Origin of the sequence: Nostoc sp. (genome assembly GCF_036917655.1) — a bacterium.
Taxonomy (GTDB): Bacteria; Cyanobacteriota; Cyanobacteriia; order Cyanobacteriales; family Nostocaceae; genus Nostoc.
The window spans coordinates 57,672-115,342 of sequence record NZ_JBALCY010000004.1 but is presented as its reverse complement, the minus strand read 5'-3'; the positions used below and the strand labels follow the sequence as shown (position 1 = coordinate 115,342).

Here is a 57,671-nt window from a genome sequence, read left to right as displayed (position 1 = left end):
CGAATAAAGGAGGTGGTTATATCGTTTTGGGCGTTACCGATAAGCCACCTCGCCAAGTAGTAGGTTCGCTAGCTTGGGGAACAGCAGAAGCTCTGAACAGTATTAAGGCGAAAATAGTTAATGAATTCAGATTTCGGGTAGAAGTTACAGAATTACAACATCCAAATGGTCGAGTGCTAGTTTTTGAAGTGCCTTCCCGTCCTCTAGGTCGTGCATTGGATTATCAGGGAGCCTATCTGATGAGAGCCGGCGAAGAACTGCAACCAATGACTCCTGATATGCTGAAGCGGATTTTTGCAGAAGACCAACAAGATTGGTTTTCCCAACCCGCCCGATCTGACGCTAGCCCTGACGATGTAATCGCCCTCCTCGATAATCAGAGCTACTTTGAACTATTAGGCATTCCCTACCCTACCAATGGCGATGCCGTCCTTGAAAGATTGCAGAGCCAAGATTTAATCAAACAGACAGCCCAAGGTTGGACAATCACCAACCTAGCTGCCATCCTTTTGGCAAAAAAACTTGATGCCTTTTCCCTCGCATTGGCTCGTAAAGCACCCCGTGTCGTGATCTACGAAGGTATCAGTAAGCTAAAAACCCGCGACGATAAAACGGATAATCGAGGATATGCGGTTGGCTTTGAGGGGTTAGTGGATTTTGTCTACTCAGCAGCACCGCAAAATCACTTTGTCGAAGAAGTTGTGCGGGAAGAAATGAAGATGTTCCCCAAACAGGCTTTACGAGAACTTATTGCTAATGCACTAGTGCATCAAGATTTTCTAGCGACGGGAGCTTCTGTGATGATCGAGATGTACAGCGATCGCATTGATATCTCTAATCCTGGCATCCCGCCCATTCAGGTGGAGCGCTTTATTGATGAAAATCGATCCCGCAACGAACAACTCGCCTACCTAATGCGACTTTTCGGTATATGTGAAGAAAAAGGCAGTGGTATTGACAAAGTTATAAGCGCAGCAGAGGACTTTCAACTACCGGCACCAGATTTTCGAGTGGGTGACACACGTACCACAGCAGTACTGTTTGCCCATCAAGATTTTGCCCACATGAGCAAATCAGACCGAATTCGAGCCTGCTATCAGCATTGCTGTCTGCTGTATGTCAGCAATCAACAAATGTCTAACCAAACCCTACGGGAGCGGTTTGGTCTAAGTGAATCAAGGACAGCAACCGTTTCTCTGATTATAGGAGCTACCAAAGAAGCTGGCTTGATCAAAGCAGACGAATCCGAATCAACCTCTACCCGCTATGCTCGCTATCTCCCTTTTTGGGCATAAAAGTGCTTTAATGCAAACCGAGATTAGTAACCATCAAAGCCTGAAACCCTTACATAATCAGTAAAAAAGTGCTTTAATGCAAACCGAGATTAGTAACTATCAAAGCCTGAAACCCTTTCAGAACCAACAAAAAAGTGTTTTAACGCAAACCGATGCAAACGAAATATGAATGACAGCCGAAACCCGCGCCGAACTAATTGACCCCGCACTAAAAGCCGTAGGCTAGGGCATCATCGAAGGTAGTCGCATCCGCCGCGAACTTATCGCCCCTGGTCGCTTAGTTGGTAATGGTAAACGCGCCCAATCAGACATCGCCGATTACGTGCTGATCAATCATGGTGAAAAACTCGCTGTCATCGAAGCCAAAAAACGCGACTTGCCTGACACCGAAGGCTTAGGACAAGCCAAAAAATACAAAATTAAATGCAGCGACTCACAAAGTGATGTCGTTATTGCCTAAGATGATAGCGATCGCAAAATCAGTGAATCATCTTTAGTCTACAAGGAGCGATGTCTAAGGGCAGGCTATTCGGCGATCGCCTTTGTTACCTAGCGTTATGTGAAATAAGTCTCAAGATAGTGTCTACCTCACCACGAAAAAACTTAAGCTTGGTGTATAAGTTTGGGGAAATAGTGATGAATAAGGAAACAGTTCCTAGTCAAGCAGAAAAGTCGAATCCAGAAGGCGATCCATCGCAACTAAGTCCAGAGGTACTCGACAAAATCAAACACCCTGCGAGAATAGACGATGTTATCCGGGAGCAATCACCAGAAGAACGTAGGAGTAACCCAGCTTTAGTACCGGAAATGATTGATCAACCAAATGATGAATTGAACGGATTCACGAAAGAGTAATAGAAAAGCTCAGATTCCCGACTTCTTTAAGAAGTCGGGAATCTTTGTTATTGACGTTAACTTATGCTGTAATCTGTTGCTACCCAAGATTATGCAGTTGTTCCTGATATACTTCTGGCGTGTTGATGTCTAATAGCACAGCCGGAGTCTCAAATTTAACTTGATGAATTACTGGATAAAATTCTCTGAGAATTTGGCGTAAACCTAAGGTTTATTCACAGATATTTTGTAAGTGCGATCGCATCCCATTACTAAATAACAATGGATGTCCCATTTTACCTTCATATGTGGGTACAGTGCTGTAACTCATATTTATCTAAATACAGTAAGCCTAACGCACTCTACATAATTATATTTCCAATCTAAAATAACTTACCATCGTCATCTATACTAGGTTAGATTCTATAGCAGTTTAATTTTATTACTAGGGTTGTATATACAGGAGTTGTCACAAAGTAATTTAATATTCAAATATTACCTATTGCCGATTTCTTGAAAATTAATACTTAAGTAAATTCAATCTATCTAAAGATATGAATTAGAAAAATTATAAAATTTCCAAAATTAACATAAAAAATAAATAAATATTATGAATGTTCAACTTGAAAGAATCCTAAATAATTCTCCTAATTTCAGCAATATTTCCCAAGTTTAATAGCCAAAAGATTGATGTCTGGTGACAAACTATTAGTCGAAATCTATTCAGGAATTACGCAAAATTATGAAATAATTAGAAGCATTTGCGGAGCGTCTCGTTGGCGCAGGCTCTCGTACAGAACAGAAGTGGCTTATCGCAAAGTTCTTGCGTAAGGCCTAATATTGTGAAACGATAGCTTGTGACTTGCTGATATAGCTGCGACTAGCCTATCTATAGGCTCACTCCAGAAAAAAGTACTGGTAACGATAACGATAATGACGCACTCTCCAAATTCAGGAAACAATCAGGAACCATCTAATCGTCGTCTGTGGCTCCTGCTTTTAGGACGTACCAGTTTGGCTGTGGGTGGGGTTTTGCTGGTTGGAATTGCCGCTGGTGCTTGGTGGGCTAGAAGCTATGTATATAAAGATTTAGCACCATTAGTGCAGCAAAATCTTCAGCAATTGCTTGGGCGTCCAGTAAAAGTAGGGAATGTTGAACGTTTTTCGCTTTCTAGTCTGAGATTTAGCTCTCTATCGATACCAGCAACTCCCAACGATCAAGATCAGGTGGTAGCAAAAGCTTTGGAGGTGCAGTTCTCGCCGTTACAACTTCTCCTCACCCGAAAACTAATATTAAATGTCATATTAGTTCAACCCAATGTCTACATCCAACAGGATAAAGATGGTCGTTGGGTTACAGCCCAAGTTAAGGCTGCGGAGGGACAAGGCTTTATTCAAACTGAGTTGCAGACACTTCAAATTCAAGATGCCAATGTAGAGTTGATGCCATTCGCCGCACCAACTAAACCGAAAGGCTCAGTAATATTAACCCAAGTTGGTGGTGTTGCCCGATTTTCAGATCAAAATCAAAGGATCGGTTATGACATCAATGCTCAACTCACTAGGGGAGGTGCTGTTAATATCGTTGGCGAAACACAACTAAAAGCTCAACAAACTAGCCTCAAGCTGCAAGCACAAAATTTACAAGTATCAGAGGTCAGTCGATTAATTCAGTTGCCAATTGCCTTGCAAGCAGGGTATTTAAATGCTGACTTAGGGGTTCAGATTCCACCCAAACTCTCAGAAATAGCGATTACGGGAACAGCTACAGCTAATCAAGTAACTGCTAAAATTCAAAATATTCCTCAGCAGATTTCTAATTTTAATGGGAGATTTATATTTCAGGGTCAGACAGTTGCTTTAGATAATTTGAGTACGAACTTTGGCAAAGTTCCCATTCTGGCAAATGGAACAATTAATACCCAAACAGGTTTTAATGTCTCTGCTCAGATAAAACCAGTTAGTGCAAAAAATATCTTAGACACATTGAATGTAAATTCGTCAGTCCCAGCTAGTGGCGAAATTCAAGCAAATATTCAGGTACTAGGCCCACTTCAACAACCAGTCGTCAGCGGTACAGTAAGCAACACAAAACCTATTCAAGTTGACCGCGTTCAATTTAAAACTATCAACACTGATTTCCGCTTGAATGCATCTCAAACTGCATCTCAACTTACTGTTTCCAATCTGAAAATAGTCCCCGCAGCAGGTGGTCAAATTACAGGCGGCGGTCAAGCTAATCTGGGAGCTAAAGATGGGGTAATATTTAATGCTCAAGCTGATGGGATCTCAGGAGATATACTAGCACGAAGTTATGGCGTTACTCTACCGATCGCAGTTGGAAATGTTTCAGCAAAAGCCCAAATTTCTGGCTCACTTCGCAAACAGCCCCTGAAACTTGATATTACTAGTGTTCAGGTTACGCCGCCAGCCGGGGGGAAAATCACAGCCAATGGTCAAATTCAACTCGCTCCCCAAGGTCAGGTAAGCGTAGATATTCAAGCTCAAGGTATCCCAGGAAATGCGATCGCTCAAGGTTACGGCATTTCAACTCCAATTAATATTGGTGGTATATCTGCGAACGCTAAAGTTTCTGGTTCTCTAGGTAGACCGTTAAACGTCAACATTGCTCGCGTTCAGGCAAATCCAGAGGTGGGAGGGCAAGTTACAGCCAGTGGTCAACTTCAGCTTGCACCCCAAGGCAGGGTGGCGTTGAATGTACAAGCAAAAAATTTACCAGGGGATGCGATCGCCCGAGCCTACAAATCCTCACCCTCCATTACCATTGGGAATGTATCGGCAAATGCGGATATTTCTGGCACTCTGAGCAACTTGCAAACAGTAGCGCAGGTGCAAGCGCCGAAAGCTACCTATCCCACTACAGCACGAGTTGTTGTTGCTAAACAAGGAGAGAATATCCTTTTACCAGGTGCGGTGTTGAACGTGGCAGGTGGGACAATCGTGGCTCAAGGTCAACTTGCACAACAACGCTGGCAAGGAGTTGTCAACACTTCTGAAATTCAACTCAACCGTTTTTCACCACAACTGCGAGGACGGCTCAATAGCAATATTCAGTTAGCAGGCACAACAAAATCTTTCCAGCTTGCAGATATTCGCGCCGCCGGACAAATCCGCCTTTCCCAAGGGGTAGCACTGCTGGCAAAACCGCTCACCGCTCAATTTAAGTGGAATGGACAGCAGATTATAGTTGAAAACGCAAGTACCCCAGGATTGAGTGCGAATGGTGCGATCGCTGTTCAAACTCCAGCAACTGGCGCACCCCAAATTGCAGGATTTAATTTAAATGTACTGGCGCAGAATTTCAACTTAAAAAATACAGGCTTTCAAATTCCTGGTGACGTAGCGGTAGCGGGGCTAGTTGATTTTAATGGAAAAGTCACAGGTACTCCAGATGTACCTCAAGCCAATGGCAATATCCGGCTGCGGAATTTCCAGGTTAGTAGTTTGGCGTTTGACCCGCTTTTAACTGGAAACGTGAATTTTCAAGGTGGACAGGGGGCAAGTTTACAACTAGCTGGGAAGCAAGACAGGATTGCGCTTAACCTGGGTGCAGATTATCGTCCAACTTCATTTTTAGTCCAACGCGATGGGGCAGTTACTACAGGTAGAACTGAGGGAGATAACTTGCTTATCAATGCCCAACAGTTTCCCATTGCTCTGATTGGGGGCTTTTTACCTAACAATCAATTGAAGCCACTGGCGGGGCAATTATCGGGGAATTTAGTTGTTAATCTGAATAATTATGCCGTTGCGGGAGACGTTGCGATCGCAGCGCCTCGTGTTGCCAGAGTTGCAGCAGATGAATTTCGCGGTACGATCAATTATGCCGATGGTACTGCTAGCTTGGCTAATGGTCAATTGCGGATTGGAGATAGCAACATCGCCCTGAGTGGAAATGTGCAAACAGGGAATGACCCGAAATTTCAATTTCAAGCTAATTTTGATCAAGCCAAAATCCAGAGACTTTTACAAGCGTTTAATATCTTCGACTATCAAGACCTTAATACCGGGTTGCAGCCTCCGAAGTTGGCTAAAGCAGAAGTACTTAACACTGAATCTGTCAGTTTACCCAATGCAGATTTGAAAACACAGTTAGCATATTTCTCAAAAATTACCGCATTGGCAGCAAAACAACAGCAAGTACAGACAAAACAAACTCCATCTTTGCCCACCCTTGCAGAATTAACGGGTGCTTTGAGCGGAGCAATTACAGCCAATGGCTCCTTAAAATCTGGGTTGAATGTCGGCTTTAATTTTCAAGGTACAAACTGGCAATGGGGTGAGTATTCTATTAATCAAGTTATTGCTCAAGGCACTTTTGCCGATGGTATCGTCACACTTTCGCCCTTGAGTGTTGGGATAAATCAAGGACTGGTGGCGTTTTCAGGACAGTTAGGAACTGAGCAACTATCTGGAAAGTTGAATATAGCAAGTTTACCTTTATCACTTTTAGAGCCTTTTATCCAAAAATACCCCATAGATATCACAGGGAAAGTGAATGCTGACGCCACATTAGCAGGTAGTTTACAAGATCCTAGTGTTAAAGGGCAAGTTGCGATCGCGGATGCGACTCTGAATAAAAAACCTGTGCAAACAGGAAAGGTGGACTTTGATTACAACAAAGCTCGGTTGAATTTTGATAGTACTTTACTCGTGACCGGAACGCAGCCAGTTACCATTACAGGTAGCGTACCTGCTCCCTTACCTTCTGCCAAAGTGCAACCGGATAGCAATCAAATCAGCATCAATGCCAATGTGCAAAATGAAGGTTTGGCACTGTTAAACCTGTTTACCAACAATCAAGTTGCTTGGGTAGACGGTCAAGGAAAAGTAGATTTAAACGTTCAGGGTACTTTAAAGGAACCAATTATCAACGGCAATGCCACACTTAATAATGCAACTTTTAGCGCTCAAGCTTTATCTGATCCTCTAACGAATGTCACAGGAACAGTGCAATTTAATGGTGATACACTGAATGTCGAAGGTATCCAAGGCACTTACAATAAAGGGCAAGTGACTGCATCAGGTATCCTGCCAATTTTTACTCCTGGGCAAGCCGCAGCGAATCCCCTGACAGTCTCAATAGCAGATAAACTTAATTTTAAACTTGCAGGATTGTATCAAGGCGGTGTCGGCGGCGATGTCGTAATTCGCGGAACAGCGTTAAAACCGGTAATTGGTGGAGAGATTAAACTGAGTGATGGTCAGGTAATTATTGGAAACTCGGCTACTGCTAATAAAAAACCAGCAGCGACAGCAGAGGCTAACCCTAATGTCATAAACAGAGAAGAGGTTAACCCTAACGTCAAACCTACAGCAGAGAATAGCGCTAGCCCAGTGGCTACAGCAGAGAATAACGCTAACCCAGTAGTTACAGCAACCGGAAGTAGTAGCGCAGTAACTCCACCCAATTTACCTATAGAGTTTGCAGATTTAAAGTTGATTTTAGACAAAAATATTCGTGTTGGCACTCAGTCCCTACTGAGCTTTGTACCCGGAGCAGCCGCATTGAGTCAGCCCCTATTGAGCTTTGACGCCAAAGGCGACTTGACCATTAATGGTACATTAGCCAAGCCCCTTCCTGAAGGAGTCATTCGTTTGACAGGAGGAGGACTGAGCTTATTTTCCACTCAGTTCACCTTGGCGCGGGGCTATGAACAAACTGCGCGGTTTATTCCAAGTCAAGGACTTGACCCGACCCTAGATGTGCGACTTACCGCAATTGTACCGGAAGCATCGGCAAGAAACAGTCAAACTTTGGAATCACCATTGTCTTCTGAAGTCAGCGATGTTTCTGTAAACAATTTTGGGACTTTAAATACCGTTACCGTTCAAGCTAGCGTAAACGGGCCAGCTAGTGAATTGAGCGACAATCTAGAACTGACGAGTGAACCTAGCCGTAGTAAGGGAGAAATAGTTGCTCTGCTGGGTGGCTCGATTCTGAATTCTTTCGGTCAAACAGATGCAGGACAAGGGCTGACTAATTTCGCTAGTTCGACCATTTTAGGTAGTTTACAAGGAACTATCACTGCGATCGGACAGGCTATTGGTTTCAGTGAGTTTCGGATATTTCCTACTCCATCTACTAATACTAATAAAGCAGCGATCTCTTCAGTTCTTAATTTATCAGCAGAAGGTGTGTTTGACATCAATAGAAACGCATCTGTTTCTTTATCACACGCTCTTTCTAACAATGATGACTCTTTCGTTTACAATTTGCTCTATCGACTCAATGACGAAATTCTCATGCGAGGCTCAACTAATTTGGGGGATGACAGTCAATTCCAAGTTGAGTATGAAACCCGATTTTAGATCAATACAATTTTACCTTTCGTCACATAGTCTGATTTTTTAACGCTGATAGTTTGAATATTCTCAGGATTTAAATAAGTTTCGACGTTTGGCAAATCCATCTTTTATTTAAACGCAAAGTGTCGCAGAGGTTTTTCAGCGTTGTATTAAATATCTAACTGAATTGTATAGCCTAATCTTTTTGGTAGGCAAATCTTATAAACATTGCCTTGATTCATCTCGTCTGGTGTCTGCATTTGACTCAAGGCGGTGACTACTTCATCAGAATTTGCCGTGAGGATGATCACGGGGCGATCGCTATTCCTGATCTTAGTGCTATGAATAATCCTAAGGTGATTTCCAGAATAAAAATTACCACACAAGATCATTCCATCGTCGGAGAGAAAGGCTGTTCGCCCTCTTAAATCGGTAAAATTATTTTGAGAAATCACCTAAGTAAATATTACCTGTAACTGAAGCAGCAATAAAACCAGCCCCAACTAGCATCATCTTTCAAGGGCAGGTTTTTAGAAATGGGTGAATGATAAGATAAAACATCGTGACACAAAGTGGGTGATGAATGAGTATTCAGGTTTGAACAGTTGGATAGCGATCGTTAGCCATTGCGTAGTTTACCGCCGCAGGCATCGCCATTTTATGGTTGGTCAGTGTTGGTGGTGCGGCTGATGCTACTAACACTCTTCTGTAGTTATGATGATTTACCCCCAAATCATGTGGCACATAAGTTACCGCCTGCTTTCCAATCCACACGCACTCTCAGTTGTTTTCGTCGTGGTTTCATCAAGCTGATCGTTGCCTTATTATTGGGTCAGCCTCTTCCTTTTGGTCACTTTGACCCTGAACCTTGGACTACTCATCTCAACTTCTTTTCTGCCTAAAAAAACCTGCCCTTGAAAGGCTCCCCCGACTCCCCATTTCCCACTCTCTACCAACAAGTATTGAGCAATTACCAACCACGGGCGCCAATCTTTTGACAAACAATTTGCATTCCTTTACCTGGTGAAGAATCTGCTGCAAAAGGTATTTCTCCCTTCTGCTTATCCTCTTGAAGTAGTTGTCCCCCTGAGCCGTAAATGGCAATGCGATTCCGAAAAAGCCGCGATTCTTTGCACGAAGCATCGAACGTAGTCTCGAAGATACCATCACCATATATTCCGTAAAGCTTGTATGTCGTGCCCTTAATAGTTTTTGTATCCAGAGCTACGCTGTTTCCTAATTTATCATGCCCTACAGTGATATATCTTTGTGCATCTTGGGCGATGGCTGCGCCAACACCTTCAGCGATCGCACTACCACTGCTCAATAAAATAGCGATCGCTCCTACTATGCCGCCTATTTTAAAACACATACGCTTTAAAAATATCAGATTTCATATATTTCTATCCGCAATCAAAGTGGTTCTGGCACGGTAGAAGCACTGAAAAAAGTTATCGCAAGGTATTGTCAGTGATGCTCTGCTCGTAAGGACTTGTTCCTCATGATTACTATTACATAGAGGTGCGCCCCGCACATGGACTGCTGACTATAAGCGGCTACGCGTCTACAATCAACTTTTAGGGGGTTGGCGTGATAGCAGGTGAGACGAATTTTGAAAGAATATCCCAAACGGCAGTAGTTGAATCTACCGAACACTCCTAAACCACTCAGTAATCCCCTGAGCGATCGCATCAGCCATTTTCTTCTGTTGTTCTGGGTTCACTATCTGCTCAAATTCATCGGGATTGCTCATAAAACCCAATTCCAGCAACACTGATGGCGCAGCTGCTGGACGTGTCAACGCCAGGTTATCCCAAAACACACCATAAGAAGGTTTGCCAAGTTTTTTGACTACATAGTTCTGTAAAAACATTGCCAGGTTGTGGGCTTGGGGTTGATACCAAAAGGCTGCGAATCCTTTGATTTTTTCAGCATCGCCATCATCGGGTAGGGAATTATGATGTATGGAAATAGCGATCGCAGGTTCTTCTTTACTAATAATTGCCTGACGTTCTGCGAGGGAAAGTTCGCGATCGTCCTCCCGCGTCATGACTACCGTTGCTCCTCGCTTCACCAAATCGTCCCGCAGCAACTTAGATACCACTAAATTTACATCTTTTTCTAAATATCCAGTTGGGCCACTGGCACCAGATTCTTTACCCCCATGCCCTGGATCGAGTACAATCTTGAGATTAGCTAAAGGCCTGCGTCTTGTGTTCCCGATTTTAGGTGGATGACGCAAAGCCAAAACCAGGGTTGTACCGTCATATCTCAGCTTATATCCCCACTGTTGAGCTTTTTTGAGGTTAAAGGTGTATTTTACTTGTTCTGGAGCCTCCTGTTGCCAATCTAGGCGAGAAATTAGGGGGTCAGCATCCAGGCGAATGATGTCCGTTTGGGCAGTAGTATTGTAGAGAGTGAGAGCGAGAGCTTGCTCACCTTGTTGCACGCTCACAGGTACGGGAACTTGTAAGGGGAAAAATATCTCTGTCGCACCAGGGAGTTGACGGTATCCGACACTGCGAATTATTGTTTGTGGCGGAATTGCACCAGGGAGAATGCGAGTTTCCTGACTATTAATCCAAGCGCCATAGTCTAGGCGCAACCATTCACCTTCCCTACCTGTTACTGTTGCGCGTGTGCCTTTAGGCAGTGGTGTGAGTCGAGAATAATCGGTGCTTGGGCCAGTGCGAGCAACGCCTGACTCTACTGTAACCTCAGAAACTGGCAACTCTGCTCTTGAAAGGATTTGAATTTTACCAGTCCCTGGTTGAGTTATCGTCTTGCCATTGAGCGTTAGTTGAAACTGAGGTTTTCCCAGATCGGCGGCTGTTGCCACTGTGGTGCAACCTTTATAATTGCCTACGCTAGACTGGGCATAAGGCTGATTTTGCCCTGTCAGAATTGCCAAATTACTTGGTAGTTGTGCCTGTTGAGGTTGAGGTGAAAGGGCAATAGTTTGATTAGCCAGGGTTACAGAGACATTGGCGTTAGAGGGTGCGACTCCTTCGGGAAGCTTTGCTAATGCGCTAAAACAAATTACTTCTCCCGGTAGTCTGGCAATATCAACTGCGGGAGTCAGGGAATCTTTCGCAAAGGCTACCCCCTGCGGTAGTTCAGGGCTAGTGGAAAGCCTTATCACCTTAATCTTAAGTTCTTGATTCTGGCGACGCACAGTAAAAAGGTTCTCCCCCAACTGCAAGGGGAAACTAGGGGAAAAATGACCAGCTTTGCTGCGGGTAATTGGCTTACTATTGATCAAAACCTGACCGTCTGGTGGTGCAGTCCCCAGAAAAAAGATTTTCTGGGAAGTCGTCTGGTAGTTTGTCTGGGGAAAAACGACTACAAGAGATGGTTCTGCCAATGCTATGGAGGATGTGAGAATACAGCCTAATATTACTAATCCTAAAAGGTTTTTCACAGCAAATCACAGAAGATTACACCACAATAACTGTGGCACAATGACGGGATGTATTTTTAGAAGTTGTTAGAAATTCAAACTACTATGACTAAGTTTATCTTTGTAACTGGAGGCGTAGTTTCCAGTATTGGTAAGGGCATTGTAGCAGCAAGTCTAGGGCGTTTGCTCAAGTCGCGCGAATATTCCGTGTCGATTCTTAAACTCGACCCTTATATCAATATCGATCCTGGCACGATGAGTCCCTTTCAGCACGGGGAAGTATTTGTTACCCAGGATGGTGCGGAGACAGATTTGGACTTGGGGCATTACGAACGCTTTACCGATACCTCAATGTCGCGATTAAACTGCGTGACTACTGGCTCGATTTACCAGGCAGTCATCAATAAAGAGCGGCGCGGAGACTACAATGGCGGCACAGTACAAGTTATTCCTCATATTACCAATGAAATAAAAGATCGGATTCTGCGAGTTGCTAAAAGTACAAATCCATCTGTAGTAATTACAGAAATCGGCGGTACGGTGGGAGATATTGAATCACTGCCGTTTTTGGAAGCAATTCGCCAGTTCCGTAAAGAGGTGGGACGGCAGAATGTGCTGTATATGCACGTAACGCTGGTACCGTGGATTGCCTCTGCGGGTGAGATGAAAACTAAGCCAACTCAGCATTCAGTTAAAGAACTGAGATCCATTGGCATTCAACCAGATATTTTAGTTTGTCGGAGCGATCGCCCCTTACCCAAGGGATTAAAACAAAAATTGTCGGGATCTTGCGATGTACCGGAAGAATGCGTCATTACTTCCCAAGATGCCAAAAGTATCTATGAAGTACCGCTAAATCTGGAACGGGAAGGAATGGCAGAACAAGTGCTGAACTTGCTGCAAATGGAACAACGTAAACCAGATTTGACGCAGTGGCAAACCTTGGTACAACGGTTACATAGTCCCAAGCACGAGGTAGAAATTGCCATTGTTGGGAAATATGTGCAGTTAAGTGATGCCTATCTATCTGTAGTGGAAGCGCTGAACCATGCGGCAATCTCCACTTATGGCAAACTGCGTCTGCGTTGGATAAACTCAGAAGATTTGGAAAGTGAACCAGCTGAAAATTATCTTCAGGGTGTCGATGGCATAGTTGTGCCAGGAGGTTTCGGGGTTCGGGGAGTGGATGGCAAAATTGCTGCCATTAAATACGCGCGCGATCGCCAAATTCCCTTTTTGGGTTTATGCCTGGGAATGCAATGTTCTGTGATTGAATGGGCCAGGCACGTAGGGGGATTAACAGGTGCCAACAGTGCCGAATTTGACGCTCATACAGTTTATCCGGTAATTAATTTATTGCCAGAACAGCAGGAAGTAGTGGATTTAGGGGGTACAATGCGCTTAGGATTATATCCTTGTCGTGTTCTCCCTGATACTCTAGCTTTTAAGCTCTATCAAGAAGATGTAATTTATGAACGACATCGACATCGCTATGAATTCAACAATGCTTACCGCGATTTGTTGTTAAAGTCTGGCTATGTGATCAGTGGTACTTCTCCCGATGGACGCTTAGTTGAAATTGTGGAATTACCCAAGCACCCATTCTTTCTTGCTTGCCAATTTCATCCAGAATTTCAATCGCGCCCCAGTACCCCTCATCCCTTATTTAAAGGGTTCATTCAAGCAGCGATCGCTCTTTCTCTCACGACATCTGGCACACCAACGCCATTGGAGGTGTCATAAAAATTCAAAATGACGTTCTCTACGAGACGCTGCGCGTAGCTTGCTTCTCCGTAGGAGTACGCGGACTCGCTAACAAAATTCAAAATTAATTTTTTAGATTTTGAATTGGCGCACAGCAACATTAACTTAAGGCTTCAGTAGATTTGGACATACAGGGTGCATCATTCGTAAATTTCGGACTTGAGGAGATGTTGTGGCGTACTGGGTGAAAATCCTTTACGAGAGGAGAGAATATGTAGTGAATTTTGAACGTGTCCATGCTTTTTGTTATGAGCTGAATGGCAGGGTTACTTTTTGGCTACCCGATAGTGCCATTCCAATAGTAATTAACCCACAAACTAACCTGGAAGACTATCAAAAGATTCTCGATTATTTAGAATGTGTGACAAGGTTGGAATTAGATCATGCCCACTGGGTGAAAATTCTTTATGAAAAAAACGAATATGTAATTAATCTCAACTGCATCAGTTCCTTTTGTCATGAACCGAACGGCAGGATAACTTTTTGGTTGCCAGATGGCACTATCCCCATCATCATCAACCCTGTGAGTAATCCCGAATCTTATGAAAAAGTCGTGCAATACGTTCACAAGGCAACAGGATATTCTTTGTCTTAGTATTAATTGGTAATAAGGTGCAGTATGACACCAATTCAAGCTTTGTCCGGAGGGTACGTAACGCACTCTATGAATATTGCAGGTGATTAAATCTACAATCCTAAACGACAATTAATTCTCCAAGGCGCTTCAATATACTGAGTACTTGGTTTAGTTCTGAATCACGTTCAATTGATAGCGCATAAGATCGTGCATACCAAGGATATTCTTGTTGAATCAATTTAACAAAAACAAATTCCCTACCGTTGATTAGTAAACCAAAAGTCGGTTGTGCAAGATTTGGCCGAGCAAGCATATAAGTGAGTGCTTGAGGTAGGGCTGTCATCACATCAAATTTACTGCTTTTAGATTCGATCACAAGTACCCAAAAACGTTTTTGGATGACAAGAACATCAATGTTTCCTTTAACGATAAAGTTCTCATCTTCAGCAGAAATCTCAACAGAAGTCTCAGTTTCAATCTCAAAAGGAAGTTGATAAAACCCAGCTAAATCGAGTAAAGGAGACAGCACTACCATCTTTACCGCCTCTTCTGACATCAGACGGTGCTTATTCAAGTTTAAATAGTTGCTTTTCACTCGCGCAATCGCTTGCTTCTCAGCATCAGTCAGAGTTGGTAAAATTTCTGTCCACTCTGTAAAGAAGCTGGTGTCTGTGGCAAGTTGCAAACCAAATTTTTCTTCTAATTCGTAAAGACTAATGTCTCTCGCTGGAATTGTTTGAACCATAATTTAAAATCCTGAATAGAGTTGCCATGCCAATTTTGCTGCACCTACTATCCCTGCAAAATTGCCTAACTCCGCTGGCAAAATTTGTAAACCCGCTCGTGATAAAGGCTGCACTCGCTTCTCAATTTCTGCCTTCACACTTGGTAAGAAAAACTCAAAGCTGCCACTTATACCGCCACCAATCACGATCGCTTGCGGTGTTAAGACATAAATCAAACTTGTCAAACCAATTCCCAAATTCCTACCATATTCTTCCCAAAAAGTCAATGCTGTAGGATCTCCTTGTTGGGCAAGAACACCCAATTCGATGGGTTCCTTGAGAGTGCGGCGGCGAATGGCAGTAACACAGGCATATTGTTCCAAAGAGCCTTGATTGCCACTATTGCAAATTGGCCCATCTGGGTTGAATGAAATTAAACCCAATTCCCCAGCAGCTCCTTGATGTCCAACAAATAGTTTGCCATCTAGGATAATTGCCCCACCAACCCCAGTTCCTAAAGTTAGCAGAATCAGATTTTGAAAGTGGCGACCGGCTCCCAGCCAAGCTTCTCCCAAAAGAGCGCAATTAGCATCGTTAGCGATCGCAGTAGGTTTGCCAGTTTTAGCTTCTAACCAGTCTGCTAAAGGCACATCGCGCCATCCAGGCAAGTTAATCGCAATTTTAGCAATGCGTCCCGTTGCATCAGATGGGCCAGGAGTACCAACACCAATAGCAACAGTTTGATTATCTGGATCAATTTGGGCGATCGCATCTCCGATCACCGCCAGCACAGCCTCTGGTGTTGTCGGTTGCGGAGCTGCCACAAGCAATGATTGCAGACAAGTACCATCAGCTGTAAAACGCCCCAGCTTAATTGCTGTTCCCCCCACATCAATGCCAATTACTTGAGAACTCACCACTTTAAAATCCTCACACCAAGCAGCAAATTTTCGGCTTAAAAAGCATAGTAGTACAGCTTTGCACAAGTTTGTAGCCAATAAAATAGCCACGTACTAAACTTCTGTGTCCTAGAGCGTTTCAATTTTAAAGCTCAATTCCTCAGCGTTTTAGCATTTTGGCACGAAAAAATTCTAAATTTTCTATTTTATTGGGTGCGAGTCGTTTTCATCCGCGATCTGTTCGCGCAGCTTTTCCCCTTCTCCCTTTGGGAGAGGCTAGCGCTAAGGGAGAAGATGCGGGGCTTTCAACTCCGATCTTTGTAAATTAGCAACAGTCGTGGTGCGGAAACTCGATTGCTCTTGCCAAGCTGTAATTGGCGCACCTCTTAAGATGCCAGCAAGGGCAACAGAAAGGATAAACCCGCCAGTAGCGGCGGCAATTAACGTTAGGTTATCTTTCACACAAATCTCTCCAGTTATCAATTACCAGTTATTAGTTACTAGTTATCAATGATCAGCCCGTTGACTGATAACTGTCCACTGTTTACTAACTATTTCCGGATTCTATTTTCTCTCCGTAACCGGGGATTGACAAATTCGTTTAACCCTTCACCAAGTAGTGATAACCCTACCACCATGCATGTCATCGTTAAACCAGGGAAAAGCGTAGTCCACCAAATGCCAGTAGGTAGAGCTTCTAGAGCTTGTTTTAAATCATGTCCCCATTCTGGCACTTCTTCGGGAAGTCCTAGCCCCAAAAAACCCAAACCGCCCAACACCAAAATTGCATCAGCGGCATTGAGTGTGAATAGGACGGGTACGCTTTGAATGACGTTGAAAAACAGATAACGAGAAAGCACAACCCAAGTGGAAGCGCCCATTGCTTGAGCAGCTTCGATGAACACTTCAGTTTTCACGCTAACGGTGTGGTTGCGAACAACGCGGTAATATTGGGGGATGTAAGCAATGCTAATAGCGATCGCTGCATTTAATATCCCCCGCCCCACCACAAACGCCAGCGTTACAGACAGCAGTAGCCCCGGTAGAGTGTAGATGCTATCCATAATAAACAGCAACACTTTATCCAATTTACCGCCGAGATAACCACTCAGCATCCCCAAAGGCACACCGATAATCATACTCAACGCCGTTGCCAAAATCACCACTTGCAAAGCAGCTTGAGCGCCGAACAATGTCCGAGAGAACACATCATAGCCCAGGCGACTAGTACCAAACCAATATTTAGCTGAGGGTGGCTCGTGAATTGGGTTAGAGAGAAAATCTTTGGGATTTTGCAGCCATCCCCAAGCCTGGAATACGGGAGCGAAGAATGCCAGGAAGATGAAAAATAGGGTAATGGCTAACCCGATGAGCATGAGTTTTTGGGAAAGATTCGGATTTTTGCCAAACTGTAAAAATGTCGGTAGCCGCCGTTTTGTAATGGCCATAAAGCAAGTTAAGAGTTATGAGTTATAAGTTATGAGTTATAAGAGTAATTTTGTCAACTCTAAACACAACCCTCAACCCTACCTTACAGATGAGATTATTTCCAGCCAAGATCCGACGAGACAAATTAGGGTGGGCAATATTGCTAGGTGGAGGAGATAGGGAGAGCAATAACTCCCAACTCCTGTACAGACGCGATTAATCGCGTCTCTACTCCTAACTCCTGTACAGACGCGATTAATCGCGTCTCTACTCCCAACTCCTGTACAGACGCGATTAATCGCGTCTCTAACTATAATTACAGATTGCTTTCAATCAACTGACGATATTCGCTCTTTTGCTTCACGCCTTTAACTTCCTTCACCAGTTCCTTATTTTTGAACAATTGAACCGTTGGCGTTCCTGTGACACCAGCATTTTCGGCAATATCTCGGTCTTTGTCGATGTCAATTTCTATAAAGTGAATTTTGCTGTCAAATTCATCCACCACTTTATTTAAAATTGGCTTCAGGGTATGACAAGGGCCACAACCAGGAGAAACGTATTTAACAAGGAGTAAGCGATCGCTTTCATGGAACAATTTCCGTAAGGCATAACCTCCCTCATGGCGCGTCCCATTCAAATTAAATCCAGCTTCTTCCTCGGCTTCAGTCTTTTTGGCTGGCTGATGTTCTAATTCATTATCTGCTGTTTCTGCCTGTTGATGGAATTCTTGAATCAAGCCACTGAATGACAACCAGCGTTCTGCTAACATCGCCGCCATACAGCCAGTACCCGCAGCCGTAATTGCTTGCCGAAACTCATGATCTTGTACGTCACCAGCAGCAAAAACGCCCTCTATACTAGTTTCCACAGTACCGTGCTTGGTGACAACGTAACCAACCTCATCCAGTTCTAATTGCCCCTTGAATAAAGAGGTATTGGGACTGTGACCAACAGCGTAGAATAAACCTTTAGCGTGCAGTTTGCTCTCTTCACCAGTTTTGGTATTGCGGACTTTCACCCCTTCCATGTGACCATTACCGAAGATATCCACGGCTTCTGTGTTCCAATGCACTTGGATTTTTGGGTTACTCAAAACCCTGTCTTGCATGGCTTTAGAAGCCCGCATTTTATCGGTGCGTACCAACATATTTACCTTTGAACCGTATTTGGTGAGGTAAATAGACTCTTCCGCCGCCGAGTCGCCAGCCCCAATTACAGCCAATTCTGCGCCATGAAAAATTGGTGTTGCACCATCGCAAATTGCACAAGCGGATATACCCCGACTCCAGAATACATGTTCGCTGGGTAAACCCAAACGCTTTGCTGTTGCACCAGTAGCAATGACAATGCTATTGGTTTTTATTTCCCTTTCTTGCGATCGCACTGTAAAGGGACGCTGACTCAAGTCAACTGATATAACATCTTCAGTATATAGTTCAGCCCCCCAGCGCTCCGCCTGCGCCTTCATCTGATCCATCAGTTCCGGCCCGGTAATCCCTTGGGGAAACCCAGGAAAGTTCTCGACTTCCGTCGTTGTCATTAGTTGTCCACCAGGCAATCCCCCGGCTTGGAAACCCTCAAATACAACGGGTTTCAGGTTAGCGCGTCCGGCATAGATGGCGGCTGTATACCCTGCTGGGCCAGAACCGATAATTACTAAGTTTTCTACTGTGGGGTTAGTCATGACCATATATAAACTCATAACGACTACGTTTAATATAGCATAACAAACTTCGATTGGCTACGCCAGATGGTAAGCGATCAGAAAATGCCTACAGCACTATGCGCTCAACACTTGCCAAACCTCCTCTTAACCGCTAAGACTGTTCTTGCAGATATTTCCTGATAATTTCAACATCGATTTCTAGCAATTCTGCTATTTCTTGAATGCTCATACCTTTATCACTAAGTTTTGGGGCTAAGGTTTGGGTATCTATGATAGATAGAGAAATGTTATTTGGTGTGTTATGTCCCTCACCATTACAGACTTAGAGCAGCTACAAACCGAGCATCCAGAGTGGCAGATGGAGCTGGTAGAGGGGAAAATCATAGTTATGGGGCCATCAGATTACAAGTCAGAGTAAATTGGGACTCGTCTAATTACCTTCTTAAATAACTGGGTCATGTCGCGCAAACTAGGGCGTATCAACTGGCTTTAGCGCAGGGTTTATTCTACCGAATATAGAAGAGGATGATTCGGAAAAAAGAAACTTGCGATCGCCTGACGTATCTTTTGTTAAAGCTGACCTGAATAAAGCACTCTCACAAATCAAATCGAGAATCTAGCCCTTGGGTCTACACCAGGGGCTAATTAATGTTTGTCCCATTTTGGATACAAGGATTCTGGATTGTGTAACCGCATCTCGCCAAACTTTATTTCTCAGGGTGATAGGAAAGCGATCGCAGTTGGGTAAGTTACATCTAGAACACCCAAGCACTTCCTACCCCCGGGAAAACACTTATGAAAACCGAATTAAAAGCCAAATTTCTCCAACACATCCTTGCCAAGAAGAAGGGAGATGAGGGTTTTACACTCATTGAATTACTAGTAGTAATTATTATCATCGGTATTTTATCTGCGATCGCACTGCCTTCTTTCTTGAACCAAGCAAACAAAGCCAAGCAGTCAGAAGCTAAAACCTACGTAGGTTCCATGAACCGCGCGCAGCAAGCTTTTTACTTAGAAAATACTCTATTTACAAGTTCAATTGGTAGTTTAGGACTTGGTATTGCAACACAAACCGTAAATTACAAATACCATATTGCCTATACTGCGGGTGGTAGTGTAGCAACCAACCAAGCAGAAGTATTAGTTGCTACCGCGCCTCTCAAAAGCTATGTTGGTGGTGTAGAGGTGACAAGCCAAGTTGCTACCAGTGAAGCTACTACCATCGCTGTTTTGTGTGAATCTAAAGACACAGTTCTTGCCGGTGGTACAAATGCAATTGCTGCCACTGCATTTGTCTTTAACGCTGGATCACTTGATTGTACCACCGACACCGGCATCGGCGCCGGCAAGTTTATCTCTATGGCTAAGTAACCAACCAAAGACAAAGAGTATATAAATTGTCTCTCAACTAGATATTTTCCAAAGTGGGTAGATGCTTCTATCCACTTTATTTCCATTATGTAAGTCGTTCACAATTATATTCCTCATAAAATTTTCTCAGAGAATCACAATGATTACTGATATATATAATTGGCAAAATCAAGCTGAACAATACTTCATTCAAGAAAAATATTTGCAAGCAGCACAGTTATATGAGCAAGGAATAGCGATAGAACCAAATGCTATTTCTTATTATTGGCATTTAGGGCTACTATTGCTATTACAAGGGCAAGAAGCAGAAGCTCAAATGACTTGGATGCTGCCAATGACAGAGGCAGATGAAGAACAGTTACCAATTTGGACAAATGAACTATTTCAAGTTTTACAAATAGAAGCTGAAAGGCGTGAAAAACTGGCAGAATATTCTCTAGCTTGGTTAATTCGCCAGCATATGCGGGAAATTAATCCTAGTTATATAAATAATTTGCTTCAAATTCTTCTCCTTTATATCAAATTGGAAAAATTTGAAGAGCTTGATGATTTGAATGAGTGGGGATTAATTGAAAGCTTAAACGCAAAAGAAAATATAGAAATTAATACCGAATTATTGATCCAAGTTTTAAAAGAATTTTTAAATACTGTTCCCTTACATCCAATTAATCTAAATTTACTAGAAGCTAGTCTGCCTTATTTCTCTGATCCTCATCAATGCTTTTCTATACTGCTTCCTGCTGCTATGGAAATTGGTCATACTTTACTAAACCCTCTACTAGCATCATCTCTGCTGAAATTGCATTTACGATTGGAGCCAGATAATCTAGAAATTTTGCGACACTTAGCGACTTTTTATCAAGATGCTCGTAATTATTCTCAAGGTATAGAGACAGCTAGATTGTGTTATTCCTTATCAGAAAGCTTGGCTGATAAAATTTTTGCACTCCATTTGCTGTTAAGGGGTCTAATGTCAGCAGGAGGATATTGGCAAGAGATATGTACAACTTGTCAAGAATTGGAAACTCTGTTTCAACAGTTTATTAAAGCTGAACGAATTCCTTTAGAAGAAGGAAGAATATTACGGTTACTTACGCCAGCTTTTGCAATACCTCACATTAAAGATGCTCCTGTTGAATTTCGAGCTATTCATAATCAGGTAGCTGAGATTTATAATAATTATATTCAAGCTCTTGGCCAATCAAAAGCAAAAAACTATGCTCATCAAAATATTAATCATCAATCTTTAACACATCATCCGAAGAAATTAAAAATTGGTTATATATCTTACGCTTTTAGGAATCATTCTGTTGGTTGGCTAGCTCGTTGGTTATTTCAACATCATGATCGAGATAAATTTGATATTCATACTTATTTTGTTAACTACAAATTAGCAACCGATTATCTCCAAGAGTGGTATTTAGGTGAGGCAGGAAAAGCTCGTAAATTAGGTATGAATGGCTGGGAAATTGCTGACCAGATATATCAAGATGAAATTGATATTTTAATCGACCTTGACAGCATCACTCTAGATATTACTAGTGAAGTGATGGCACTCAAGCCAGCCCCAATTCAAGTTACTTGGTTAGGGTGGGATGCATCAGGCATACCTGCAATTGATTACTTTATCGCAGACCCTTATGTACTGCCAGATGATGCACAAAATTACTATACAGAGAAAATCTGGCGATTACCTCAAACTTACATAGCAGTAGATGGTTTTGAAGTTGGTGTACCAACTCTCCGCCGCGATGACTTGGATATCCCTATGGATGCCGTTATATATCTCAGCGCCCAAAGAGGATATAAACGCCATCCAGAAACGACAAAGTGGCAAATGCAAATTATCAAACAAGTACCTAACAGCTACTTTTTAATTAAGGGACTTGCTGAAGAGGAAACGATTAAACGCTTCTTTTACCAACTTGCCGAAGAAGAAGGTGTAGATTGTTCTCGTTTACGCTTTTTACCAATAGTTCATTCAGAATCAGTTCATCGTGCTAATTTAGGCATTGCTGATATTGTATTAGATACATTTCCCTACAACGGAGCGACAACAACTCTAGAAACATTGTGGATGGGTATCCCCTTGGTGACGCGAGTTGGCGAACAATTTGCGGCGCGTAATAGTTACACCATGATGATGAATGCAGGAATTACAGAAGGCATCGCCTGGACTGATGAAGAGTATATTGAGTGGGGTGTCCGCTTGGGGAAAGATAAGACTTTACGCCAGCAGGTGGCTTTGAAATTGAAAGCATCTCGACAAACAGCACCCTTATGGAATGGTAAGCAGTTTACCCGTGAAATGGAGAAGGCTTACAAGCAGATGTGGCAGAGGTATCTTGATATTTAATCAGCTTTTAGTGAGGGCTTGAGAAACCAGCTCTTTCAACGCGAACAAATGAACTAATAAAAGGCAATCAATAAAAGTCTGACTCTGGCTAGCTTCTAATACCAAGTTGTCTTTGATCGTATTATTTGCTTGCAAGTTAGTTCAGAAGCCACCTTAGTTACAAACAAGACTAACTTTGGCAACTTGGTATAAGGCATAAAGCAGTTTGAAGCAGACATGAAAAGACAAAGAATCATCCTCAAGATTCAAGTTAAAACCATAAATATTGGGATTTAGGTGGATGTCCGAGGAATTTTTAGAATAACGATTAGATTCTTAATAGTGCTGGCATTTTCGAGCGTCTATTGCTTTTCGCTCTTATTTTATAATTTTTTAACTCTCAGTATTTATACTGATGGCAACTGTTATTTACCTATATACTATGATGTCCATTAGCTAAAGAGAAAACAAAATGAAAGTTGTAATTTTAGCTGGAGGATTAGGAACTCGTCTGGCAGAAGAAACAGAAATCATCCCAAAACCAATGGTAGAAATTGGTGGTCGCCCTCTACTTTGGCATATTATGAAAATCTATGCTCATTATGGGTATAAAGATTTTTACATTGCTTTAGGCTATAAAGGCGATTATATTAAACGCTATTTTTTGGAGTATTACAATTTAAATTCTAGTATGACTATTAATTTACAAGATGGTCATGTAGATATTCATAATAACGCAGCCGAGGATTGGATTCTTCATCTCATGGACACAGGATTAGACACCATGACAGCAGGTCGAATCAAAAGATTACAGCCTTGGTTAGATAATGAAACATTTATGGTTACTTATGGTGATGGAGTTGCTAATTTAAACATTAAGGAATTATTAGAATTTCATAAATATCATAAATGTTTAGCAACCGTAACCGCAGTCCGTCCTCCAGCCCGTTTTGGGAGTTTAAGATTTCAAGGTGATTTAGTAGATGAATTTCTGGAAAAACCTCAAATGGGAGAAGGTTGGATTAATGGAGGATTTTTAATTTTTGAACCCAAGATTTTTGACTATTTAAAGGGTGATGATGAAGTATTAGAAGTTGCTTTATTAGAAAAACTAGCTAGTGAAGGACAATTAGCTGCCTATCGTCATTATGATTTCTGGCAGTGTATGGATACTTTAAGAGACAAATACAGATTAAAAGATTTATGGGATAGTGTTAATCCTCCTTGGAAAGTGTGGAATTAAGTATGAGTAATAGCTCTAATTTCTGGCAAGATAGACCAATTTTTATTACAGGTGCAACAGGATTGGTTGGTGGTTGGTTAGTTAAACATCTATTAACCGTTGGAGCGGATATTGTTTGTTTAGTTCGAGACTGGATTCCTCAAAGTTTTTTGATACAAAGTCGAGTCTTAGAAAAAGTTAAAGTTGTTAGAGGTGATATTTGTGATCAAGCTCTGTTACAAAGAATTTTAGAAGAATATGAAATTAATACGGTTATTCATTTAGCCGCTCAAACCGTCGTAGGAGTTGCTAACCGTAATCCCATTTCTACTTTTGAAACTAATATTACTGGTACTTGGCGTTTACTTGAAGCTTGCCGTCATAGTTCTACAGTCAAACAAATTATAGTGGCATCTTCAGATAAAGCCTATGGGGAACAGATACAGTTACCTTATGAAGAAAATACTCCCCTCAAAGGTATACATCCCTACGATGTAAGTAAATCGTGTGCTGATTTAATTGCTCAAACTTATGCCCATACTTATAATTTACCAGTAGTGATCGCCCGTTGTGGTAACTTTTATGGTGGAGGTGATTTAAACTGGAGTCGAATTGTACCAGGAACTATTAAATCTATTTTAAAAGAAAAAGCTCCTATAATCAGATCCAATGGTTGCTTTGTCAGAGATTATCTATATGTAGAAGATGGTGTAAAAGCTTATATTTTATTAGCAGAAAACTTATCACAGCACCCTGAATTGATTGGCGAAGCATTTAATTTTTCTTTAGAGATAAAATTAACAGTTTTAGACCTAGTAGAAAAAATATTAACATTGATGAACTCAGATTTGAAACCAAAAATTTTAAATCAAGCGAGTAATGAAATTAAAAATCAATATTTATCTAGTCAAAAATCGAGAAAAATATTAAATTGGTATCCCTCATTTGACCTAGATACAGGATTAGAAAAAACCATTAATTGGTATCAAAATCTTTTAAAGTAAAAATGAATGGAAAAGAAACAACTATTGCGATCGCAAATTCTCCAATTAGTAGCAGAATATTACTCAGAAGCATTTCCGCAACGAGAATTTATACCAGGAGAAACACCTGTACCAGTATCTGGGAAGGTATTTGATCAACAAGAACTACAGTATTTAGTAGATTCATCCCTAGACTTTTGGTTAACAACCGGACGTTTTGCAGCCGAATTTGAGGAAAAATTTGCCCAATGGATAGGGGTTAAACACTGTTTATTAGTAAATTCAGGTTCATCAGCTAATCTGTTAGCATTAACCGCATTAACATCCCCAGAATTAGGAGAGAAAAGATTAAAACCCGGAGATGAAATAATTACCGTAGCTGCGGGTTTTCCTACTACAGTAAATCCAATTTTTCAAAATCAATTAGTCCCAGTATTTTTAGATATAGAAATTCCCTCTTATAACATAGATATCACTCAATTAGAAGCAGCATTATCAGAGCGTACTCGTGGGATAATGATCGCTCATGCATTAGGTAATCCATTTAATTTAAAGGCAGTAATTGAATTTACCCAAAAACATAATTTATGGTTAATAGAGGATAATTGTGATGCTTTAGGAAGTTTATATCAAGGACAAAAAACAGGAACATTTGGACATATAGCTACAGCAAGTTTTTATCCTGCTCATCATATGACGATGGGAGAAGGGGGAGCAGTATTAACTAATGATTCTAAATTAAAAAAAATCATAGAATCCTTGAGAGATTGGGGAAGGAGTTGTTGGTGTCCTCCAGGAGTAGATAATACTTGTAATAAAAGATTTGGTTGGCAATTAGGAGAATTACCTTTTGGGTACGATCATAAATATACTTATTCCCATATTGGCTATAACTTAAAAATGACCGATATGCAAGCTGCGGTAGGCTTGGCACAATTGGAAAAATTGCCTCACTTTGTGCATAAAAGAAGGAAGAATTTTGATTTTATATATCAAAAATTAGTAGATTTACAAGATGTATTAATTTTACCGAAACCTACCGATGAATCTGAGCCAAGTTGGTTTGGTTTTCTGATTTCAGTCAAAGAAAATGCTAGGTTTAATCGCTATGAATTGGTGAAATATTTAGAAGAGAATAAAATAGCAACAAGATTATTATTTGGAGGTAATTTAATTAAACAGCCAGCTTATAAAGGCTTAAAATATCGAGTAGTGGGAGATTTAAGAAATACTGATTATGTAATGAATAACAGTTTTTGGGTTGGAGTATATCCAGCCATAAATCAAGAAGAATTAAATTTCATGGCAGCAAAATTACAAGAATTTGTTGTAACATACAAACATTAAAATAATAAATTTTGTTGAGAAAAAATCAAATAAATACTCTTTGTAAATCAAGAAAATAAGGAATAAATTATGATAACGAAACAAGAAAAGTTAAAGTTAATTTCTAAAGTACCTTTCTGGTGGCATTCGATAGATTGCGGTGATGAAATAGTTACAAATGGTCGTAAATCTTCACCCCTTCTTGAACAAGAATTAGTGAATATGGCTTTACCTGATTTACAAAATAAAACTGTACTTGACATAGGTTGTTGGGATGGTTTTTTTGCTTTTAAAGCCGAAGAATTGGGTGCTGAAAGAGTGGTAGCGATGGATGATTATGTTTGGAGTATGAATCTAGCTCAACAACAAAAACATATTGAAGAATATAAGAGTTCAGGAAAAAAACCACAACATTATCATTTGATACCTCGAATATGGAAACCTTCAGAACTTCCTGGCAAAATAGGATTCGATACTGTTCATTACATTAAGGAAAGTTGCGTTGAGCAGATTGTTGGCAATTTTATGAGCATAGATCCTACAGACTTAGGTAATTTTGATATCGTTTTTTTCTTGGGGGTTCTATACCATCTTGAAGATCCTTTAAGAGCTTTAAAACGTTTATCTTTATTGACAAAAAATATTGCCATAATTGAAACTTTGTCCATATTTTTCCCTGAGGTTAACCAAGAAAGTTCTTCTCTGTTAGAGTTTTTTGAAAGTGATGAAATGGGAAATGATGTTGGTAATTGGTTTGCTCCTAATTTAGTCGCTTTAGCAAAAATGCTTAAAGCAGCCGGATTCAAGAATATTGTTCCCACATCTGTTTATCCTCCTTATCCTACTCAACAGCATTATTCTAATTTCTTCCATTATTATAGATTGACAGTTCATGCTTATAAATAAAGAAAAATCCAAGCTAGTTTTAGTAACAGGGGCTACCGGCTTTTTAGGTAGTCACTTGGTCAAACGATTGTTAGCAGAAAAGTATCAAGTAATTATTTTAAAGCGCAGTTTTTCTAATACGGAAAGAATTAACGATATTCTATCAAATCTATCTATATACGATATTGATAAATGTGACTTAGAAACACCATTTTATGATCATAAAAAAATAGATGTCGTAATTCATACTGCTACTTGCTACGGAAGAAAAAATGAAAGCATAACAGATGTACTTGAAACTAATACACTTTTTCCACTAAAATTGCTAGAAATAGCCACTTTTTTTAAAGCTGACACTTTTTTCAATACCGACACTATATTGTCTAAATATATTAATTCTTATTCTCTATCTAAAAAACATTTTTTAGACTGGGGAAAACAATTCGCAGTCACTAAAAAAATTCATTTTATTAATCTTAAATTAGAACAGATATTTGGTGAAGGAGATAATAGTTCACAATTTGTCAATCATGTTATTAGAAGTTTCCTAAGTAACGTAGAAGAATTAAAATTAACCCAAGGGGAACAAAAACGTGACTTTATTTACATAGCTGATGTAGTTTCAGCCTATATGGTGTTATTGTCAAACATTCAGCTAAATTCCTCTTTTTTTATTGAATATGAAATTGGTAGTGGACAAGCCATATCTATCAAAGAATTCGTCCAACTAATTCATAATTTAACTAAGTCAAAAACTCGATTATCTTTTGGCTCTTTACCTTACCGTCAAGGAGAAATCATGTGTTCTGAAGCCAGTATTAAACCATTGCTGAAAATGGGTTGGCAGCCTCAATATTCATTAGAAAGTGGATTATGTAAAACAATGGATTATGAATTACAGCATTTATACCCGAATTGAAGGATAGAACTCAGATGAAATTATTAATTACTGGAGGTTGTGGTTTTGTTGGTTCTAATCTTGCAGCTTCTGCTCTTAATAAACAAGATCAAGTTTTTATTATTGACAGTTTATTTAGATTAGGTAGTGAAAAAAATAAAACGTGGTTAGCATCGAAAGCAAAAAAAAATCAGCTAATGATTGAAATATTTGATATCGCTGATTCTAAAGCTGTTAACAATTTTTTTGAAAAATATGCTCCTTTTGATGGCATTGCTCATCTTGCTGGACAGGTAGCAATGACAACATCAATGCAAAATCCACGTTTAGACTTTTTAACTAATGTAGTCGGTACGTTTAATTTATTAGAAGCAACTAGACAATATTCTCCACAGGCAACTTTTATTTATGCAAGCACAAATAAAGTTTATGGAGAAATGAAAGAAATCAACATAGAAGAAAGAGAAAATCGCTATATTAGTCCTGGTTTTCCCAACGGATTTGATGAAAGTTTCCAGCTAGATTTTTCTAGCCCTTATGGTTGTTCAAAAGGTGCAGCAGATCAATATGTAAGAGATTGGCATCGAAATTATGGCTTAAATACAATTGTTTTTCGTCATTCATCTATCTATGGAGGGAGACAGTTTGCTACTTTTGATCAAGGATGGATAGGCTGGTTTTGTTTGCAAACGTTACAACAAAAACAAGCATTAGAAAAAGGCATAGATATTAAGCCTTTCACCATTGCAGGTAATGGTAAACAGGTTAGAGATGTTTTGCATATTGAAGATTTAGTTAAGTTATATGAATTAACTTTTAGTAATACTAATATGTGTCGAGGAGAAATTTTTAATATTGGTGGAGGAATTGGTAATAGTCTGTCTTTACTAGAGCTATTTAAGATTCTAAATGACAACTTAGAGATTCACTTAAATTTTCAACAAACTCCTTGGCGACATAGTGATCAAAAGTTTTTTGTTTGTAATCTAAGCAAAATAAATGGGTATATTGCTTGGTATCCTAAAATTACTCCTTTAGAGGGAATTAATCAGTATTGGAATTGGCTCAGTTAAATTTAATGATTGATTAATTTTAATAATTTTGGTGTAAATTAATTAAAATAAACTTAAAAATTGGAGACAAAAGTATGCTATTAGTTTCGTTCTGCATTCCTACATATAATTCTCAAGAATTTATAGGTGAATGTTTATATAGTGTCTTAAATCAAGATTATGAAAATATTGAAATTATCATATCAGATAATAATTCTACAGACAATACTAGAAGTATATGCGAAAAACTTCTGCGTGAACATACTAGAAAATTAAAATATAAAATTATCAAAAATGAACATAATATAGGTCCAGTTTTGAATTGGTTAAATTCTATAGAAGAGGCGAAAGGTGAGTATATAAAATTACTATTTTCTGATGATTTAGTTTTACCAAATTTCACAACAACAGCAGTAAAGTTTTTAAATGATCGAGAAACTGGATTTGTTTATACTGCTGCCTTTTCAGGGGTCGAAATAAAACAAAGTGCATTGATGTATGTGGATAAGAATATTGCTGGTAAAATTCCGTTTTTGTTTTTTGTTCATAAAGCTTTATTTGGAGAAAAACCTTGGCATCCATTAGCAGTTCCCTGTTCTCCAACTTGTGCTTTATTTAGAAAAGAAGATTTACTGAACGTTATTCGAGAATTAATTTATTTGAGCGAATCTAAAATTTTGCCAATAAACAATGTGCTATTACACGGCGCAGGTTTAGACCTACTTATTTATTTAAAAATAGCAGATAAATATAATTATGTAGTGCATATACCAGACCCCTTAGTTTTATGTAGAGTAAGAAAGCACTCTTTGTCGTCTTTGGAGTCATCTAAATCTATTCAAAATTTTTCAGATTTTTATTTATCAGCAAGAAAATTTTATTTTGAACGATTTTGTTTGGATAGATATTATCAAGAAGAAATAATAAACAATATAGCAATCGATATTCAAATAGAAATGAACTCATTTTACTCAAGCTATTATGCTGATTTGAATACTAATTTACTTGTTGATAGCAATATATCAAAAAAGGGACTTAATAGAGAAACGGTAAATATTATTAAGATTGCTTTAGATATTGCTGTATTAGGTTTAGGTCATATTAGCAATTTAGTAAGAACTGGAGTATTTAGAGTAACAGAAAATTTAGTTAAAGGTTTAATTGTTAATTCTCAGTGTGAAATTTATTTTTGCACAAGTATAACTAATCTAGTTATACCATGTATAGATTATTTAAACTCTAACTTTCCTAGTCATAATTTTAAAGTTTATACAATTCCAGAATTAAGAAATATAGTTCTTGATGCGTATCATTCTACTTTTTATCCTCTTCCAAAGGATATATACCATGTTCAGAGAATTATAACTATATACGATTTAATTCCCATATTATTTCCCAATTTTACTCCCTTTTCAGATGATATAAGGATGAATGAGACAGTTGATTCCATCGAAATGTCGGATATAATTACCTGCATATCAGAAGCAACTAAAAAAGACTTAATCTATAATAAAAGTTTTTTGAATGATGAACTAGTATTTGTATCTCATTTAGCAGCCGATCCCAAGAATTTTTATTCTTGTAATGATCAAGAAAAGATAAATAATGTACTAGAAAAATATAAAATTCCAAAACAGCCTTATTTGCTAAGTATATGCACTTTAGAACCTAGAAAAAATTTAGAACATATAATTAGATGTTTTTTAAAATTAATCAAGGAAAGAAACATAGACGATATTAATTTAGTGTTAGTTGGTGTTCGAGGATGGAAATATGAAAAAATATTTGCTGAAATAGAACAAGATCAAAGATTAGCACAGCGTGTTATTATTACAGGTTTTGTTAAAGATGAAGATTTAGCTGCACTGTATTCAGGTGCATTAGCATTTTTATATGTATCTTTATATGAAGGTTTTGGTTTACCACCTCTAGAAGCTATGCAGTGTGGAACTCCTGTCATTACTTCCAATACTTCTTCTTTACCTGAAGTGATTGGAGATGCCGGAATTATGCTTGATCCGCATGATGAAACAGGGCTTTGTGATGCTATATTTAAGTTATATTCTGACCCTGAATATAGAGAAAATTTAGCTAAAAAATCTTTTCAACAAGCTCAGAAATTTAGCTGGGATAAATATCTTGAAGAAACCATAAAAATATATGAGTTAGCAAAGGAAAAAAGCCAAAAATTACCGCCTCGTGATATTATCATTGACGGGGTATTTTTCCAACTCTATCAAACGGGAATTGCTAGAGTTTGGAAATCCCTTTTAGAACAATGGGCAAATACTGAATTTGCTAATCATATTTTGGTATTAGATAGGGCTAACACTGCACCAAAAATCAATGGTGTTCGTTATCGTACTATTTCTCCCTACGACTATAACAATACTGAGATCGATCGCCAGATTCTTCAGCAAATTTGCGATGAGGAAGGAGCAGAATTATTTATTTCAAGCTACTACACTACCCCCATTACTACCCCTTCTGTATTCATGGCTTATGACATGATACCAGAAGTATTAGGAAGCAACTTAAATGAACCTATGTGGAGGGAAAAACATAACGGAATTAAACATGCTTCTGCTTTTATTGCTATATCAGAAAACACAGCTAAGGATTTAAGTACATTTTTCCCAGATATACCATTAGAATCAATTACCGTTGCCCATTGTGGAGTAGATTCTCTTTTTTGCCCTGCTTCTGAAGTTGAAATAAACGCTTTTAAATATAAATATGGTATAAATAAACCCTATTTCCTATTAAGTGGCTTAGGAGGATATAAAAACACAATTCTCTTTTTTCAAGCATTTGCACAACTAAGCAACAAACACAATTTTGATATAGTAGCGACTGGTGCAGATAGTCAATTACCTTCCGAATGGCGACAATATACTGCCGGATGTACTTTTCACAGATTACAATTAAGTGATGAAGAATTAAGATTAGCTTATGCTGGAGCAGTGGCATTAGTTTATCCTTCTCAATATGAAGGTTTTGGAATGCCAGTAATTGAGGCAATGGCTTGTGGTTGTGCTGTAATTACTACTCCTAATGCCTCCCTACCTGAAGCCGGAGGAGATGCTGTAATTTACGTCAAAGATGATGATACTGAGGGTATGGTTGATGCTTTATGTGAAGTGCAAAAACCTAGTTGCAGAAACTTATTAATTAATGCAGGCTTAGAACAGGCGAAAGATTTTTCTTGGGTCAAAATGGCAGGAATTGTAAAAATAGCCTTTATTAAAGCCTCATTTTTAGATTTGAATCTCAAAGAAACTAACATAATTGTTTTTCCAGATTGGTCAACAGAAGAAGAAAAATTAGGATTAGAATTAATGGATGTTATTCAATTAATCACATCCCATCCTAATCATGAACAAATTACTCTACTGATCGATATCAATGGCATTGCACAAGAAGAGGCTGATTTATTCTTGCAAGGTATAGCTATGAATCTTATGATGGAAGAAGAAATAGATATAACTGAGAAGTTGACAATTTCTTTATTAAGAGATTTGACTGATAGCCAGTGGCAAAGCTTAATTCCTTGTATTAATGCCAGATTGGTTTTAGAACATGAAAATAAACAGATAGTTGCCAATCAGCAAGTAGGGCAAATTCCTTTATTTTCTCTAGAAAATTTATAATTCTCTATTACGAGTAAATATATTATATATAGCAATCCTAAATGAGTTGTGAAAGTTCTCTCCTTTCAGATACCTGACTTCTCAAATAAGTCGTTTATCTAACTTTTCACGAATGATTTAGGAATACTATATTTAGATTATGAAAATATGAATAAAATCGGATTTTTCTATTGCATACGTCCCAGTTAACTAATTGAGCGCAGATTTTCATCCCTTAGAGGTTGTTTGAAAAGTGGTTGGCTGTGATTTTAGGCACTTATTGATCAATCGGAATAAAAGCCCCCCTTATAAAGGGGGATTTAGGGAGATATAGAATGTTTTACTACCGATAAGAGGACTTTTTAAACGTCCTCTTAAGTAAAGAGTATTAGTTAGATTTCGACTGGTTATTTGTTTGGGAATTGCTGTTGACTTGTTCTTTCTTCAGTTGCTCTAATAAAACCTTGTAATTCGGACTATCAGGACGTAACTTGACTAGCTTTTCTAAAGCTTGAATAGCACCCTGAGTATCTTTCAACTTGAGCTGCACATTTACCAATCCCTCCAGGGCTGTTGGGTTTTCTGGTTCCCGCTGTAAAACCAGCTCGTAACCCCGCGCCTGTTGCTGTAATAATGACTCAGCAGAAGGAGACGCAATTGCTGGCTTAGGTTGACTAGCCTGTTGGATTGCTGGAATGACTGCAAATACCGTAGATCCAAAAAACGAGAACATCGAGACTATCGTTACAATCTTTTGTCGCCGCCCAATCTGCTTTTTACGAGCAATTAGATATTCTGCCTCTGAACTAGCCATACCTCACATACTTGCTGTGGTAAATACTTAGGTAACAGCAAGCCTCCCGTTCTGAGAATACCCACCTGCTCAATATAAACTAACATCTTGACTGGAAATTTTTTACACAAAATTCAAATGCTGACTGTGAAGACGAGAGAACTTTATGGTAGTCCCATGCTGTACTGACAATTTTGCCATGCTCGCCCCCATACTTCAAAGCAAAACCCTCTCCTGCGCCTAAACAGGGCAACCCTCTAGGTCTTATTCTCTGAGGCAAACATTAAAATTATATAAAGATTTGCGATTATTCTGCCTAATGCCTGATGTTTGCGCTATTCTAAATAACGTTTAAAGAAACAGAAACAGTAGACATTTCTACTAAATTGCAAATTTCCCTGTCAGTCAAAAACTTTCAAACTAGCCCGTGTCTTATGGGTTCTTCAACAAGCAAACATATTTTTCGTGATTCAAACAAATAGAATTTTCCCACTTATCCTCAGTCACACTACTTAGTGCAACTTTCCAAAGGACTAATTATTCTGCTCGGCTTTCACAATAGATATCTTACAAAAGGTACTGTTGCACTCTTGTGGAGAAAGGATAAAGGTTAAGAGGAGAAAGATTCACGGGAAAGGTTAAAGGAAAAAAGGGGAAATAGAAACATCCCTTACCCCTTCATGCCTTAACTCTTCCCCCTGAATCTTTGCCCAACTTCTGCAAAAAGTTTAAGGACTACTTGGTGGAATTGGAGTTTTGTGGTGGTAATTACCGTACAAAACCGAATTTACCAGTAACTTAGTAGAGTTTGTTATGGTATAGTTAGAAAGTTAAGACTAGCTTTACCAAAATTACACCACTCTACGACCCGGCAACAATTGCAGAATGGGAAGCAGTTTTAATTAAGCATTTACCAACAAAATCTGAATTCAATCGAGGTTATGACTCAGCAAGTGATTCACCCAATGGTGAAATTGCAGCGAAACGTGCAATCACTCATAGAATCGAATATTATCAAGCCAAGCGATAGCATCTGGAAAATCGCTTTGCTCTACGGTAATGAATGGCAGCACTGGAAACAGGAACTGCTTGACTTTGGCTTTAGTATGCAAGACCCAGTTAGTGAATTGCTAGCTGTAGAAACTTGGGATGAGGAATAGGGAATAGGGTTTTTTAAAATTCACTACTCCCCCACTCACTACTCCCTAAACTTTGCAAGCAGCTAACGCCGCAGCTAACTCGTTTGCAGTTTGATAGCGATCGCGTGGCAATGGTTCTGTAACGCGATCAATCACATCTCTTAATTGGGAACTAATGGTAGGAACCTTTGCCACATCAAACCTGAAGTTTCGCCCTCGTTGGCGGTAATACTTGAACGGGTTTTCCCCTGTGAGCAGAAAAATCAGCGTTGGCCCGATTGCATACAAATCAGATTGAGTCAAAGGTTGTCCTCGTTCTTGTTCAGGAGCGCAGTAACCTTCTGCACCAATTCGAGTACCGGGCGCTGTGCCAATTTCCTTAACTGCGCCAAAATCCAGCACCACAATGCGATTCAAAGAACTTCGCACCATTAAGTTGGCGGGTTTAATGTCGCGGTGAATCAGTGGAGGGCTTTGGCTATGAAGATAGTCTAAGATATCGCAGGTTTGGATCATCCAAGCGATCGCTTGGTTTGGCGTAACTGGCCCAGTGGTATAGATACGTTTCTCTAAATCTTGTCCGTGGATTAGTTCCATTGCCAAGTATTTTTTTCCGTCTTCTACAAAGAAGTCATAATACTTGGGAATTCCAGGATGGTTAAGGGATTTAAGAGTATACGCCTCCCGCTCAAATAATTCTTGAGCTTTGGCAATTTTTACCATATCAGCATTCATTTGCTTCAACACCAGCAGTTGTGGGCTACTCCCAATCTGACCCGCCGCATCCCAAGCGAGATAAGTAGTACCCATACCTCCTTGTCCGAGAATTCGCAATACCTGATAATGGCTAATTTTCTGTTGTACCGAGAGAGGTTGGCCGCAGTGGATGCAAAACAGATTATTCGGGGAGTTGCCTTCGTGCGTGCAAGTGGAGAATGAATTTGCTCTACCTTGGGCTGAGTAGACTGTTTCAACGGCGTTTTCTTCTGTCCCTTGCATTTGTGGCGAAAGCAAACCAGTTTCCAGTGCTGTTACCTCCTGAATTTGGAATTGCAGTATTGGGCCTCCCTGTGCCAGTTGCAAAAGGGAATTATCTGGTAACGGACTCTGAATCACAAGGACACCGTTGAGGAAAGTCCCATTTGTACCCTGACTAATCAGTTGCCAAGCATCGCCATTCCTAGCGGAACCGACTTGTCTCAGTTCTAGATGATGCCGCGAAACTAAACTATCAGTTAAAACAACGTGATTATCTGCCGCTCGACCAATCCGAATTATGGAGGAGTTCTCAAAGCACCACTGCTGGAGGGGCGTTTTCTGTTGCGGTTCTAACAGGGTCAGACTAACCACAATACAACCTATAAGGTAAGAGGATTAGGCATTGGGGATTAGGGATTGGGGATTGGGGATTGGGAATCAGAAGTATTTTACAGTACCCCGTACCCAGTCCCTAGTACCCATGCCCCAGTCCCCATTTATGATTAACTTTCCAGATTTGGGCGTACTTTTGCCCGAACAAGTATACCAGTAATGTTGTCATGACCATTGTGTTGGTTTGCCAACTCAATTAAGTCTGTAACGCTCCGTTCTAAGTTAGCGCCAGAACTAAGTAAAGGTTCTAAGTGAGTCTGCCAATGGGTTTCTAGTAAATCATTATCTGATAGACCATCCGATGCCAACAGCAGAAGAGTATCTTCATTGATCTCGAAAAAGCCGACATCGGGATTAATCGAGTTTTCGTCACGAGGCCCCAAGGCTTGGGTGAGTTGGTAGGCATCCGGGCGGGCATAAGCTATGCTTGCTTCCACTCCCCTGGTGATTTCCCGTTGCCCAACTTCGTGATCTACTGTGACTTGTTCTAGTCCCCGCTTGCGCGTCAAGCGATAGAGACGGCTATCTCCCACATGAGCAACTGCTGCTTGAGTATCTTGAATTAAGAGCATTACCAGAGTTGTACCCATGCGCCCCACTCCAGAACGGGCATCTTGTTGATTGAGCTTGTAAATCGCCTCATTAGCTAAATACACTGCCTCACGAATGCTATCTTCTGTTGGCAGTTGGTTGGCAATCCAGTGTTCTTGAAAATATTGCCGTAGGGTGTTGACTGCTAACTCACTGGCTATCTCACCGCCAGCGTGTCCACCCATACCATCGCAGAGAATATACAAACTATGCCCTTGTAGAACTCGATTTTTAGGGAACTCCAACTTCTGAATTTTGGTTTCAATGCCAAAGTAGTCTTCGTTATGATGACGTTGACGCCCTACATCAGTGCGTCCTGCATCTTCCAAGCTACTTAACTGCATCGCCAGCACAACAGTTGGCATATCATCAGTTTTGCTAATGATATCTTCTGGCTCATCTGATTCCGGGATAGTGGGCACAGCAGTATTTTTCTCCTTTATTGGGGGCAAAGTTGCGGTTCCTAGTGCTTCCAGTTCAACAGAGATTTCCTCCAAACGCGATCGCAACTGTGCGATCGTGTGAATCTTACCTACATCTAAATCCCCCAACATCTGGACTACAGAGCCAAATTGAGTGCGTTGAGATTGCCTAAATAGCGCTTGCCAAACCCGCCCCAAAGCTTGGATAGTTAACGGCTCCTCTGGAATAGCAGATGTTTGGGCTTGGGCATCTTCTGGCGACTCGGTAGCGGGCTGAGAATTCGATGATTCCACATACAACCTTTGTAGCGCCAGCGTTTGGTCTTCATCCAATCGCAAATTCGACAAATCTAAAAGGCTTTGACGACAATTTACTGGTTCCAATAATGCCCAAAGTTGGGTCATTTGATAACACCAGTGTAAAATTTTTAACGAACTCGTTGTTTCTTCTTGCCACAGGTCGAGTAAAGGCTGCCAATCCGAGCGGTCTTCAATTATTACTACCTGTATATCACCCTGCTGCCATGCATCGTGAATCGGCGGTATCCCCCGCTGACCTTGGGATTGTAAGGCAATATAAAGTTTAGCAAGGCGAGGAATTGCACTTGCTTCCACTGATGGCGTGACTAAATCTGATTGCTGACTTCTTAATATTGCCTCAATGGGTGATATTTGATACGGCTGGCAGTCTAGAACTCTCACACCTACATCAGTAATGGTGGCAGTTTCAGTTTGGGCAGGTAGCGAATCTAACAATTGATAGCGCTCTTGGGAGTCTAAATAGGAGCCTAATGCAATCTGAGAACTAGGAGATAGAGGAGATGAGAAAGATATTGCTCCCTCATCTCCCTCTACTCCCACACCTCCCTTATCTACTTCATCCCCCTCTACTCCCAAAGCTTCCCCAGTCATTTCCTTAGCAATAATTGCCCAAAACACTGTTCCACATTCCGTGCCACAGTTATGACAACGTAGTGCATTCACCGGTACATCATCGGTACTGCATTCAGGACAGACCTTGTGAGTCAGGGACGTGCCACAGTTTTGACAGAATTTGTTGCTATTGGGGTTTTCAAATTTACACTGAGGGCAAATCAGCATAGTGGAAGTTCCTTAATTCCCGTTCCAAGGTGCTTCTAGCTACTAAGATCCAAGGTGCCACAATTGGCTGTCCCTGACTACAGTAGACCTACAAGAGATTGTAGTTTATCAATGAATTTTGGTGGCAGTATTAATTGTGACGCATATTAGATAAATATTTAATATATTGGCACATTGGCAGCCAATTCCTTATAAATGGGGGAGTGGGGAGTCGAGAGTAGGGGAAGAAGAACTATTGATTATTAACCAATGCCCCATGCCAAGAGTCTGGCAATTGCAGAGGTTCAGCGTTAAACCATTTTTGATAAATTTGCTTGTAAGTGCCATTGGATAACAAAGTAGCTATACCTTTGTTAATTGCATCTAGATGGGGAGAGTCTTTAGGTGTAGCAATCCCGTAGTATTCTTCAGTGAGCAGATCGGCAACAACTCTGATGCCTTTGAGTTTGCCATTTTTAATCGCATACAAAGTTGCGAAAGCATCGCTAACCACAGCATCAACATTGCCATTGAGCAAATCTTGGAAAAATTCTGGGCCAGAATTAAAAGTACTAATTTTGGCATTGGGGATGGTTTTGGCAAAATCCGCCCCAGTTGAACCAATTTGGACAGCAATTTTTTTACCTTGGAGACTATTGAAGTCTTTAATATTTTGGTTGTCTTCGCGAACCGCGATCGCTAGTCCGGCTTTAAAATAAGGTCTGGAAAAAGCAATGGTTTTCAGACGTTCGGCGGTAATCGTGATTCCACTAATTGCTGCATCCACTCTTTTAGCTTGCAAAGTTGAAATCATGCCATCAAAAGGCAAACTTTCAAACTGGACTGCACAACAGCTTACTTTAGCCAACGCATTCATCAAATCAATATCAAAACCTTCCAAGTGACTGCTAGCCGTTTGGATTTCAAAGGGAATAAAGGTGGGGTCTGTCGCCACCTTGAGAGGTTTAGCACCTGGATTTGTAGTCGGATAAGAATTGTTACAGGCAATGAGCAGTAGCAAACAGCCTAAGCTCAGAATTAGTTGCCGCCACTTAAAGTTAATCAAATTCCCTCTAGTCATTAGTCATTAGCCAAATACCTAATTTCTCGTTTCGTGTAGTGCTTGAGTCCGAGCAAAGCGACGCTCAGCAGGGCGTGCGAGTCCAAGATAAGCGGCAAAGGAGGCGATCGCAAACACTGCCATTAAACTAGACATGGCGATCGCCGTGCGCCCATCATAGAAGAAAGCAACTAGCCCACTCGCCAACGCGCCACATAACATTTGCAGAAATCCCACAGTGGCGGCTGCAACTCCAGCAATCTCTGGCAAAGGCTGAATGGCACCGTGTATTGCATTGGGGGAGATTATCCCCAGGCAGAAGGTGTTAAGTACTAGAAGAGGCATTAGCGTAGTAAGTTGTGCAGCACCACTCACTGACACCATCGCAAGTCCAACAGATGAGGCAACGGCACTCACCAGCCCAAAGATGAGTAACTTTGACGGAGATACGCCACGCATACTCAGATGCCCATTCAGAAATGAGCCTACCATAATGCCAAAAGCGGTCGATGCAAAAAGCCAGCCATAGGTTGTAGTCGGGACTTTAAATACATTAAGCAGCACGAGTGGCGATCCCGCGACATAGGTAAACATGCACCCAAAGCTTAGTGCGTTGACGAGGGCGTAGCCGAGACAAATCCGATTGCTGAGAATGCGCCCATAATTTTTGATCAGCCGACGTGGTTTGATCGCATCTAAATCACGGCTAGCTAGCGACTCACTTACGCCAAGGGCAACAGACAGCAAGAGTAAGAACCCTCCTACAGCCAGTGTCCCATAGATAGTCCGCCAACCAGCGATTGCCAGCACCCAACTACCGATTGTGGGTGCAATCATCGGTGCTACGCCCATCACGAGATTGACATAGGAGAGTTGGGCGCGTGCTGCCGAACCATCAAATAGATCGCGGACAATCGCCAGTGTCATCACCATACCTGCACCAGCGCCGGCACCTTGAACTAAACGCCAAGCAATCAGAGTATTGATGGATGGCGCGGCAGCACAGCTTGCACCTGCTAGGGTAAAAAGTCCGCAGCCGATAAGCAAGATTGGTCTGCGTCCATAGCGGTCGGAAAGCGGACCGAAAATCAGCTGGGCAACAGCAAACCCAAGCATAAACAAGCTTAGGGTTAGTCCAACAGATCCAGAAGATGCCCTCAAAGCTGCGCCGATTGTGGGAAAAGCTGGTAGCCCCATGTCAATTGATAAGGGCGGTAGGGCTGAGAGTGCCCCCAAAAGAAGCGTGAAGCTCAAGGTGTTGGGTCGAATTCGCATTATTTTAACTCGTAGGATTCACGGTTATCCAAGTGGGTCTCTTGATTTTTCTAGCTAGGTGTAAGATGTTCTTACTCAGTTAATACTACGGCGGCTCGATAAATTTACCGTTATTAAATGACTTTAGGGAGATTTCCAGCTTCTAAACCCCAGGATAAAGCTAGTACATTATGATGGAAATCAACATATTATTAAAAAAATCTCAAAAGACTAAAAAATAAGAGTTTTTGAATTTTACTTTTGCCCACAGATGTGTTTGTGGAACCTGGTGATCTAGTAATTGTGGAAGGGCCAACCTTCTTGGGAGTAGTTACCAGATTTGTCTACGCTGGCGCACGCGTAATTACCATTCCTGTGGATGAGTTGGGGATGGATGTAGATGCGTTAGAAGTAACATTAAGCGACTTGAAGAAACAGGGCATCCGACCCCGGTTTATTTACACCATCACCACCTTTCACAATCCCACAGGCACTACTATGCCCTTATTTCGCCGCCAAAAACTGGTAGCGCTAGCGGCTGAGTATGGCGTCTTAGTGGTGGAAGACGATGCTTACAGCGTATTTGCGCTTCCAAAGAGAAACTGTGCCCCCCTGGCAACCCTCGACCAAGATGGGTGGGTATTATATGTGAGTACCTTCTCGAAAATTATTGCGCCTGGTATCCGGCTAGGCTGGGCTTGTGGCGATCCAGCGATTATCGAGCGGCTGGCAATGTTCAAAAGTGAGGGGACTGTGGGGCCCAGGCAAACTAGATAATCACATTCAGGAGCTAATCGCCTGCTATAAGCATAAGTGTAATTTGTTGTTAGAGGCGATCGCTCAAGAGTTTCCCAGTGATATGGTTGTCTTACGTCCCGATGGCGGCTTTTTTGTTTGGTGTAAATTGCCGTCAGACATCAGTTCCAAATCACTTCTAATGGCTGCCAGTGAACACGGCGTCAGTTTTTTTTCTGCCAGGGACTCGCTGCTACGCCAATGGACAAGGGGATGATGCCATCAGGTTAGCTTTTAGCTTTCAGCCAACACAGAAGATTGTTGAGGGAATCGCTACATTAGGGGCAGTGTTGCGCGGATTGAGATAATTCGTAATTCGTAATTTGTTGATCTCGTTCCCAGTCTCAGACTGGGAATGCTCTTTGGGAGGCTCCCGCCTCCTGTCTCAGCAGCAGACTGATGAAGATCATTTCCTTATTAGAACTTGGAAACAGATTTTGATTAAATTTTGTAAATCTTTAAAAAATTTGTTCTAAGCGTTGGAAATCGCGCTGCACCTCATACCAGAGACTTTTATTATGGGGGTCTGTTTTCAAAGCTTTTTTGAGATAAATTCTAGCTTTGAGCAGCTGGTTTTCGGAAATTAGCGCCCGTCCCCAAATTTGATAGACGATCGCTAGCCATTGACGGACTTCTGCATCTGTTGACAAACGAGCTGCTAAAGCTTCCGCCAGTGCGATCGCTTGCGGAAATCGTCTTTCTTGCAAAAATCGCTGCAATTGCTCATAAGTCTTCCACTTCAGCCGTTCTTCTATTTCTAACAGATTAGGCGGCTTTGGTTTTCCTGGTTCTTGGCTTGTCACCGTTGCTACTGGTGTTTTCTGCCGATGCATTGCGTTGGTGTCATCATACCCAGTTGACACCTGACTTGAATGCAAGACAGTTTCCTCTGGCAGTACTACTGTCAGCAGGAGTTTGTAAGCCTCTGTCAAGGCAATAAACTTATCTTTGGCTTTGTTGTCATCTGGGTTAATATCGGGATGATATTGCTGCGCCAGTCGTCGGTAAGACGCTTTGATGTCAGCAAAAGAAGCTCCCGATCTTAAACCTAGTAAACGGTAGCAATCTCCAAGATCCATCTTGAGCTATCAGCTATCGAATATTTAGCTATTGGCTATCATCTGTCAGTATCAGCTTCAAGCCTGGACTATTAATAATAAGGGCTAATTTTCTATTTTAAAGTTCAATGTTGACACTTTGTTTAAGGAAGGGGAGTGGGGAGTGGGGAGTGGGGAGTGAGAAGTTAGGATTTAGAATTCTTCTCCTGCTCCCCCTGCTTCCTTATCCCCTCATCTCCCTCATCGCCCCTACTCCCTACTCCCTATTCCCTACTCCCCTGCTACTATAGAGGTTCGTTCTTCAATCACACGGTCAATTAAACCGTATTCTTTAGCCTCTTCAGCAGACATGAAAAAGTCGCGATCCATATCTTTTTCAATCTTTGCTATGGTCTGACCAGTTTTATCGGCATAAATCCCATTCAGCTCGTGACGAATCCTGAGAATTTCTCTAGCTTCAATTTCGATGTCGCTTGCTTGTCCACGGGTACCACCTGAAGGCTGGTGAATCATAATCCGTGAGTGAGGCAATGCTAACCGTTTGCCTTTGGTGCCAGCGGCCAGCAGGAAAGATCCCATTGAAGCAGCTAAACCCACGCAAATAGTCACTACATCTGATTTGATATGTTGCATGGTGTCAAAAATAGCCATGCCAGATGTAACCATCCCACCTGGGGAATTGATGTATATATAAATATCTTTACCTGGATCATCTGAATCCAGATAGAGCATTACAGCGATAATTTGATTGGCAATTTCATCATCAATATCTCGCCCCAAGAATATAATCCGTTCTCGGTAAAGGCGATCGTAGATGCTAATCCAATCTGTATATTGTCCTCCGGGCATCCGGTAAGGAACTTTAGGAACGCCTATAGGCATAATTTACTCCGTTCTTAATAATTTGGGGGCGGTAGGAGAGTGAAGAGTTAAAAGAGACGCGATTAATCGCGTCTGTACAGGAGTGAGGAGTTTTCAATAACTCATAACTCATAACTCATAACTCATAACTAAATTAAAGGACACTCGCAGGGAGTGGGGGATTTGCGAGTTCTTCTTTCTCAAAAACTCGGTCAATCAGTCCGTATTCCTTCGCTTGATAAGGTGTCAGATATAACAACCGATCCATGTCTTTAGTAATTTTTTCTGGGGGCTGTCCGGTGGTGCGATGCAATATATCAACTAACGCCCCTTTATTTACCAAAACTTCTCTGGCGCGAATTTGAATATCCGTTGCTTGACCTTGGGCGTAACTCTTGGGCTGATGCAGGATAATCGAGGAGTGAGGCAAACTAGCGCGGCAACCTTTTGTACCAGCACTGAGGAGCATCGCTGCCATACCCATCGCGGAACCAACGCAGATGGTGTGGATAGGAGGTTTGATATATTTCATCGTGTCAAAGATGGCGAAGGCTTCGGTTTCAAAGCCAATGGGTTCGCCACTGTAACCGGAAGTGCCGGTGGAGTTGATATAGATTTTAATCGGCTTTTCGGGGTCGTCGGACTGCAAAAATAGCAACTCGGCCACAATTAATTCGGTGACAGCAGGCACCAGTGGCATCCCAATATAGACAATTCGCTCCTTCAACAAGAGGGAAGGTAAATCGGGCGGCGGTGTCCGGTAGAAGTTATCGCCGTAATATGGGGCTTGAACAGCCTTGATTGGGGAAGTGTCCATAACAACTGATCGCCTGAAACTATGCCGTTAACTGTAATACATCCTAGCGCGATGCTAGCCTGACTCAAGGTGCGGATTTCTCCCTAATGCTTGAGGCGGCTTTGCATCTGCCAATGTTTGGCTTCTAAGATATTCTGATTATATTAATGTATTTGTGTTGGATAGGTTTTCGGTAGAGGTGACATATTCCCACCCTGATGCAAGCATACAGTGTGGGCTTCTCAGTGACTCCCGGTATCCCGTCGGACAAAAACTCTCGCTTTGTTTAGACTGCACGAGATGCCCCTTTGCACAGTTGAACAATGCAAAAAATGTTCAATCCTTTGTACTGTCAGAGTTTTACCTACCCACAGAATCTTCGCCGAAGCGTCTGTTACCGGGTAGAACCCCATACTCGGAGTTTTCAAGGTTCTGTTAAAGATATGACCAGCATTTTCGGCTTTGCCATCTACTATTATTGTAATGTAAATATCATTACATTACAAATGGTAAAAGTAAATTTAAATGTTCGCGTAGAACAAACAGAGATGGAGGCACTAGAGGCTTATGCGAGTCTTGCAGGAAGAAGTAAAACAGATATTATTCGTGAATACATCAGGAGTTTGGCGATTCGTCGCCCACCCCACTCCCGCAACGAGTGATAGTCGTTGCGGGAGTAGGGTGGGACTCCTTCTCTTTATCGCCCAAAAATTCATCTCGTCGCCTCCCTTACGGGTAGGTGAGAGGCAACTTTAAAGTTTCAGCTAAAGTAGTGCTTTGAAGTTATTTATTAAAATGTATATCCTGAATAGGGACTTTAAGTTATGAAGGTTAGCTTGCAGCCTGCCTTGAATGATGGTAATTTGGACGCAAATCAACTGAATAGTCAACGTCAGTTGGGAATTTCGATTTCGGCGATCGCAGAGACTCAAGACCGCAATGTGCCACTGAATTTATGCTTAATTCTCGATCATAGTGGTTCTATGAGTGGGCGATCGCTAGAAACTGTCAAAAAAGCAGCGAATCGTCTAGTAGATAGACTCAATCCTGGCGATCGCCTTAGTGTTGTAGTTTTCGATCACCGTGCCAAAGTCTTAGTATCTAGTCAAAGTGTCGAAGATCCAGAGAAAATAAAACAGCAAATTAATCGCCTAGCCGCCGATGGTGGAACTGCGATTGATGAAGGACTGCGCTTAGGGATTGAGGAGTTGGCGAAGGGAAAAAAAGATACTGTTTCCCAAGCCTTCTTATTAACCGATGGGGAAAATGAACACGGTGATAACAACCGCTGTTTGAAATTCGCCCAATTGGCTGCTAGCTATAATTTGACTTTGAACACTTTGGGATTTGGTGACAACTGGAACCAAGATGTTTTAGAAAAAATTGCCGATGCTGGTTTGGGTACTTTATCTTACATTCAAAAACCGGAAGAGGCAGTAGATGAGTTTAATCGCCTGTTCAGCCGCATTCAAACGGTAGGATTGACTAACGCTTATTTGTTATTGTCCCTGATGCCCAATGTCCGGCTAGCAGAACTTAAACCCATTGCCCAAGTTTCCCCAGACACAATTGAGTTACCACTGCAACAAGAAGCTGATGGACGTTTTGCTGTGCGCTTGGGAGATTTAATGAAAGATGCGGAACGGGTGATTTTAGCTAATATTTATTTGGGACAATTGCCAACCGGTGAACAAGCGATCGCTAATGTGCAAGTCCGCTACGATGATCCAGCCGCCAACAAGGTAGGTTTAGTTACACCAAATATCCCAGTTTATGCCCATGTAGTCAAAAATTATCAAGCAGACCCCAATCCCCAGGTGCAACACTCTATTTTGGCATTAGCTAAGTATCGCCAAACCCAACTAGCCGAGACGAAATTGCAACAAGGCGATCGCAGTGGTGCAGCGACAATGTTACAAACGGCTGCGAAAACTGCCCTGCAAATGGGAGATAAAAGTGCGGCGACGGTGTTGCAAACTTCTGCCACCCAGTTACAATCTGGTGGAGATTTATCTGAAAGCGATCGCAAGAAAACTAGAATGGTCTCCAAAACAGTTTTGCAAGATACCCCTCCGCAGTAAACTCAGGTTTAGATGAAAGTTAAATTGCTATCGGCGTTAAATGACAATAATGTTGATGTGGCTCAAACAAGTAGTCAACGTCAATTGGCAATGACGATTTTTGCAATCGCTGGTGAGTTTGAGCAAAATCTGCCCCTTAACCTCTGCTTGATTCTGGATAGAAGTGGTTCTATGCATGGACAACCGATTAAAACGGTGATCCAGGCAGTAGAAGGATTAATAGATCGGTTGAAAGTAGGCGATCGCATCTCAGTTGTGGCTTTTTCCGGTTCTGCGGAAGTCATTATCACCAACCAAGTCATCCAAGACCCCGAAAGCATCAAATCTCAAATTAAAAGCAAACTGACTGCTAGCGGTGGTACAGTCATCGCTGAGGGTTTGGAATTGGGAATTACAGAACTGATGAAGGGTACAAGAGGCGCTGTTTCTCAGGCGTTTCTGCTTACAGATGGGCATGGTGATAGCGGTTTGCGGATTTGGAAGTGGGATATTGGGCGAGATGATAACAAGCGCTGTCTTCAACTAGCGCAAAAGGCTGCCAAGCTGAACTTAACTATCAACACTTTCGGATTTGGCAATAGCTGGAATCAGGATTTGCTGGAAAAAATTGCCGATGTCGGTGGTGGGACTTTAGCCCATATTGAGCGTCCTGAACAAGCTGTGGAGCAATTTAGCCGACTCTTTGGACGGATTCAGTCGATTGGGTTAACTAATGCCTACTTGCTGTTATCTTTAGTCCCCAATGTGCGATTAGCAGAATTGAAACCCATTGCCCAAGTTGCCCCAGACACAATCGAGTTACCAATAGAACCAGAAGTTGATGGTAGCTTTGCTGTACGTTTGGGAGATTTGATGCAAGATGTAGAACGGGTAGTTTTGGCTAACATTTATCTGGGACAGTTGCCAGAAGGTAAACAAGCGATCGCTCATCTACAAATCCGTTATGATGATCCATTGGTTAGTGAACAAGGTTTACTTTCGCCCCTTGTGCCAGTGTATGCAGATGTTGTAAGGGCATATCAACCAGCGTCTAATCCGCAGGTACAGCAGTCTATTTTAGCATTAGCGAAGTATCGCCAAACCCAGTTAGCTGAGGCGAAATTGCAACAAGGCGATCGCGCTGGGGCAGCTACAATGCTACAAACGGCTGCTAAAACCGCTTTACAAATCGGAGATAAAGGGGCGGCGACAGTCTTGCAAACTTCCGCCACTCGTCTGCAAGCTGGAGAACAACTTTCCGAAGCAGACCTCAAGAAAACTAGGATTGTATCAAAGACAATTTTACAAGAATAGTAAAAATCCAGCGTTGCTGATTAATGGTATGAAAGTTTCGTGCCAAGGCAAGGCAGCGCGTTGGGCGGGTTTCCCGACTTGAAGCGACTGCCGCGCAAAGCAAGAAAAAATATTTTATTCCTCAATTGAGCAACAAAGTAGTCGCATATTCCTAACTTATTGATTAACAACCACCCAAGAGTTTGACTTATGCTGATCCAGAAGATTGTCCAAGAATTGCAAGACATCCCTGAAGACAAACTAGCAGAACTTTATGATCTAATTCACTACTTTCGACTAGGTTTAAGTCAAGAACGTACACAACCTCGCACCCCTGGTTTATTGCAAGGACAGCTCGGCGATGCTTTCTTTGAAGCACTGCCAGAAGATGAACTCCAGCAATGGGAATGAGCTACCTCATCGACACCCATATCCTGCTGTGGTGGCTCTTTGACGATCCAAAACTCCACACTGATTGCCGAGACATCATTCGCAACCCAGATCATCGTATTATTGTGAGTAGTGCTTCTGCTTGGGAAATCGCCACCAAATACCGCATGGGTAAACTACCCGAAGCGAAACAACTTGTTGAGCAATATTCACAGATATTGCATCAGGCTAAATTTATCGAACTTGCCATCACCACAGCCCATGCCCTCAGAGCAGGAAGCCTACCGATTGCCCACCGAGATCCCTTTGATCGCATGATCATGGCTCAGGCTGAACTCGAAAGTTTACTTGTCATCACCTACGACAAAGCCTTCCAGACTGGACTGATTCGGGTAATTCCCGACCTCAAGTAAAGCGAAGTATCGCCAAACCCAGTTAGCTGAGGCGAAATTGCAACAAGGCGATCGCACTGGGGCAGCTACAATGCTACAAACAGCTGCTAAAACTGCTTTACAAATCGGAGATAAAGGTGCAGCGACAGTGTTGCAAACTTCCGCGACTCGTCTGCAAGCCGGAGAAAAACTTTCTGAAGCAGACCTCAAGAAAACTAGGATTGTATCAAAGACCGTTTTACAGGAATAGTAAAAATTCAGCGTAAGGTAATGGATGGTTGAGATGGACAAGTATGATTCATATCCGTTTTAGTAACAACCATTATGGCGGTGAGATTGATCTGTCAGGTACACCGGGAGATTTAAGAAACATTGGCCAATCGATTCTTGAATTGTTTGAAGCTCAGGATGTGCAAGTTTGTATTCCTGCCAATGAAGTTGATCCAGCACCTTATGATTCTTGTTTAAATTTGTTGCTAATTCGTAAGAGTGATTGTCCTGTCAAAGTTATGGTTGCTGGCAGTTCTTTAAAGATTGAAGGAACACCAGAAAAACTGAAAGTATTTGCAGACTGGTTTAATTTTGGCGATAGTACAGAATCAGGATATCATAACCACTTTGACTACTACGAAGGAAATGAGTGGGTTGATCCTGCCTCAGTTTCATTAATAATCTCAGTTCAGTAATAAGCTGATGTGCAGCTAAATTGTATAACACGAAAACGTCAAATTATTGTAGTGCGGGCATCTTGCCCGCGTCGCATATACAAATTAAATACGCAACAGCTTATCTACATCGGCAACCAGACACACGTGCAATTGAGATACCATTAATCGCGCAAGAAAGATGTGAAGTAATGTCAAATCTAATTTTTCTTTAATTCCTACGAAAATCGGCACACTCATAGAGAAAAATAATCAATCTGAGGGTGATAGCTGACTTCAATACCAGCCTCGCGGCAACGATAGGCAAGCGATAATTAAATTAATGGAAAAGATTGCTCAAGTAATTTCCGGCTGGACAATTGTGTAAATACAGAGGTAAAAATGACAATTAAAGAACAGATTACCCAAGAACTAGACAAATTACCCGAACCGCTATTACAGGAAATTTTAGACTTTGTTCAGTTGTTACAAACCAAACATCAACAAATCGGCATATCTGCAAATAACCAACCAGAGCAACCACTTGTAGCAGAGCATACTTTAACAGGTTCCACTGCCGAAGATTTATTAGAGTTTGTGGGAAGTTGGTCAGGTTCGGACATTAAAGAATGTCTGCAACTGGTTCATTCTAGTCGTATGCCACTAGAATTTTAATCATGTATCTACTTGATACTAATCACTGTTCCTTCTTGATGGAAGGTGTGCCAAGTGTCGCCAATCACTTGCGATCGCTTGGTCAAGTACAATTAGCAACTAGTGTCATTGTTGCAGGGGAGCTACGCTTTATGGCACAAAATTCAGAGCAAAAAGCCGCTAATTTAATCAAAATAAATGCGTTTTTGCGACGAATTAATTTATATGGAATCGACAAAGAAACAACAGAAATTTACGGTGATTTTAAATCAGAAATTATTAAGCAATTTGGCCCGAAAGAAAAAAGTAAACGTAGAACAACTAAATTAGCTACCATTGGCATTAGTGAAAATGATCTCTGGATAGCTGCGACAGCTTTACGTCACTCGTTGATTATCGTTTCATGTGATAGTGACTTTGAGCGAATGCAACAAGTACGAGAATTTCTTTGGGAAAGTTGGGTTTAAATAAAACTGGCTTAATGATACTAATTCATAGCGGTTAGGTAGTTCAATGATGCGATCGCCCAAGTAAGACGATACAAAAATTAAGGCTTGCTGAATATCTTCATCTTCTAATTCGGGAAACTCCTGGCGCAGTTCTTCACGATTAGGGTAAATAGCTAATAACTCAATTACCCGACGAACGGTAAGGCGAAGATTACGAATAGAGGGTTGTCCATTCATGCGATTGGGATTGCTGGTGATGCGATCTAATTTCATGGAAGTAACCCTAACTGCTTGCGAAAATTATAATCGTATATTGCTTCATGCCATTGCTTATTTTAGTTTCTTACTTGCGCCCAATTTTATAAGCAAATTCTTGATTAATATTATTTAGGTATTATAGCGGTTCCCGCACGGGTAAGGTAATATGCCTTTTTGCTGATTGAATATGAATTTAAGTTAAATATGCGATGCCTGGGTTGGGCGTAAGCTAAAACACATTTAATTTGCATATCTCGATTTCATCAAAATCTTGTGGGGTGGGCATCTTGCCTGCCCTGATTGTGCAATTTAAATGCCGATTAGCTTAGCGATCGCTATCATTTCTATCCGTCAGGCTGCAACACAGGTGTTTGATGAACTCAGAAGAATAAAATCCTCAGACGTATTAATAATCATATTATGCTGCCGTTGTCAAGTTAAACTTTAGTTTAAAGGTGAGCAAAGCTAGGCAAACTTCCGCGACAGTGTACTAGTAAAGTTCTGATAAAAGTGCTAAAGGTAAATGGTTGGTAGCTTGAGAAGTACACATGAAAACCACTGGTATTCATCATGTAGCTATTATTTGTTCTGACTACGATCGCTCTAAAAATTTTTATGTAGAAGTTTTAGGCTTTCCGATTATTCAAGAGACTTTTCGTACTGAAAGAAATTCTTATAAATTAGATTTAAAAGTTGCAGAAAATACTCAAATAGAGCTATTCTCTTTCCCTACTCCTCCAGAACGGGCTAGTAAACCAGAGGCTTGTGGTTTAAGGCATATTGCTTTTAAAGTTGATGATGTTGAACAAACCGTTTGTTATTTAAAATCAAAAGGGTTAGAGGTAGAAAATATCAGAGTTGATGAAATTACAGGTAAGAAATTCACTTTCTTTAAAGACCCTGATAATTTGCCATTAGAGATTTATGAAAATTAGGCTTCAATATGATCATCAGGGAATATAGACTATCTGATACTCAGATAATAATGGAACTGTTTTACGATACCATTCATGAAATCAATATTTGCGATTATACTCAAGAACAAGTCAATGCTTGGGCACCGGAAACTATGGATTATGAAGTTTGGCACAAAAGATTACAAGCCAAGCTTCCCTACATCGCAGAAAATAATGGTGAGATAGTTGGATTTGGAGAATTAGAACCCGATGGTCACATTGATTGTTTTTATTGTCATAGCAAATACCAAAGAAAAGGTATTGGCTCAGTACTCTTAACTTATATAGAAAATACTGCAAAATTGCAAAGAATTAAACGACTTTATGCAGAAGTAAGTATTACTGCAAAGCCATTTTTTGAACCCAAGGGGTTTAGCGTAGTCAGGGAACAACAAGTGAAACGGCGGGGAGTTTGGTTGAAAAACTATGTAATGGAAAAATACCTATGAATTTTGATAATATCTGCAAATTCTTAGCTGAAAACTTCTCCAGCGACTTCGCCACTTGGTTATTAGGCGAACCCATCACTTTAACCGAATTAAGTCCAAAAGAATTATCTCTCGAACCCATTTGTAAGGTAGCGCCGTGCGGGGGTTCCCCCCGTTGGGGCGACTGCCGTGCTGATGCCCTAATTCTGCTACAGTCGGAGCAAAACATCTTACATTTGGAATTTCAAACCCAAGCTGATGCGGAAATTCCTTTTCGGATGATTGACTATCGGTTGCGAGTGTATCGCCGGTTTCCAGATAAAGCAATGCATCAAGTTGTAATTTACCTCAAGCAGACAAATTCCAATTTGGTGCAACAAAATACATTTACAATTCCTGGAACACCCATGAATTTGGAGTTATCAGACTTTGGGAACAACCAACCGAAGTATTTTTAAGAACATCTGGACTGTTACCCTTTGCGGTTCTGAGTAGTACAATTGATCCAGAAGCCGTGCTTAACCAAGTTGCACGGGAAATTAATAGTATGACAGAATCAAGAAGTCAAAGTAATATTGCTGCTTCCACGGCGATTTTAGCTGGTTTAGTATTGGACAAAGAGGTTATCAGACGAGTTTTGAGGTCAGATATTATGCGCGAGTCAGTGATTTACCAAGATATTTTAGAAGAAGGCAAGGCTGAAGGCAAGGCTGAAGGCAAGGCTGAAGGCAAGGCTGAAGCTTTACTTGAAGTGGCAAGCAACCTTTTTAATACTGGTATGCCATTAGAACAGATAGCAAGATTGACAGGGTTATCAATTGAGCAGTTACAGTATTTACAGGTAACTGAGTCTGGTGATTCCAAATAAATAATCGATGCAGGTTGACTGCACCGATTGCACAATTTATATTTAATTGCACCTGACATTTCCTTCACGCCAATGCTGAAGCTTGGGGTTTGGCAAAAATCATCCGTCCTGCGGTGGTTTGCAAAGCACTGGTGACTACTACTCGCAGTTCACCACCCACATAATTGCTGCCTTCTTCAACGACTACCATTGTGCCGTCATCTAGGTAGCCAATGCCTTGACTGGGTTCTTTGCCTTCCTTGAGAATTTTTAAATCAAGGTTGTCACCAGGTAAATAACTGGGACGGACGGCATTCACTAAATCATTCACATTTAAAACAGGCACTTTCTGGACACTGGCAACTTTAGACAAGTTGTAGTCGTTGGTTAGTAGTGTGCCGCTAATTTCTTGGGCGAAGCGCACTAACTTCGCATCGACTGTGGCAATATCTTCGTAATCAAGCGCATTAATCAGGATGCGATCGGGGTAAGTTTCCTTAATGCGGTTGAGAATTTCTAGTCCTCGCCTTCCTCGCACCCGCTTTTGGTCTTTGCTAGCATCGGCTACTTGTTGCAGTTCTTGCAAAACAAACTGTGGCACAATAATTTGTCCTTCCAGAAACCCTGTTTCTAGCAGCGCCTCAATGCGACCATCAATAATGCAACTGGTGTCTAAAACTTTGGTATTGGCGGGTTTTAGTGTCCCTTCCGCTACCATTGATTCGACGGTGTTGGGATTAATGAACCGCAATAAGCCTCGCCCGTGGGTGTCTGCCAGATTCATGCCAGTGACGGAGAGGATAATACTGCCGACAACTGCCACCAGTGGCTTAATAAATCCAAAATCCGCCGGGATAGGTAGTAAAAATAGTGGAGCTAGCATGAGGTTAGCTAGCAATAGCCCAATCACTAAGCCGATCGCACGAGTTAAAATTACTTCGAGTGGCATTTCTTTGATTTGTGATTCTAGGCGACGATATGTCGTCTGGAAACTCAGCCCGATCGCACCACCAATAATCGCGGCAAAAACGGCAACAACTAAGCGTAAAGCTTCAATATTTGTTACCTGATCTAGTGTGCTATTGGGTAGTAGTTCAATGCTGTAGAACCCTATTCCCGACGCTGCCAGGATAAATGAGAAAATGATAATGGCGTCAAGCATGGTTGTCTTGTTTTCCTGCAACTGTGTTAACCGAGAAAGTTAAGTATTTTTTATTTCATCGGTAAGATAAACTCATCAATATTGACTTACACTAAGGGTTTAGGCTGGCAATATCTGCAATTATTATAACCAAAGGCTTTTATCTTCATATTTTTCATTGTTTCGTTGTAAAACGACAAAAACTTGTAAACAAACTATTCATTTTCATTGTCTCTAATTCGCAGTTGGGTTAACTTAAAACTTTTATCAAAATGAGTCAAAAATTTAGTATTTCTGGAATTGCGAGTTCTGCTTATGTGCATATTCCCTTTTGCAGACGGCGGTGCTTTTATTGTGATTTCCCGGTGTCTGTTGTGGGCGATCGCTTGCGGGGCGAAACATCTGGTACTATCTCGCAATATGTTGAGGTGCTATGTCAAGAAATTGCCATTACACCAGCCTTTGGTCAACCCCTGAAGACAATTTTCTTCGGTGGTGGTACTCCTTCGTTGCTATCAATAGAGCAGCTACAACGGATAGTTAGAGAGCTAGAGAAGCATTTTGGTATTGCCTTTGGGGCAGAAATTTCTATGGAAATGGACCCAGCCACCTTTGATTTAGCCCATATAGCAGGCTATCGCAGTGCAGGCGTGAACCGGGTAAGTTTAGGTGTACAAGCCTTTCAATCAGAATTATTGCAAACGGCGGGGCGATCGCACTCAGTTGAAGATATCTTTGCAGCTGTGGAACTAATCCACCAAGTCGGGATTCCCGAATTTAGCTTAGACTTAATTTCCGGGTTGCCGCATCAGTCTTTGGATCTATGGCATGATTCTCTCACAAAAGCGGTGGCGCTTTTACCCACTCACATTTCCATCTATGATCTTACCATTGAACCAGGTACAGCCTTTGGTCGTTACTACAAACCTGGTGATACTCCTTTGCCTACGGATGAAGCCACAGTCAAAATGTACCAGATGGCGCAGCAAGTTTTGACTGGTGCAGGTTATGAGCATTATGAGATTTCCAATTATGCCCAACCAGGTCATCAGTGTCGGCATAATCGAGTTTATTGGGAAAACCGCCCTTACTATGGCTTTGGTATGGGTGCGGCGAGTTATGTTGACGGGAAACGCTTCACTCGTCCGCGCAAGACTAGGGAGTATTACCAGTGGGTGGAAGCTGGCGGTGTGATTGATTGTGATGTGACTCCCCCAAAGGAAGTATTGTTAGAAACGTTAATGCTGGGGTTGCGTTTGGCGGAGGGTTTGAGCTTGGCGGCGTTGGTGGAGGCGTTTGGGGAAGAGAAGGTGGAGGAGATTTGCAGGTGTTTGCGATCGTATTTTGATAAAGGTTGGGTAGAAGTTGGAGGGGGAAGGTTACGTTTGATTGATCCCCAAGGGTTTTTGTTTTCTAATGTGGTGTTGGCGGAGTTGTTTGAGAAGTTGGGGTGACGAACTGTTTATGCAGAAAAATAAAGTTAGAAAAGCTGTGATTCCAGTAGCTGGTTTCGGCACTCGTTTGTTTCCAGCTACTAAAGTTGTCAAAAAAGAACTTTTCCCGATTATTGATCGAGATGGTAGGGCAAAACCTGTAATTGTAGCAATTATTGAAGAGGCAATTAATGCTGGAATTACAGAAGTAGGGATTGTGGTGCAGCCAGATGACAAAGAAATATTTGAAGATTTATTGAAAAACCCACCCAAAAAACAACTTTTAGAGAAACTTTCATCGCAAAATCAAGAATATAGCCGATATATCGAAGATTTAGGTAGCAGAATTACCATCTTATTGCAAGAGGAACAATTAGGCTACGGTCATGCGGTATTTTGTGCCAAAGATTGGGTGCAAAATGAGCCGTTTTTGCTAATGTTGGGCGACCACATTTATGCATCTGATACTGAAAAATCTTGTGCTAGTCAAGTTTTAGATGTTTACGAACAAGTTAATCAAAGCGTTGTTGGCTTAACTACAATGCCATCTGAAATTATTCATAAAGCTGGGTGTGTAACAGGAGTTTGGCAAGAGTTAAACTCGATTTTAAAAGTTACACAACTCTATGAAAAACCTACTATTGAATATGCACAACTGCATTTGCGTGTAGAGGGAATTGCAGAAAATGATTTTTTAGGTATATTTGGTTTGTATTTACTTACTCCGAAAATTTTTGACTTTCTAGCAGAACACATCAACCAAAATTTCCGGGAACGAGGCGAATTTCAGTTAACATCCTGTCTGGAAAGATTGCGTAAAGAAGAGGGAATGACCGGATATGTTGTTAAAGGTAAGTGTTTTGATACAGGTTTGCCAGATGCTTATCGCCAAACGATGATTGATTTTAGAAGGCTTTCCTAGCTCGAATCAACGGTTGGTAAGGCTTACAGAAAACTTTTCGGTCTAAATAAATCGGAGGTTAAATCATGGTTTGGAAAATAACTACTGATGAACTGTTGGCTCGTTACAAAGCTGGGGAGCGTAACTTTGCTGGGGTTGAACTGTTGCGAATTATCGGCGAAATGGGTGAAAGAGATGGAGTTGATGGTCAGATTACTGGACTCGAAGGTGCTGATTTGCGGGGTATTAACCTGCGAGGAGCTAATCTTGAAGATGTCGATTTGAGTGGGGCTAATTTGACTGGAGCCGATTTGTTCGGGGCTTATTTGGGTGGGGCTGGTTTGGTCAAAACGATTCTGAAGAGATGCTAATTTGTTCTCCGCCAATCTGAGTTGGGCTACTTTGAATGGGGCTGATTTGACTGGAGCTAATTTGAGCCAGGTGAATGCGAGTAGCGCTGTTTTCATTGGTGCTACCATAGGCTATTTTGAATATGCTGTTTTGATTGACGCTAACTTCCAAGGGGCTATAGGTATGCTCATCAATGGACATTTCAATTTGATTTGGGATACCACTATGCCCGATGGCACTGTTGAAAAAATTCCCTACTGTAAATGGAAATAGTTCTTACTCAGTTGCAGCCATGAAGGGAGCAGGTTTAATTAGAGAGCTAACGTTATAGTCGCAGACTTAACGAGAGAGAATGTCACCAGATATGAGTTAAGCTAAAGTGCGTCAATGGGTCAGCAGTGAAGACAATGCTTTGGTTTAGAGAATGAATCAGTATTTTGCAACGGTTGCTCGCGGATTAGAAACCCTCGCGGCTCAAGAGTTAGAGCAGCTCGGCGCCCATTCCGTAGAGCCAGGGTTTTGCGGTGTAGCCTTTGAGGGCGATCGCACCTTACTTTATCGCGTCAACCTCTGGGCTAGGCTGCCGTTCCGAATCTTGGTGAATATCCATGACTTTCCCTGCCTTGATGCTGAGGATCTCTATCGCGGTATCCAGAGCATCGATTGGCAAAACTATTTAACGCCAGACATGACCCTGGCGGTGACTACCACAGGCAAAAACGATCGCCTCAATCACACCCACTTCACATCTCTCCAGATCAAAAATGCGATCGTTGACCAGCAGCAAGAAAATCTGGGCGAGCGTTCAAATGTAGAGCTTCATGAACCAGATGTGCGAATCAATGTTCATATTGAGCGCGATTTTTGTACCGTCAAACTTGACAGTTCTGGAAATAGTCTACACCGCCGAGGCTACCGCCCTGCGGTTGGAGCAGCCCCTCTCAAGGAATCTCTGGCTGCTGCCCTGATTCAGCTTTCGGGCTGGCAGCCAGACCAGATGTTCTACGATCCTCTTTGTGGATCTGGCACTTTACCCCTGGAAGCTAGCTTAAAGGCACTTAATATAGCACCAGGGCTGTTTCGTGAATCCTTTGGATTTGAAAATTGGCTCGATTTTGATTTATCCCTTTTAGAAAAGCTGCTCCAAGAAGCTAAGGACAGCCAACTGGATACTCTTCCCGCACCTATTTGGGGAAGCGATCGCGATGAAAATATAATCGAGCAAGCGATTAACAATGCCCAAAACTGCGGCGTTGATAACCATGTATGGTTTTCTCAAATGGAGCTTGCCGATGTTGTCGCCCCCGCAGACAGTGGGATTTTATTCTGCAATCCTCCCTATGGCGAACGGCTAGGACGAGATAGCGACTTGGGGGCATTTTACAAACTTTTGGGCGATGTATTAAAACAACGCTTCAAAGGTTGGACTGCATTTGTGCTGAGTGGTAATAAGGAACTATCTCAATCGATTGGACTGAAATCATCCCAACGGATTGCGGTGTACAACGGAGCGTTGCCTTGTCAGTTAATGAAATATGAGCTGTATTAAGACAGAATCGGTGATATTTTGCGATTTACATAAAGGCGATCGCTCTCGGTAGCCTAATCTAACTGCTAAAATGCAAGAAACAAAGCTGGAGGAAAAGCCAT

51 protein-coding genes and 5 pseudogenes (1 of these 56 only partly in view) are annotated in these 57,671 nt (G+C 41.3%); 37 read left to right on the top strand and 19 right to left on the bottom strand.

What is annotated here, in order from left to right:
• From V7K30_RS03340 to V7K30_RS03330, 4 genes and pseudogenes are all read left to right on the top strand, one after another.
• Window positions 1-1,295: the 3' portion of an ATP-binding protein gene (locus V7K30_RS03340; protein ID WP_334997120.1), read on the top strand. Its footprint begins 94 nt before the window's first position; only the last 1,295 of its 1,389 coding nucleotides appear in the window; the start codon falls outside the window, past its left edge; the stop codon is at window positions 1,293-1,295.
• A 169-nt stretch (window positions 1,296-1,464) separates the two neighbouring features.
• Window positions 1,465-1,719 (top strand): annotated as a pseudogene (locus V7K30_RS34175) (type I restriction endonuclease subunit R); the annotation flags it as partial.
• Between the two features lie 212 nt (window positions 1,720-1,931).
• A complete protein-coding gene (locus V7K30_RS03335; RefSeq protein ID WP_334997118.1) occupies window positions 1,932-2,150 on the top strand; it encodes a hypothetical protein in 219 nt (72 codons plus the stop codon).
• A gap of 912 nt (window positions 2,151-3,062) precedes the next feature.
• Window positions 3,063-8,462: a translocation/assembly module TamB domain-containing protein gene (locus tag V7K30_RS03330; protein WP_334997084.1), complete on the top strand. Its 5,400-nt coding sequence runs from the start codon at window positions 3,063-3,065 to the stop codon at window positions 8,460-8,462.
• Between the two features lie 146 nt (window positions 8,463-8,608).
• On the opposite strand, the pseudogene V7K30_RS03325 reads toward V7K30_RS03330, so the two are convergent.
• Both V7K30_RS03325 and V7K30_RS03320 read right to left on the bottom strand, forming a co-directional pair.
• A pseudogene (locus V7K30_RS03325) lies at window positions 8,609-8,755 on the bottom strand (ureidoglycolate lyase); the annotation flags it as partial.
• A 274-nt stretch (window positions 8,756-9,029) separates the two neighbouring features.
• Entirely contained in the window at window positions 9,030-9,182 is a 153-nt protein-coding gene (locus tag V7K30_RS03320) for a hypothetical protein (RefSeq protein ID WP_334997082.1), read from the bottom strand.
• Between V7K30_RS03320 and V7K30_RS03315 the strand changes: the two genes are divergently transcribed.
• The gene (locus V7K30_RS03315) at window positions 9,176-9,340 is read left to right on the top strand and encodes a hypothetical protein (protein WP_334997080.1); all 165 of its coding nucleotides are present in this window, start codon (window positions 9,176-9,178) and stop codon (window positions 9,338-9,340) included. The genes V7K30_RS03320 and V7K30_RS03315 overlap by 7 nt on opposite strands.
• A 68-nt stretch (window positions 9,341-9,408) precedes the next feature.
• Here the strand turns inward: V7K30_RS03315 and V7K30_RS03310 are convergent, their stop codons facing one another.
• Both V7K30_RS03310 and V7K30_RS03305 read right to left on the bottom strand, forming a co-directional pair.
• Window positions 9,409-9,810, bottom strand: a complete 402-nt coding sequence (locus tag V7K30_RS03310) for a hypothetical protein (protein ID WP_334997078.1) — start codon at window positions 9,808-9,810, stop codon at window positions 9,409-9,411.
• Window positions 9,811-10,083: 273 nt separating this feature from the next.
• Window positions 10,084-11,859 (bottom strand): N-acetylmuramoyl-L-alanine amidase, encoded by a 1,776-nt coding sequence (locus tag V7K30_RS03305; protein ID WP_334997075.1) that lies wholly within the window; start codon window positions 11,857-11,859, stop codon window positions 10,084-10,086.
• 84 nt (window positions 11,860-11,943) lie between these two features.
• On the opposite strand from V7K30_RS03305, the gene V7K30_RS03300 reads away from it, so the two are divergent.
• Window positions 11,944-13,581: a CTP synthase gene (locus V7K30_RS03300; protein ID WP_334997073.1), complete on the top strand. Its 1,638-nt coding sequence runs from the start codon at window positions 11,944-11,946 to the stop codon at window positions 13,579-13,581.
• Between the two features lie 193 nt (window positions 13,582-13,774).
• Entirely contained in the window at window positions 13,775-14,197 is a 423-nt protein-coding gene (locus V7K30_RS03295) for a hypothetical protein (RefSeq protein ID WP_334997071.1), read from the top strand.
• A 100-nt stretch (window positions 14,198-14,297) separates the two neighbouring features.
• Here V7K30_RS03295 and V7K30_RS03290 read toward each other — a convergent pair whose 3' ends face one another.
• The 5 genes from V7K30_RS03290 to trxB form a co-directional block, all read right to left on the bottom strand.
• The gene (locus tag V7K30_RS03290; RefSeq protein ID WP_334997069.1) at window positions 14,298-14,924 is read right to left on the bottom strand and encodes a type I restriction endonuclease; all 627 of its coding nucleotides are present in this window, start codon (window positions 14,922-14,924) and stop codon (window positions 14,298-14,300) included.
• A 3-nt stretch (window positions 14,925-14,927) separates the two neighbouring features.
• Complete coding sequence (locus V7K30_RS03285) at window positions 14,928-15,824, bottom strand: ROK family protein (RefSeq protein ID WP_334997067.1); 897 nt, start codon at window positions 15,822-15,824, stop codon at window positions 14,928-14,930.
• A 261-nt stretch (window positions 15,825-16,085) separates the two neighbouring features.
• Window positions 16,086-16,265 carry a hypothetical protein gene (locus V7K30_RS03280; protein ID WP_334997065.1) on the bottom strand — a complete coding sequence of 60 codons (180 nt, stop codon included), beginning with the start codon at window positions 16,263-16,265 and terminating at the stop codon, window positions 16,086-16,088.
• An 89-nt stretch (window positions 16,266-16,354) separates the two neighbouring features.
• On the bottom strand, window positions 16,355-17,251 hold the full coding sequence (locus tag V7K30_RS03275) for an ABC transporter permease (RefSeq protein WP_334997063.1): 897 nt from the start codon (window positions 17,249-17,251) through the stop codon (window positions 16,355-16,357).
• 296 nt (window positions 17,252-17,547) lie between these two features.
• Window positions 17,548-18,918 carry a thioredoxin-disulfide reductase gene (gene trxB, locus V7K30_RS03270; protein WP_334997061.1) on the bottom strand — a complete coding sequence of 457 codons (1,371 nt, stop codon included), beginning with the start codon at window positions 18,916-18,918 and terminating at the stop codon, window positions 17,548-17,550.
• Between the two features lie 283 nt (window positions 18,919-19,201).
• On the opposite strand from trxB, the pseudogene V7K30_RS03265 reads away from it, so the two are divergent.
• From V7K30_RS03265 to V7K30_RS03220, 10 genes and pseudogenes are all read left to right on the top strand, one after another.
• Window positions 19,202-19,481: pseudogene (locus tag V7K30_RS03265) on the top strand (Uma2 family endonuclease); the annotation flags it as partial.
• Window positions 19,482-19,695: 214 nt separating this feature from the next.
• The gene (locus tag V7K30_RS03260; protein WP_334997059.1) at window positions 19,696-20,274 is read left to right on the top strand and encodes a type IV pilin-like G/H family protein; all 579 of its coding nucleotides are present in this window, start codon (window positions 19,696-19,698) and stop codon (window positions 20,272-20,274) included.
• A 139-nt stretch (window positions 20,275-20,413) separates the two neighbouring features.
• Window positions 20,414-22,630: an O-linked N-acetylglucosamine transferase, SPINDLY family protein gene (locus V7K30_RS03255; RefSeq protein ID WP_334997058.1), complete on the top strand. Its 2,217-nt coding sequence runs from the start codon at window positions 20,414-20,416 to the stop codon at window positions 22,628-22,630.
• A 451-nt stretch (window positions 22,631-23,081) separates the two neighbouring features.
• On the top strand, window positions 23,082-23,852 hold the full coding sequence (gene rfbF, locus V7K30_RS03250; protein ID WP_334997056.1) for a glucose-1-phosphate cytidylyltransferase: 771 nt from the start codon (window positions 23,082-23,084) through the stop codon (window positions 23,850-23,852).
• Between the two features lie 2 nt (window positions 23,853-23,854).
• Window positions 23,855-24,835, top strand: a complete 981-nt coding sequence (locus tag V7K30_RS03245; protein WP_334997054.1) for a GDP-mannose 4,6-dehydratase — start codon at window positions 23,855-23,857, stop codon at window positions 24,833-24,835.
• Between the two features lie 6 nt (window positions 24,836-24,841).
• The gene (gene rfbH, locus V7K30_RS03240) at window positions 24,842-26,161 is read left to right on the top strand and encodes a lipopolysaccharide biosynthesis protein RfbH (protein WP_334997052.1); all 1,320 of its coding nucleotides are present in this window, start codon (window positions 24,842-24,844) and stop codon (window positions 26,159-26,161) included.
• A gap of 69 nt (window positions 26,162-26,230) precedes the next feature.
• Complete coding sequence (locus V7K30_RS03235) at window positions 26,231-27,046, top strand: DUF1698 domain-containing protein (RefSeq protein WP_334997050.1); 816 nt, start codon at window positions 26,231-26,233, stop codon at window positions 27,044-27,046.
• Window positions 27,033-27,944 (top strand): NAD-dependent epimerase/dehydratase family protein, encoded by a 912-nt coding sequence (locus tag V7K30_RS03230; protein ID WP_334997048.1) that lies wholly within the window; start codon window positions 27,033-27,035, stop codon window positions 27,942-27,944. Before V7K30_RS03235 ends, V7K30_RS03230 begins: the two co-directional genes overlap by 14 nt.
• A gap of 14 nt (window positions 27,945-27,958) precedes the next feature.
• Entirely contained in the window at window positions 27,959-28,996 is a 1,038-nt protein-coding gene (locus tag V7K30_RS03225) for a GDP-mannose 4,6-dehydratase (protein WP_334997046.1), read from the top strand.
• 74 nt (window positions 28,997-29,070) lie between these two features.
• Window positions 29,071-32,625, top strand: coding sequence for a glycosyltransferase (locus V7K30_RS03220; protein ID WP_334997044.1), 3,555 nt, complete (start codon window positions 29,071-29,073; stop codon window positions 32,623-32,625).
• 367 nt (window positions 32,626-32,992) lie between these two features.
• Here V7K30_RS03220 and V7K30_RS03215 read toward each other — a convergent pair whose 3' ends face one another.
• The gene (locus tag V7K30_RS03215; protein ID WP_334997042.1) at window positions 32,993-33,418 is read right to left on the bottom strand and encodes a tetratricopeptide repeat protein; all 426 of its coding nucleotides are present in this window, start codon (window positions 33,416-33,418) and stop codon (window positions 32,993-32,995) included.
• A 920-nt stretch (window positions 33,419-34,338) separates the two neighbouring features.
• Between V7K30_RS03215 and V7K30_RS03210 the strand changes: the two genes are divergently transcribed.
• The gene (locus tag V7K30_RS03210; RefSeq protein WP_012407469.1) at window positions 34,339-34,557 is read left to right on the top strand and encodes a DUF4327 family protein; all 219 of its coding nucleotides are present in this window, start codon (window positions 34,339-34,341) and stop codon (window positions 34,555-34,557) included.
• A gap of 45 nt (window positions 34,558-34,602) precedes the next feature.
• Here V7K30_RS03210 and V7K30_RS03205 read toward each other — a convergent pair whose 3' ends face one another.
• The 4 genes from V7K30_RS03205 to V7K30_RS03190 all read right to left on the bottom strand — a co-directional run bounded on the left by V7K30_RS03205 (window position 34,603) and on the right by V7K30_RS03190 (window position 40,335).
• Entirely contained in the window at window positions 34,603-35,886 is a 1,284-nt protein-coding gene (locus V7K30_RS03205) for a protein kinase domain-containing protein (RefSeq protein ID WP_334997040.1), read from the bottom strand.
• A gap of 131 nt (window positions 35,887-36,017) precedes the next feature.
• Entirely contained in the window at window positions 36,018-38,021 is a 2,004-nt protein-coding gene (locus tag V7K30_RS03200) for a serine/threonine phosphatase (RefSeq protein WP_334997038.1), read from the bottom strand.
• Between the two features lie 232 nt (window positions 38,022-38,253).
• A complete protein-coding gene (locus V7K30_RS03195; RefSeq protein WP_334997036.1) occupies window positions 38,254-39,081 on the bottom strand; it encodes a basic amino acid ABC transporter substrate-binding protein in 828 nt (275 codons plus the stop codon).
• Between the two features lie 18 nt (window positions 39,082-39,099).
• Complete coding sequence (locus V7K30_RS03190; RefSeq protein WP_334997034.1) at window positions 39,100-40,335, bottom strand: multidrug effflux MFS transporter; 1,236 nt, start codon at window positions 40,333-40,335, stop codon at window positions 39,100-39,102.
• 240 nt (window positions 40,336-40,575) lie between these two features.
• On the opposite strand from V7K30_RS03190, the gene V7K30_RS03185 reads away from it, so the two are divergent.
• Window positions 40,576-41,091, top strand: coding sequence for a PLP-dependent aminotransferase family protein (locus V7K30_RS03185; protein WP_334997032.1), 516 nt, complete (start codon window positions 40,576-40,578; stop codon window positions 41,089-41,091).
• Window positions 41,057-41,326: a hypothetical protein gene (locus V7K30_RS03180; protein ID WP_334997030.1), complete on the top strand. Its 270-nt coding sequence runs from the start codon at window positions 41,057-41,059 to the stop codon at window positions 41,324-41,326. The genes V7K30_RS03185 and V7K30_RS03180 overlap by 35 nt, the downstream gene beginning before the upstream one ends.
• Before the next feature lie 241 nt (window positions 41,327-41,567).
• Here the strand turns inward: V7K30_RS03180 and V7K30_RS03175 are convergent, their stop codons facing one another.
• The 3 genes from V7K30_RS03175 to V7K30_RS03165 all read right to left on the bottom strand — a co-directional run bounded on the left by V7K30_RS03175 (window position 41,568) and on the right by V7K30_RS03165 (window position 43,845).
• Window positions 41,568-42,188, bottom strand: a complete 621-nt coding sequence (locus V7K30_RS03175; protein WP_334997028.1) for a J domain-containing protein — start codon at window positions 42,186-42,188, stop codon at window positions 41,568-41,570.
• A 249-nt stretch (window positions 42,189-42,437) separates the two neighbouring features.
• The gene (locus V7K30_RS03170; protein WP_334997026.1) at window positions 42,438-43,049 is read right to left on the bottom strand and encodes an ATP-dependent Clp protease proteolytic subunit; all 612 of its coding nucleotides are present in this window, start codon (window positions 43,047-43,049) and stop codon (window positions 42,438-42,440) included.
• Between the two features lie 133 nt (window positions 43,050-43,182).
• Window positions 43,183-43,845, bottom strand: a complete 663-nt coding sequence (locus V7K30_RS03165) for an ATP-dependent Clp protease proteolytic subunit (protein ID WP_334997024.1) — start codon at window positions 43,843-43,845, stop codon at window positions 43,183-43,185.
• A 302-nt stretch (window positions 43,846-44,147) separates the two neighbouring features.
• Between V7K30_RS03165 and V7K30_RS03160 the strand changes: the two genes are divergently transcribed.
• From V7K30_RS03160 to V7K30_RS03120, 9 genes and pseudogenes are all read left to right on the top strand, one after another.
• Window positions 44,148-44,486, top strand: coding sequence for a ribbon-helix-helix domain-containing protein (locus V7K30_RS03160; RefSeq protein WP_334997022.1), 339 nt, complete (start codon window positions 44,148-44,150; stop codon window positions 44,484-44,486).
• Window positions 44,487-44,648: 162 nt separating this feature from the next.
• On the top strand, window positions 44,649-45,905 hold the full coding sequence (locus V7K30_RS03155; protein ID WP_334997020.1) for a vWA domain-containing protein: 1,257 nt from the start codon (window positions 44,649-44,651) through the stop codon (window positions 45,903-45,905).
• 12 nt (window positions 45,906-45,917) lie between these two features.
• Window positions 45,918-47,198 carry a vWA domain-containing protein gene (locus tag V7K30_RS03150; protein ID WP_334997018.1) on the top strand — a complete coding sequence of 427 codons (1,281 nt, stop codon included), beginning with the start codon at window positions 45,918-45,920 and terminating at the stop codon, window positions 47,196-47,198.
• A gap of 189 nt (window positions 47,199-47,387) precedes the next feature.
• Window positions 47,388-47,588, top strand: coding sequence for a hypothetical protein (locus V7K30_RS03145; protein WP_334866783.1), 201 nt, complete (start codon window positions 47,388-47,390; stop codon window positions 47,586-47,588).
• Complete coding sequence (locus V7K30_RS03140) at window positions 47,579-47,980, top strand: type II toxin-antitoxin system VapC family toxin (RefSeq protein ID WP_334997016.1); 402 nt, start codon at window positions 47,579-47,581, stop codon at window positions 47,978-47,980. Before V7K30_RS03145 ends, V7K30_RS03140 begins: the two co-directional genes overlap by 10 nt.
• A 1-nt stretch (window position 47,981) precedes the next feature.
• Window positions 47,982-48,209: pseudogene (locus V7K30_RS03135) on the top strand (hypothetical protein); the annotation flags it as partial.
• Window positions 48,210-48,252: 43 nt separating this feature from the next.
• Window positions 48,253-48,645 (top strand): Imm32 family immunity protein, encoded by a 393-nt coding sequence (locus V7K30_RS03130; RefSeq protein WP_334997014.1) that lies wholly within the window; start codon window positions 48,253-48,255, stop codon window positions 48,643-48,645.
• 360 nt (window positions 48,646-49,005) lie between these two features.
• Complete coding sequence (locus V7K30_RS03125; protein WP_334997012.1) at window positions 49,006-49,278, top strand: DUF2281 domain-containing protein; 273 nt, start codon at window positions 49,006-49,008, stop codon at window positions 49,276-49,278.
• A gap of 2 nt (window positions 49,279-49,280) precedes the next feature.
• Entirely contained in the window at window positions 49,281-49,724 is a 444-nt protein-coding gene (locus V7K30_RS03120; protein WP_334997010.1) for a type II toxin-antitoxin system VapC family toxin, read from the top strand.
• Here the strand turns inward: V7K30_RS03120 and V7K30_RS03115 are convergent.
• The gene (locus V7K30_RS03115) at window positions 49,659-49,979 is read right to left on the bottom strand and encodes a DUF433 domain-containing protein (RefSeq protein WP_334997008.1); all 321 of its coding nucleotides are present in this window, start codon (window positions 49,977-49,979) and stop codon (window positions 49,659-49,661) included. The two genes, V7K30_RS03120 and V7K30_RS03115, sit on opposite strands and share 66 nt — an antisense overlap.
• A gap of 533 nt (window positions 49,980-50,512) precedes the next feature.
• Between V7K30_RS03115 and gloA2 the strand changes: the two genes are divergently transcribed.
• From gloA2 to V7K30_RS03100, 3 genes and pseudogenes are all read left to right on the top strand, one after another.
• Window positions 50,513-50,899, top strand: a complete 387-nt coding sequence (gene gloA2, locus V7K30_RS03110) for an SMU1112c/YaeR family gloxylase I-like metalloprotein (protein WP_334997006.1) — start codon at window positions 50,513-50,515, stop codon at window positions 50,897-50,899.
• Between the two features lie 8 nt (window positions 50,900-50,907).
• Window positions 50,908-51,369 carry a GNAT family N-acetyltransferase gene (locus V7K30_RS03105; protein WP_334997004.1) on the top strand — a complete coding sequence of 154 codons (462 nt, stop codon included), beginning with the start codon at window positions 50,908-50,910 and terminating at the stop codon, window positions 51,367-51,369.
• Window positions 51,366-52,216: pseudogene (locus V7K30_RS03100) on the top strand (Rpn family recombination-promoting nuclease/putative transposase). Before V7K30_RS03105 ends, V7K30_RS03100 begins: the two are co-directional and overlap by 4 nt.
• A gap of 64 nt (window positions 52,217-52,280) precedes the next feature.
• Here the strand turns inward: V7K30_RS03100 and V7K30_RS03095 are convergent.
• Complete coding sequence (locus V7K30_RS03095) at window positions 52,281-53,357, bottom strand: PIN/TRAM domain-containing protein (RefSeq protein WP_334997002.1); 1,077 nt, start codon at window positions 53,355-53,357, stop codon at window positions 52,281-52,283.
• 251 nt (window positions 53,358-53,608) lie between these two features.
• Between V7K30_RS03095 and hemW the strand changes: the two genes are divergently transcribed.
• From hemW to V7K30_RS03070, 5 genes are all read left to right on the top strand, one after another.
• Window positions 53,609-54,790 (top strand): radical SAM family heme chaperone HemW, encoded by a 1,182-nt coding sequence (hemW, locus tag V7K30_RS03090; protein ID WP_334997000.1) that lies wholly within the window; start codon window positions 53,609-53,611, stop codon window positions 54,788-54,790.
• Between the two features lie 10 nt (window positions 54,791-54,800).
• Window positions 54,801-55,691 carry a UTP--glucose-1-phosphate uridylyltransferase gene (locus tag V7K30_RS03085; protein WP_334996998.1) on the top strand — a complete coding sequence of 297 codons (891 nt, stop codon included), beginning with the start codon at window positions 54,801-54,803 and terminating at the stop codon, window positions 55,689-55,691.
• A 65-nt stretch (window positions 55,692-55,756) separates the two neighbouring features.
• Window positions 55,757-56,041, top strand: a complete 285-nt coding sequence (locus tag V7K30_RS03080) for a pentapeptide repeat-containing protein (protein ID WP_334996996.1) — start codon at window positions 55,757-55,759, stop codon at window positions 56,039-56,041.
• Window position 56,042: 1 nt separating this feature from the next.
• Window positions 56,043-56,294: a pentapeptide repeat-containing protein gene (locus V7K30_RS03075; RefSeq protein ID WP_334996994.1), complete on the top strand. Its 252-nt coding sequence runs from the start codon at window positions 56,043-56,045 to the stop codon at window positions 56,292-56,294.
• A 151-nt stretch (window positions 56,295-56,445) separates the two neighbouring features.
• On the top strand, window positions 56,446-57,570 hold the full coding sequence (locus tag V7K30_RS03070; RefSeq protein WP_334996992.1) for a THUMP domain-containing class I SAM-dependent RNA methyltransferase: 1,125 nt from the start codon (window positions 56,446-56,448) through the stop codon (window positions 57,568-57,570).
• Window positions 57,571-57,671: the final 101 nt, after the last annotated feature.

Excerpts from the sequence above, each read along its gene's own strand:
- gloA2 (WP_334997006.1), top strand. The coding sequence starts at position 50,513 with ATGAAAACCACTGGTATTCATCATGTAGCTATTATTTGTTCTGACTAC.
- V7K30_RS03080 (WP_334996996.1), top strand. The coding sequence starts at position 55,757 with ATGGTTTGGAAAATAACTACTGATGAACTGTTGGCTCGTTACAAAGCT.
- V7K30_RS03300 (WP_334997073.1), top strand. The coding sequence starts at position 11,944 with ATGACTAAGTTTATCTTTGTAACTGGAGGCGTAGTTTCCAGTATTGGT.
- V7K30_RS03335 (WP_334997118.1), top strand. The coding sequence starts at position 1,932 with ATGAATAAGGAAACAGTTCCTAGTCAAGCAGAAAAGTCGAATCCAGAA.
- V7K30_RS03140 (WP_334997016.1), top strand. The coding sequence starts at position 47,579 with ATGGGAATGAGCTACCTCATCGACACCCATATCCTGCTGTGGTGGCTC.
- V7K30_RS03235 (WP_334997050.1), top strand. The coding sequence starts at position 26,231 with ATGATAACGAAACAAGAAAAGTTAAAGTTAATTTCTAAAGTACCTTTC.
- V7K30_RS03225 (WP_334997046.1), top strand. The coding sequence starts at position 27,959 with ATGAAATTATTAATTACTGGAGGTTGTGGTTTTGTTGGTTCTAATCTT.
- rfbH (WP_334997052.1), top strand. The coding sequence starts at position 24,842 with ATGGAAAAGAAACAACTATTGCGATCGCAAATTCTCCAATTAGTAGCA.
- V7K30_RS03165 (WP_334997024.1), bottom strand. The coding sequence starts at position 43,845 with ATGGACACTTCCCCAATCAAGGCTGTTCAAGCCCCATATTACGGCGAT.
- hemW (WP_334997000.1), top strand. The coding sequence starts at position 53,609 with ATGAGTCAAAAATTTAGTATTTCTGGAATTGCGAGTTCTGCTTATGTG.
- V7K30_RS03170 (WP_334997026.1), bottom strand. The coding sequence starts at position 43,049 with ATGCCTATAGGCGTTCCTAAAGTTCCTTACCGGATGCCCGGAGGACAA.
- V7K30_RS03245 (WP_334997054.1), top strand. The coding sequence starts at position 23,855 with ATGAGTAATAGCTCTAATTTCTGGCAAGATAGACCAATTTTTATTACA.
- V7K30_RS03190 (WP_334997034.1), bottom strand. The coding sequence starts at position 40,335 with ATGCGAATTCGACCCAACACCTTGAGCTTCACGCTTCTTTTGGGGGCA.
- V7K30_RS03160 (WP_334997022.1), top strand. The coding sequence starts at position 44,148 with ATGCAAAAAATGTTCAATCCTTTGTACTGTCAGAGTTTTACCTACCCA.
- trxB (WP_334997061.1), bottom strand. The coding sequence starts at position 18,918 with ATGACTAACCCCACAGTAGAAAACTTAGTAATTATCGGTTCTGGCCCA.
- V7K30_RS03115 (WP_334997008.1), bottom strand. The coding sequence starts at position 49,979 with ATGAAATTAGATCGCATCACCAGCAATCCCAATCGCATGAATGGACAA.
- V7K30_RS03275 (WP_334997063.1), bottom strand. The coding sequence starts at position 17,251 with ATGGCCATTACAAAACGGCGGCTACCGACATTTTTACAGTTTGGCAAA.
- V7K30_RS03255 (WP_334997058.1), top strand. The coding sequence starts at position 20,414 with ATGATTACTGATATATATAATTGGCAAAATCAAGCTGAACAATACTTC.
- V7K30_RS03130 (WP_334997014.1), top strand. The coding sequence starts at position 48,253 with ATGATTCATATCCGTTTTAGTAACAACCATTATGGCGGTGAGATTGAT.
- V7K30_RS03290 (WP_334997069.1), bottom strand. The coding sequence starts at position 14,924 with ATGGTTCAAACAATTCCAGCGAGAGACATTAGTCTTTACGAATTAGAA.
- V7K30_RS03215 (WP_334997042.1), bottom strand. The coding sequence starts at position 33,418 with ATGGCTAGTTCAGAGGCAGAATATCTAATTGCTCGTAAAAAGCAGATT.
- V7K30_RS03330 (WP_334997084.1), top strand. The coding sequence starts at position 3,063 with ATGACGCACTCTCCAAATTCAGGAAACAATCAGGAACCATCTAATCGT.
- rfbF (WP_334997056.1), top strand. The coding sequence starts at position 23,082 with ATGAAAGTTGTAATTTTAGCTGGAGGATTAGGAACTCGTCTGGCAGAA.
- V7K30_RS03105 (WP_334997004.1), top strand. The coding sequence starts at position 50,908 with ATGATCATCAGGGAATATAGACTATCTGATACTCAGATAATAATGGAA.
- V7K30_RS03155 (WP_334997020.1), top strand. The coding sequence starts at position 44,649 with ATGAAGGTTAGCTTGCAGCCTGCCTTGAATGATGGTAATTTGGACGCA.
- V7K30_RS03200 (WP_334997038.1), bottom strand. The coding sequence starts at position 38,021 with ATGCTGATTTGCCCTCAGTGTAAATTTGAAAACCCCAATAGCAACAAA.
- V7K30_RS03145 (WP_334866783.1), top strand. The coding sequence starts at position 47,388 with ATGCTGATCCAGAAGATTGTCCAAGAATTGCAAGACATCCCTGAAGAC.
- V7K30_RS03195 (WP_334997036.1), bottom strand. The coding sequence starts at position 39,081 with ATGACTAGAGGGAATTTGATTAACTTTAAGTGGCGGCAACTAATTCTG.
- V7K30_RS03095 (WP_334997002.1), bottom strand. The coding sequence starts at position 53,357 with ATGCTTGACGCCATTATCATTTTCTCATTTATCCTGGCAGCGTCGGGA.
- V7K30_RS03210 (WP_012407469.1), top strand. The coding sequence starts at position 34,339 with ATGACTCAGCAAGTGATTCACCCAATGGTGAAATTGCAGCGAAACGTG.
- V7K30_RS03220 (WP_334997044.1), top strand. The coding sequence starts at position 29,071 with ATGCTATTAGTTTCGTTCTGCATTCCTACATATAATTCTCAAGAATTT.
- V7K30_RS03120 (WP_334997010.1), top strand. The coding sequence starts at position 49,281 with ATGTATCTACTTGATACTAATCACTGTTCCTTCTTGATGGAAGGTGTG.
- V7K30_RS03070 (WP_334996992.1), top strand. The coding sequence starts at position 56,446 with ATGAATCAGTATTTTGCAACGGTTGCTCGCGGATTAGAAACCCTCGCG.
- V7K30_RS03175 (WP_334997028.1), bottom strand. The coding sequence starts at position 42,188 with ATGGATCTTGGAGATTGCTACCGTTTACTAGGTTTAAGATCGGGAGCT.
- V7K30_RS03230 (WP_334997048.1), top strand. The coding sequence starts at position 27,033 with ATGCTTATAAATAAAGAAAAATCCAAGCTAGTTTTAGTAACAGGGGCT.
- V7K30_RS03125 (WP_334997012.1), top strand. The coding sequence starts at position 49,006 with ATGACAATTAAAGAACAGATTACCCAAGAACTAGACAAATTACCCGAA.
- V7K30_RS03150 (WP_334997018.1), top strand. The coding sequence starts at position 45,918 with ATGAAAGTTAAATTGCTATCGGCGTTAAATGACAATAATGTTGATGTG.
- V7K30_RS03085 (WP_334996998.1), top strand. The coding sequence starts at position 54,801 with ATGCAGAAAAATAAAGTTAGAAAAGCTGTGATTCCAGTAGCTGGTTTC.
- V7K30_RS03260 (WP_334997059.1), top strand. The coding sequence starts at position 19,696 with ATGAAAACCGAATTAAAAGCCAAATTTCTCCAACACATCCTTGCCAAG.
- V7K30_RS03310 (WP_334997078.1), bottom strand. The coding sequence starts at position 9,810 with ATGTGTTTTAAAATAGGCGGCATAGTAGGAGCGATCGCTATTTTATTG.